The sequence below is a fragment of the Leifsonia sp. LS1 genome (assembly GCF_020521355.1).
Taxonomy (GTDB): domain Bacteria; phylum Actinomycetota; class Actinomycetes; order Actinomycetales; family Microbacteriaceae; genus Leifsonia.
The window spans coordinates 1-57,388 of sequence record NZ_BPER01000010.1 but is presented as its reverse complement, the minus strand read 5'-3'; the positions used below and the strand labels follow the sequence as shown (position 1 = coordinate 57,388).

General features: G+C 71.3%; 49 protein-coding genes and 1 tRNA gene (1 of these 50 cut by a window edge). 24 read left to right on the top strand and 26 right to left on the bottom strand.

What is annotated here, in order from left to right:
- A protein-coding gene (locus tag LLS1_RS16620; protein ID WP_223357725.1) for a response regulator transcription factor crosses the window boundary here: on the top strand, positions 1–629 show its 3' portion. Its footprint begins 55 nt before the window's first position; the window shows 629 of its 684 coding nt (coding positions 56–684); its start codon lies beyond the left edge, outside the window; the stop codon is at positions 627–629.
- A 73-nt stretch (positions 630–702) separates the two neighbouring features.
- On the opposite strand, the gene LLS1_RS16615 is transcribed toward LLS1_RS16620, so the two are convergent.
- Complete coding sequence (locus LLS1_RS16615; protein ID WP_226657293.1) at positions 703–1,257, bottom strand: hypothetical protein; 555 nt, start codon at positions 1,255–1,257, stop codon at positions 703–705.
- 179 nt (positions 1,258–1,436) lie between these two features.
- Between LLS1_RS16615 and LLS1_RS16610 the strand changes: the two genes are divergently transcribed.
- From LLS1_RS16610 to rlmB, 5 genes are all read left to right on the top strand, one after another.
- Positions 1,437–1,919: a CarD family transcriptional regulator gene (locus tag LLS1_RS16610; RefSeq protein WP_021763858.1), complete on the top strand. Its 483-nt coding sequence runs from the start codon at positions 1,437–1,439 to the stop codon at positions 1,917–1,919.
- A gap of 229 nt (positions 1,920–2,148) precedes the next feature.
- The gene (locus LLS1_RS16605) at positions 2,149–6,216 is read left to right on the top strand and encodes an RICIN domain-containing protein (protein WP_226657291.1); all 4,068 of its coding nucleotides are present in this window, start codon (positions 2,149–2,151) and stop codon (positions 6,214–6,216) included.
- 62 nt (positions 6,217–6,278) lie between these two features.
- Positions 6,279–7,460 (top strand): 2-C-methyl-D-erythritol 4-phosphate cytidylyltransferase, encoded by a 1,182-nt coding sequence (gene ispD / locus LLS1_RS16600; protein ID WP_226657289.1) that lies wholly within the window; start codon positions 6,279–6,281, stop codon positions 7,458–7,460.
- Between the two features lie 34 nt (positions 7,461–7,494).
- Positions 7,495–8,928: a cysteine--tRNA ligase gene (cysS, locus tag LLS1_RS16595; RefSeq protein WP_223357721.1), complete on the top strand. Its 1,434-nt coding sequence runs from the start codon at positions 7,495–7,497 to the stop codon at positions 8,926–8,928.
- Positions 8,925–9,947, top strand: coding sequence for a 23S rRNA (guanosine(2251)-2'-O)-methyltransferase RlmB (gene rlmB / locus LLS1_RS16590; RefSeq protein ID WP_226657287.1), 1,023 nt, complete (start codon positions 8,925–8,927; stop codon positions 9,945–9,947). The genes cysS and rlmB overlap by 4 nt, the downstream gene beginning before the upstream one ends.
- Before the next feature lie 80 nt (positions 9,948–10,027).
- On the opposite strand, the gene LLS1_RS16585 is transcribed toward rlmB, so the two are convergent.
- Genes LLS1_RS16585 through LLS1_RS16570 form a run of 4 tightly spaced genes read right to left on the bottom strand, consistent with a single transcriptional unit; the run spans position 10,028 to position 14,448 of the window.
- Positions 10,028–10,810, bottom strand: a complete 783-nt coding sequence (locus LLS1_RS16585; protein ID WP_308443826.1) for an amino acid ABC transporter ATP-binding protein — start codon at positions 10,808–10,810, stop codon at positions 10,028–10,030.
- On the bottom strand, positions 10,807–11,859 hold the full coding sequence (locus LLS1_RS16580) for an amino acid ABC transporter permease (RefSeq protein ID WP_226657285.1): 1,053 nt from the start codon (positions 11,857–11,859) through the stop codon (positions 10,807–10,809). The genes LLS1_RS16585 and LLS1_RS16580 overlap by 4 nt, the downstream gene beginning before the upstream one ends.
- Complete coding sequence (locus LLS1_RS16575; RefSeq protein ID WP_226657284.1) at positions 11,843–12,739, bottom strand: ABC transporter substrate-binding protein; 897 nt, start codon at positions 12,737–12,739, stop codon at positions 11,843–11,845. The genes LLS1_RS16580 and LLS1_RS16575 overlap by 17 nt, the downstream gene beginning before the upstream one ends.
- A 41-nt stretch (positions 12,740–12,780) precedes the next feature.
- Entirely contained in the window at positions 12,781–14,448 is a 1,668-nt protein-coding gene (locus tag LLS1_RS16570) for an amidohydrolase (RefSeq protein WP_226657282.1), read from the bottom strand.
- Positions 14,449–14,631: 183 nt separating this feature from the next.
- Between LLS1_RS16570 and LLS1_RS16565 the strand changes: the two genes are divergently transcribed.
- Complete coding sequence (locus tag LLS1_RS16565) at positions 14,632–15,618, top strand: LacI family DNA-binding transcriptional regulator (RefSeq protein ID WP_226657280.1); 987 nt, start codon at positions 14,632–14,634, stop codon at positions 15,616–15,618.
- Between the two features lie 110 nt (positions 15,619–15,728).
- On the opposite strand, the gene LLS1_RS16560 is transcribed toward LLS1_RS16565, so the two are convergent.
- Both LLS1_RS16560 and LLS1_RS16555 read right to left on the bottom strand, forming a co-directional pair.
- Positions 15,729–17,033, bottom strand: coding sequence for a DUF4032 domain-containing protein (locus tag LLS1_RS16560; RefSeq protein WP_226657278.1), 1,305 nt, complete (start codon positions 17,031–17,033; stop codon positions 15,729–15,731).
- 106 nt (positions 17,034–17,139) lie between these two features.
- Complete coding sequence (locus tag LLS1_RS16555; RefSeq protein WP_223357714.1) at positions 17,140–18,234, bottom strand: ABC transporter ATP-binding protein; 1,095 nt, start codon at positions 18,232–18,234, stop codon at positions 17,140–17,142.
- Positions 18,235–18,535: 301 nt separating this feature from the next.
- On the opposite strand from LLS1_RS16555, the gene LLS1_RS16550 reads away from it, so the two are divergent.
- The 4 genes from LLS1_RS16550 to LLS1_RS16535 all read left to right on the top strand — a co-directional run bounded on the left by LLS1_RS16550 (position 18,536) and on the right by LLS1_RS16535 (position 21,866).
- Positions 18,536–19,441 carry a thioredoxin domain-containing protein gene (locus LLS1_RS16550; protein ID WP_226657276.1) on the top strand — a complete coding sequence of 302 codons (906 nt, stop codon included), beginning with the start codon at positions 18,536–18,538 and terminating at the stop codon, positions 19,439–19,441.
- 60 nt (positions 19,442–19,501) lie between these two features.
- Positions 19,502–19,574: transfer RNA gene (locus LLS1_RS16545), tRNA-Thr, on the top strand.
- A 145-nt stretch (positions 19,575–19,719) separates the two neighbouring features.
- Positions 19,720–21,621 carry an FAD-binding monooxygenase gene (locus LLS1_RS16540; protein ID WP_226657358.1) on the top strand — a complete coding sequence of 634 codons (1,902 nt, stop codon included), beginning with the start codon at positions 19,720–19,722 and terminating at the stop codon, positions 21,619–21,621.
- Between the two features lie 71 nt (positions 21,622–21,692).
- A complete protein-coding gene (locus LLS1_RS16535; protein WP_226657274.1) occupies positions 21,693–21,866 on the top strand; it encodes a hypothetical protein in 174 nt (57 codons plus the stop codon).
- A 99-nt stretch (positions 21,867–21,965) separates the two neighbouring features.
- On the opposite strand, the gene LLS1_RS16530 is transcribed toward LLS1_RS16535, so the two are convergent.
- The gene (locus LLS1_RS16530) at positions 21,966–22,631 is read right to left on the bottom strand and encodes a GntR family transcriptional regulator (RefSeq protein WP_223357711.1); all 666 of its coding nucleotides are present in this window, start codon (positions 22,629–22,631) and stop codon (positions 21,966–21,968) included.
- 130 nt (positions 22,632–22,761) lie between these two features.
- On the opposite strand from LLS1_RS16530, the gene LLS1_RS16525 reads away from it, so the two are divergent.
- Positions 22,762–24,165 (top strand): MFS transporter, encoded by a 1,404-nt coding sequence (locus LLS1_RS16525; protein ID WP_226657273.1) that lies wholly within the window; start codon positions 22,762–22,764, stop codon positions 24,163–24,165.
- On the opposite strand, the gene LLS1_RS16520 is transcribed toward LLS1_RS16525, so the two are convergent.
- The gene (locus LLS1_RS16520; RefSeq protein WP_226657271.1) at positions 24,162–25,820 is read right to left on the bottom strand and encodes a thiamine pyrophosphate-binding protein; all 1,659 of its coding nucleotides are present in this window, start codon (positions 25,818–25,820) and stop codon (positions 24,162–24,164) included. The two genes, LLS1_RS16525 and LLS1_RS16520, sit on opposite strands and share 4 nt — an antisense overlap.
- 323 nt (positions 25,821–26,143) lie before the next feature.
- Complete coding sequence (locus LLS1_RS16515) at positions 26,144–27,199, bottom strand: LacI family DNA-binding transcriptional regulator (RefSeq protein WP_226657269.1); 1,056 nt, start codon at positions 27,197–27,199, stop codon at positions 26,144–26,146.
- A gap of 146 nt (positions 27,200–27,345) precedes the next feature.
- Here LLS1_RS16515 and LLS1_RS16510 point away from each other — a divergent pair, with 146 nt between their 5' ends.
- From LLS1_RS16510 to LLS1_RS16495, 4 genes are all read left to right on the top strand, one after another.
- Positions 27,346–28,278: a carbohydrate ABC transporter permease gene (locus LLS1_RS16510; protein ID WP_223357707.1), complete on the top strand. Its 933-nt coding sequence runs from the start codon at positions 27,346–27,348 to the stop codon at positions 28,276–28,278.
- Positions 28,278–29,201: a carbohydrate ABC transporter permease gene (locus LLS1_RS16505; protein WP_223357706.1), complete on the top strand. Its 924-nt coding sequence runs from the start codon at positions 28,278–28,280 to the stop codon at positions 29,199–29,201. Before LLS1_RS16510 ends, LLS1_RS16505 begins: the two co-directional genes overlap by 1 nt.
- Before the next feature lie 54 nt (positions 29,202–29,255).
- Complete coding sequence (locus LLS1_RS16500) at positions 29,256–30,608, top strand: sugar ABC transporter substrate-binding protein (RefSeq protein ID WP_226657267.1); 1,353 nt, start codon at positions 29,256–29,258, stop codon at positions 30,606–30,608.
- Positions 30,609–30,681: 73 nt separating this feature from the next.
- Positions 30,682–32,454 carry a beta-galactosidase family protein gene (locus tag LLS1_RS16495; RefSeq protein WP_226657265.1) on the top strand — a complete coding sequence of 591 codons (1,773 nt, stop codon included), beginning with the start codon at positions 30,682–30,684 and terminating at the stop codon, positions 32,452–32,454.
- A gap of 12 nt (positions 32,455–32,466) precedes the next feature.
- Here the strand turns inward: LLS1_RS16495 and LLS1_RS16490 are convergent, their stop codons facing one another.
- Positions 32,467–32,838, bottom strand: coding sequence for a PLD nuclease N-terminal domain-containing protein (locus LLS1_RS16490; protein WP_226657263.1), 372 nt, complete (start codon positions 32,836–32,838; stop codon positions 32,467–32,469).
- Between the two features lie 246 nt (positions 32,839–33,084).
- Between LLS1_RS16490 and LLS1_RS16485 the strand changes: the two genes are divergently transcribed.
- Positions 33,085–33,987, top strand: a complete 903-nt coding sequence (locus tag LLS1_RS16485; RefSeq protein ID WP_226657262.1) for a DUF4190 domain-containing protein — start codon at positions 33,085–33,087, stop codon at positions 33,985–33,987.
- Positions 33,988–34,055: 68 nt separating this feature from the next.
- On the opposite strand, the gene LLS1_RS16480 is transcribed toward LLS1_RS16485, so the two are convergent.
- A complete protein-coding gene (locus LLS1_RS16480; protein WP_374758286.1) occupies positions 34,056–35,555 on the bottom strand; it encodes a CitMHS family transporter in 1,500 nt (499 codons plus the stop codon).
- Between the two features lie 151 nt (positions 35,556–35,706).
- Here LLS1_RS16480 and LLS1_RS16475 point away from each other — a divergent pair, with 151 nt between their 5' ends.
- The 3 genes from LLS1_RS16475 (at position 35,707) to LLS1_RS16465 (ending at position 39,165) form a co-directional block, all read left to right on the top strand.
- Complete coding sequence (locus tag LLS1_RS16475; protein ID WP_226657258.1) at positions 35,707–37,374, top strand: sensor histidine kinase; 1,668 nt, start codon at positions 35,707–35,709, stop codon at positions 37,372–37,374.
- Entirely contained in the window at positions 37,371–38,030 is a 660-nt protein-coding gene (locus LLS1_RS16470; RefSeq protein ID WP_223357697.1) for a response regulator, read from the top strand. The genes LLS1_RS16475 and LLS1_RS16470 overlap by 4 nt, the downstream gene beginning before the upstream one ends.
- Before the next feature lie 193 nt (positions 38,031–38,223).
- Positions 38,224–39,165 (top strand): siderophore-interacting protein, encoded by a 942-nt coding sequence (locus LLS1_RS16465; protein ID WP_223357695.1) that lies wholly within the window; start codon positions 38,224–38,226, stop codon positions 39,163–39,165.
- 10 nt (positions 39,166–39,175) lie between these two features.
- Here LLS1_RS16465 and lepB read toward each other — a convergent pair whose 3' ends face one another.
- Positions 39,176–39,910, bottom strand: coding sequence for a signal peptidase I (lepB, locus tag LLS1_RS16460; protein WP_226657256.1), 735 nt, complete (start codon positions 39,908–39,910; stop codon positions 39,176–39,178).
- Between the two features lie 60 nt (positions 39,911–39,970).
- Positions 39,971–41,236 carry an MFS transporter gene (locus LLS1_RS16455; RefSeq protein ID WP_226657254.1) on the bottom strand — a complete coding sequence of 422 codons (1,266 nt, stop codon included), beginning with the start codon at positions 41,234–41,236 and terminating at the stop codon, positions 39,971–39,973.
- 203 nt (positions 41,237–41,439) lie between these two features.
- Between LLS1_RS16455 and LLS1_RS16450 the strand changes: the two genes are divergently transcribed.
- The gene (locus tag LLS1_RS16450; protein WP_226657252.1) at positions 41,440–42,825 is read left to right on the top strand and encodes a M23 family metallopeptidase; all 1,386 of its coding nucleotides are present in this window, start codon (positions 41,440–41,442) and stop codon (positions 42,823–42,825) included.
- Between the two features lie 79 nt (positions 42,826–42,904).
- Positions 42,905–44,239: a hypothetical protein gene (locus LLS1_RS16445; RefSeq protein ID WP_226657250.1), complete on the top strand. Its 1,335-nt coding sequence runs from the start codon at positions 42,905–42,907 to the stop codon at positions 44,237–44,239.
- 236 nt (positions 44,240–44,475) lie between these two features.
- Here LLS1_RS16445 and LLS1_RS16440 read toward each other — a convergent pair whose 3' ends face one another.
- The 9 genes from LLS1_RS16440 to paaA form a co-directional block, all read right to left on the bottom strand.
- A complete protein-coding gene (locus LLS1_RS16440; protein WP_226657248.1) occupies positions 44,476–45,711 on the bottom strand; it encodes an MFS transporter in 1,236 nt (411 codons plus the stop codon).
- Complete coding sequence (locus LLS1_RS16435) at positions 45,711–46,331, bottom strand: GntR family transcriptional regulator (protein WP_226657246.1); 621 nt, start codon at positions 46,329–46,331, stop codon at positions 45,711–45,713. The genes LLS1_RS16440 and LLS1_RS16435 overlap by 1 nt, the downstream gene beginning before the upstream one ends.
- 56 nt (positions 46,332–46,387) lie before the next feature.
- Positions 46,388–47,773, bottom strand: coding sequence for an LLM class flavin-dependent oxidoreductase (locus tag LLS1_RS16430; protein WP_226657244.1), 1,386 nt, complete (start codon positions 47,771–47,773; stop codon positions 46,388–46,390).
- 70 nt (positions 47,774–47,843) lie between these two features.
- The gene (locus LLS1_RS16425; protein ID WP_226657242.1) at positions 47,844–48,614 is read right to left on the bottom strand and encodes an enoyl-CoA hydratase/isomerase family protein; all 771 of its coding nucleotides are present in this window, start codon (positions 48,612–48,614) and stop codon (positions 47,844–47,846) included.
- 8 nt (positions 48,615–48,622) lie between these two features.
- Positions 48,623–49,729: a 1,2-phenylacetyl-CoA epoxidase subunit PaaE gene (gene paaE / locus LLS1_RS16420; protein ID WP_226657240.1), complete on the bottom strand. Its 1,107-nt coding sequence runs from the start codon at positions 49,727–49,729 to the stop codon at positions 48,623–48,625.
- Positions 49,730–49,737: 8 nt separating this feature from the next.
- The gene (gene paaD / locus LLS1_RS16415) at positions 49,738–50,232 is read right to left on the bottom strand and encodes a 1,2-phenylacetyl-CoA epoxidase subunit PaaD (protein WP_226657238.1); all 495 of its coding nucleotides are present in this window, start codon (positions 50,230–50,232) and stop codon (positions 49,738–49,740) included.
- Positions 50,226–51,059 (bottom strand): 1,2-phenylacetyl-CoA epoxidase subunit PaaC, encoded by an 834-nt coding sequence (gene paaC, locus LLS1_RS16410; protein ID WP_374758285.1) that lies wholly within the window; start codon positions 51,057–51,059, stop codon positions 50,226–50,228. The genes paaD and paaC overlap by 7 nt, the downstream gene beginning before the upstream one ends.
- The gene (gene paaB / locus LLS1_RS16405; RefSeq protein ID WP_226657236.1) at positions 51,056–51,343 is read right to left on the bottom strand and encodes a 1,2-phenylacetyl-CoA epoxidase subunit PaaB; all 288 of its coding nucleotides are present in this window, start codon (positions 51,341–51,343) and stop codon (positions 51,056–51,058) included. The genes paaC and paaB overlap by 4 nt, the downstream gene beginning before the upstream one ends.
- Positions 51,340–52,320: a 1,2-phenylacetyl-CoA epoxidase subunit PaaA gene (paaA, locus tag LLS1_RS16400; RefSeq protein WP_226657234.1), complete on the bottom strand. Its 981-nt coding sequence runs from the start codon at positions 52,318–52,320 to the stop codon at positions 51,340–51,342. The genes paaB and paaA overlap by 4 nt, the downstream gene beginning before the upstream one ends.
- A gap of 90 nt (positions 52,321–52,410) precedes the next feature.
- Between paaA and LLS1_RS16395 the strand changes: the two genes are divergently transcribed.
- Entirely contained in the window at positions 52,411–53,001 is a 591-nt protein-coding gene (locus LLS1_RS16395; RefSeq protein WP_223357682.1) for a TetR/AcrR family transcriptional regulator, read from the top strand.
- A 73-nt stretch (positions 53,002–53,074) separates the two neighbouring features.
- On the opposite strand, the gene paaZ is transcribed toward LLS1_RS16395, so the two are convergent.
- Positions 53,075–55,141, bottom strand: coding sequence for a phenylacetic acid degradation bifunctional protein PaaZ (gene paaZ / locus LLS1_RS16390; RefSeq protein ID WP_226657232.1), 2,067 nt, complete (start codon positions 55,139–55,141; stop codon positions 53,075–53,077).
- Between the two features lie 48 nt (positions 55,142–55,189).
- Between paaZ and LLS1_RS16385 the strand changes: the two genes are divergently transcribed.
- Positions 55,190–55,606, top strand: coding sequence for a PaaI family thioesterase (locus LLS1_RS16385; protein WP_226657230.1), 417 nt, complete (start codon positions 55,190–55,192; stop codon positions 55,604–55,606).
- Here LLS1_RS16385 and LLS1_RS16380 read toward each other — a convergent pair.
- The gene (locus tag LLS1_RS16380) at positions 55,581–56,474 is read right to left on the bottom strand and encodes a 3-hydroxyacyl-CoA dehydrogenase family protein (RefSeq protein ID WP_226657354.1); all 894 of its coding nucleotides are present in this window, start codon (positions 56,472–56,474) and stop codon (positions 55,581–55,583) included. The genes LLS1_RS16385 and LLS1_RS16380 overlap by 26 nt on opposite strands.
- A gap of 14 nt (positions 56,475–56,488) precedes the next feature.
- Complete coding sequence (locus LLS1_RS16375) at positions 56,489–57,223, bottom strand: enoyl-CoA hydratase/isomerase family protein (protein WP_226657228.1); 735 nt, start codon at positions 57,221–57,223, stop codon at positions 56,489–56,491.
- Between the last annotated feature and the right edge of the window lie 165 nt (positions 57,224–57,388).

Sequence of the window (57,388 nt, the reverse complement as noted above, 5' to 3'; positions counted from 1 at the left end):
ACCTGCTCGGCCGCGAGGGCTATGAGGTGACCGTGGCCGAGGACGGCCCGACCGCGCTCGCCGAGTTCGACAAGGAGGGCGCCGATCTGGTGCTGCTCGACCTCATGTTGCCGGGCATCCCCGGCACCGAGGTGTGCCGCGAGATCCGGTCGCGCTCGACCGTGCCGATCATCATGCTGACCGCCAAGGACTCCGAGGTGGACATCGTGGTCGGCCTCGAGCTCGGCGCGGACGACTACGTGACCAAGCCGTACTCCTCCCGGGAGCTTCTGGCGCGGATCCGCGCCGTGCTGCGCCGGCGGGTCGAGGCCGAGGAGGTCGAGGACGACGGCATCCTCGAAGCCGGCACGGTGCGGATGGATGTGGACCGCCACACCGTGGCCGTGAACGGCTCGGAGATCTCCATGCCGCTGAAGGAATTCGAGCTGCTCGAACTGCTGCTGCGCAACGCCGGCCGCGTGCTCACGCGCGGCCAGCTGATCGACCGGGTGTGGGGGAGCGACTACTTCGGCGACACGAAGACGCTCGATGTGCACATCAAGCGCATCCGCTCGCGGATCGAGGAGAGCCCGTCCGAGCCGCAGATGCTGGTGACCGTGCGGGGACTCGGCTACCGCTTCAACGCCTGACCCGCGTTCGACCGCATACGACGAAGCCGCTCCTCGTTCTCGAGGGGCGGCTTCGTCGTATGCGGCGTGCGGATTACGGAGCGGCGGTCTCCGTCGGCTCCGGGGTGCTCGTCGCCGTCGCGGTGTGCGTCGGGGTCGGGAGCACCGTCGGCGGCACGAGGTCCTTGTACTCGGCGAGGCCGCCGTCGAGCACGGGGACCTGCAGCTGCATGCCGGTCTGGTCGCCGTACTGGAAGTAGACGGGGTAGAGGCTGCCCGGCAGCGCGGAGAACGGGGTGAAGAAGACGTTGCCCGACGTGGACTCCGGGTCGGTGCCGATCTTCTTGGTCTGGCCGGCGTCGACCGTGACGTAGGCGGGGTCGCTGCTCTTGTCGCCGGCCGTGACGGCCACGCGCTGGGCGGTCGAGCCGGTGTTGACGAGCGTCACCACGAGGCTGCCCACGGTGCCGCCGGAGGCGTCCGTGACGATGATCGCGTTGCGCACGTCGACGGTGCCGACGTTGCCGCTGACGCCGTCGCTCGCGTCGTAGTGCTTCGTGGTGGCCTGCGGGGCGATGAGCCCGCATCCCGCGGTGCCGAACGCAACCGTCAGGGCGAGGACGACGGACGCCGCGACTCGAGCTTTCACTGGATGACCCTCCCGATCGTTCCGCTCGACGGCGCGGTGCAGCCCTGTCAGGAAGCGGAGATTCGAGTCGAGTTTAGCCTATGCGCGAGGGCCTCTCGGGGCCGCCCGCAGGTGCGAGGGCGAACCTTAGCATGTGCCTCGTGTGGTATCCTATTCTTTGCTGAAGGGACAACATATCTATGCTTTTCGAGGTTGGCGAAACCGTCGTTTACCCCCATCACGGTGCTGCAACGATCACCGAGGTCAAGAAAAGAATCATCAAGGGTGAAGAGAAGCTGTACCTCAAGCTCAACGTGACGCAGGGCGACCTGACCATCGAGGTCCCCGCCGAGAACGTCGACCTCGTGGGAGTGCGCGACGTCATCGGCAAGGAGGGTCTGGACCGCGTCTTCGAGGTGCTCCGAGCCCCGTTCACGGAGGAGCCCACCAACTGGTCGCGCCGGTACAAGGCCAACCTGGAGAAGCTGGCGTCCGGCGACGTCATCAAGGTCTCCGAGGTCGTCCGCGACCTGTGGCGTCGCGATCAGGATCGCGGGCTGTCCGCGGGCGAGAAGCGCATGCTCGCCAAGGCGCGGCAGATCCTCATCTCCGAACTGGCGCTGGCGGAGAAGACCGACGACGAGAAGGCGTCGAGCCTCCTCGACGAGGTGCTCGCCTCCTAGGAGCCCACTCTGCATTCCGCTACGGCCCCGTGACCCTCCGGTCACGGGGCCGTATACGTTCCCCGGTATGCGCGGCGGCGGGCTCGGATCCACTTCTCATTCGAGGGCGGCCCGGCCGTAACGCGACGCGGGCAGCCGTTGACTTCCGCGGGAGGGTTAGGCCAGACTCTGCAATGTTGACGTAAACATGTTGACGTCAACATCACCAGAATCGAAAGGTCACCTGACAGTGTCGTCACGTCTTCGACGGCTGCTGCTCGCCTCTTTCGCCGTCGGCTCCCTCGCCGCGGCCGGAAGCATCACGAGCATCCCCGGCAGCCAGGAAACCGCCGCAGCAGCCACCGCTTCCGCGGTCACCATCACCCCGAACCCCGCCTACCAGAACGCCGCGTTCGAAGGATGGGGCACGAGCCTCGCCTGGTTCGCGAACGCGACCGGCGGATACCCTGAGGCAGTGCGCCAGGACCTGTTCGACAAGGTCTTCGGCAGCGACGGCCTCAACCTCAACATCGCCCGCTACAACATCGGCGGAGGCAACGCGACCGACGTGCCGCCGTACCTGCGGGCCGGCGGCGCCGTCGACGGCTGGTGGAACCCGGACGTCACGGCGACGGATGCCCAGGGCGCGATCACGAGCACCTACGCCGACCGCGATCGACTCGCGGCGGCGTGGGATGCGGACGACCCGGCCTCCTACGACTTCTCGGCGGACGCCACCCAGCGCTGGTGGGTCGACGCGCTGAAGGAGAAGATCACGAAGTGGGAGGCGTTCAGCAACTCCCCGCCCTACTTCATGACCAACAGCGGGTACGTCTCAGGCAACTTCAGCGCCTCCAGCGACCAGCTGAAGACCTCGAGCATCGCGGACTACGTCACCTACCTGAAGACCGTCGTCCAGCACATCGAGCAGACCAGCGGGATCACCTTCGACAGCATCGACCCGTTCAACGAGCCCAACACGAACTACTGGGGAACGAACATCGACTCCAGCACCGGCTGGCCCAAGAAGGGCGGTCAGGAGGGCGCGCACATGGGTCCCGCGTTGCAGGACACGGTGATCAAGGCGCTGCAGAGCGAGCTCGCGCAGCCCGGAACCACGACCGGCGCGCACATCTCCGCGATGGACGAGACCAACCCGTCGATCTTCATGACCGACTGGAACGGCTGGTCGCAGCAGGCGAAGGCCGCCGTCGACCAGCTCAACGTGCACACCTACGGCACGAGCGGCCGCACCCAGGTGCGCGATGTCGCGAAGGCCAACGGCAAGGACCTCTGGATGAGCGAGGTCGAGGGCGACTGGGACGGCACGGGCGTCAACAACCAGACGAACATCAACAACGGCATCGGCATGGCCACGCGCATCACGGACGACCTGCGCGAGCTCGAGCCGAGCGCGTGGATCTTCTGGCAGCCGGTCGAGGACTACTACAACATGCAGAAGGTCGAGAAGCTCAACTGGGGCAGCATCGACATCGACTTCGACTGCAATGCCGACGGGAATTCCGTGCGGCGCCTGGCGGACGGTGACGCCGACCCGTCGTGCAGGGTCGTGACCAACGCGAAGTACAACACGGTGCGCAACTTCACGCACTACATCCGCCCGGGCGACCACATCATCCCGTCGACGAACGCGGCGACCACCGCGGCCCTCGGCGCCGACGGCGGCGCGGTCACGCTGGTGCACACGAACGCGGGCACCGCGCCGGAGGACCTCACCCTCGACCTGTCGAAGTTCGGGGCGATCGACGCGGGCGCGACGGTCACCCCGATCGTCACCACCGAGTCGCCCGCGAGCGACCCGACGGCCAACGCCCTGGTGCAGAAGGCCGCCCTCCCCGTGGATGCGGCGGCCAAGACCGCGCGCGTGACCGTACCGGCGAAGTCGGTCACGACGCTCGTCGTGACCGGGGTGCACGGTGTCGCCGAGACCGCCGTCCCGCTCCAGGACGGCCACACGTACCAGCTGCGCGGCGTGCAGAGCGGCAAGAACCTGACCGGGAGCGCGACCGGCGCGGCGACGATCACCTCGTCGGCGACGACCGCGGCTGCGGCCTCCACGCAGGCCTGGACGGTCCGCAAGCTCACCTCGGGCGCTGCGAACATCGAGCGCTACACGCTGCAGGACGGCTCCGGCCGTTACCTGACGGCGACGTCCGCAGGCACAGCGGTGAGGTCCCTCGCGGACGGGGCCGCCGCCTCCGACCCGTCGGCGCAATGGATGCTCTCGACGGTCGACGGCGCCCGCTACAGCCTCCTGAGCGTGGCCGCCGGCTCGGTGCTCGACGTGGGCGGCCAGTCGACGGCCGAGAACGCGCCCGTCGGCGTCTACGGCTCGAACACCGGCGCCAACCAGCTGTGGACCATCCAGGACACGCAGCTCGTGTCGATCCAGCCCGTCGCGATCGCGACCCTCGCCGGAAGCGCTCCCTCCCTGCCCGCCACCGTCGTGCCGGTCTACCGGTCCGGCGCGGGCTCGCTGGTGGCCGTGACCTGGGACACTGCGGGTGCCGACTGGAGCGTGCCGGGAACGGTCACCCTCCGCGGCTCCGGCACGGATCTGTTCGGGCACGCCTTCGACTCCGCCGTCGCGACGGTGGACGTGGGCGGCTACAGCCGCACCGATCCGGTCTCGCTGACGACCTTCGCGGGCGTCTCCGCCGCCGCGGTGCGCGCCGCGGCCCCCGCCACCGTCCCCGCCCACGTGGGCACGAGCGGTGCGACCCACGACGCCGCCGTGACCTGGGACTGGACCACTGTCACCGACGCTGCGCTGGCGAACCCCGGCGTGGTCATGGTGCGCGGCACCGCCGTGTCGAACGATCCGGCCGCGGCATCCCTCCCGGCGACGCTGTCCCTGATCGTCACCACCCCGTCGGAGCGGAACGTCGCGACGGACACGGCGGTGAAGGCCACGGCGACCTCGACCGAGAGCGGCTACTCCGCCGACAGCACCCGGAACGGCGTCACGACCGACAAGGGGTGGTCGAACTGGGTGTCGACGAACAAGCCGACCTCCAGCACGCTGACCTACGACCTCGGTGGCACGCAGACGGTGAACCACGTGACGATCTACGCCTACAAAGACGGCTCGACCACCAGCTGGCCGAGTCGGCTGACCGTGCAGTACGCGGACGCGTCCGGCACGTGGATCGACGCGCCCGATTCGCCCACTGTCGTCCCCGTCCCGACGGACGGCAGCGCGCCGATCGTCGATGTGCCCATCGGCGGGGTCAGCACCTCGAAGGTGCGCGTGGTCATGACCGCGTACGCGAACACGCACCTGACGATCGCCGAAGTGCAGATCTACGCGCGCACTGCCGGTGCGGGAGCGGTCGCGGGCCTCGCCGCGCTCACCGTCGGCGGTGAGCCGGTGGCCGGCTTCGCGACCGGGACCACCGAGTACTCCGTCCCGACCCGTGGCGCGGCCGTGCCGGAGCTCGCGGCGGTCGCGGTGGACGGGAAGGCCGGGGTCTCCATCACTCAGCCCTCGGCCGCAAACGGTCACGTCGGCACCGTGGTCGTGACGAGCGAGGACGGCACGGCGACGGAGACCTACACGGTCGCCCTCGCCCGCGAGATCGCCCTCACGGTCGCCGACCTGGGCGGTGCTCGCGTCGCCGAGCCGGTGGCGGCATCGGCCACGGCGGATCCGGCGGACGCGGCCCTGCGATACACCTGGCTCGTCGACGGCGTCGCCGTCGTGACGGACACAGCCGACGCCTCCTACACGCCGCAGGCCGCCGACGAAGGGCTGCCGCTCAGCGTGTCGGTGAGCGCCACGGCGGAGGGCTACACCTCTGCCGCGGCGGTCTCGAACACAGTCGTGGTCGGCGCGAAGGCCCCCGAACCGGCTCCGGCCGTCACGGGCGTGGTCGACGCCGCGGGACGACCGATCGCGGAGGGTGCCGTGCTGACGCCGGGAGACGCGGTGACCGTCACGGTCGCCCCGACCGTCGTCGGCACGGACTACGCGCTCGAGTTCCACTCGACGCCGGTCACGATCGCCCAGGCGATCGGCGACGGGTCGGCGATCACACTGCAGGGGACCATCCCCGTCGACGCGACCGCCGGGGCCCACCGCCTCGTCGTTCGCACCGCGGCCGGCGAGCTCTGGAGCATCGGCGTCACGGTCGCGGCGGTCGGCGGAGCGTCCGGGGGAGCGGGCGCCGGCCCGGTCTCCGGCCTGGCCGACACCGGCAGCAGCCTCCCGCTCGCGGGTGGCGCGCTCGCCCTCCTGCTGATCGTGGGAGGCGCCGCCGCACTGCTGCTGCGCGCACGCCGGCGTCGGGAGGTCTGACCACCCCCCCCGGGGCCCCCGGCCCCCGCGGCGGGGGGGCTGGGGCGGACTAGTCTCGTGGGGTGGACAGCAGCATCCCGGCCCCGCGCGTGGCCGTCGTCGTCGTCGCCGCCGGGAGCGGCACCCGTCTGGGCGCCGGACTTCCGAAGGCGTTCGTCGCCCTCGGCGGCCGTACCCTGCTCGAGCGCTCGCTCGGCTCCGTACGCGGGATGGCCGAACCAGCGCAGACGATCGTCGTCGCCCCGTCCGAGCGGCTGGAGGAGGCGCGGACGATCGTCGCCGGCGCGCTCGGCTCCCTCGCCCCGTCGGCGGTGGTCGCCGGAGGGGAGACGCGCCAGCGGTCGGTGGCCGCCGGGCTCGCGGCGCTGGCCCCCGACGTCGAGGTCGTGCTCGTGCACGACGCCGCCCGCGCGTTGACCCCGCCCTCGCTGTTCGACGCCGTGGTCGCCGCCGTCCGGCACGCCGGTCACGGCATCATCCCGGGCCTGCCGGTGAGCGACACAATCAAGCGCGTTTCTCCCGACGGGGAGGTGCACGAGACGGTCGACCGGTCGGCGCTCTCCGCCATCCAGACCCCGCAGGGGTTCCCGCGCGACCAGCTGCTCGCCGCCTACGCTGCGGCGACGAGCGACGAGACCGATGACGCCGGCCTGGTCGCCGCAGGCGGGCATCCCGTGTCGGTCGTCCCCGGCGACGCGCACGCCTTCAAGATCACGACGCCGTGGGACCTGCGGCGGGCCGAGGTACTCCTGAACGGAGGCCGGGCCGAGCCCCCCACGCCGCGGATCGGCTTCGGAAGCGACACGCACGGGTTCGATCCCGCCGCCGAGCTCTGGCTTGCAGGCCTGCACTGGCCGGGGGAGGACGGGCTCGCCGGGCACAGCGACGGGGACGCGGTCGCGCACGCCATCGTCGACGCCCTGCTCTCGGCGGCCGCGCTCGGCGACATCGGCACCGTCTTCGGCACCGACGACCCCCGGCTCGCGGACGCCCGCGGCGTCGTCTTCCTCGCCGAAGCGCGCCGCCTGGTCGAAGAGGCGGGCTACCGGATCGGCAACGTGACCGCTCAGATCGTCGGCAACAGGCCGAAGTTCTCACCCCGCCGGGCGGAGGCCCAGGAGGCCCTGGCCGCCGTGCTCGGCGCCCCGGTCTCGCTCTCGGCGACCACCACGGACGGCCTCGGCTTCACCGGCCGAGGGGAAGGCGTCGCCGCGCTCGCCACGGCGTTGTTGCTGCCGCGCTGAGCGCCGGCAGCGCGCGGCCCGTAGGCTGTATGCCGTGACTCTGCGACTCTACGACACGAAGGCCGGCGCCCTGCGCGACTTCGTCCCCCTCCGCCCCGGCGCCGTGGGGATGTACGTGTGCGGACCGACCGTCCAGTCGTCGCCGCACATCGGACATCTGCGCTCCGCCCTCGTCTACGACCAGCTCCGTCGCTGGTTCACCTACCGCGGGCTCGACGTCACGCTGGTGCGCAACGTCACCGACATCGACGACAAGATCCTCCTGAACGCGGAGGCCGCCCGCGCCGAGGGCAGCAGCGAGGAGTGGTGGGCGCTCGCCTACCGGTTCGAGCTCGAGTTCACCGCGGGGTACACCGCGCTCGGCGTGCAGCCGCCGACCTACGAGCCGCGGGCGACGGCCAGCATCCCGCAGATGCAGCGGATCATCGAGCGCCTGATCGACAACGGGCACGCCTACCCGGCCGCAGACGGCTCGGGCGACGTGTACTTCGACGTGAAGAGCTGGCCCGCCTACGGCGAGCTGACACGGCAGAGCATCGACAACATGGAGGCGGCGGCGGACGCCGACCCGCGCGACAAGCGCGACCCGCGCGACTTCGCGCTCTGGAAGGGCCGCAAGGCCGACGAGCCCGAGTCCGCGTCGTTCCCGTCCCCCTGGGGAGAGGGACGGCCCGGCTGGCACATCGAGTGCTCCGCGATGTCCCGCCGCTATCTCGGGCCGCAGTTCGACATCCACGGCGGCGGCCTCGACCTCCGCTTCCCGCATCACGAGAACGAGCTCGCGCAGTCGACGGCGGCCGGGGATGCCTTCGCGAACTACTGGGTGCACAACGGGCTCGTGCACGTCAACGGACAGAAGATGAGCAAGTCGCTCGGCAACTCGGTCTACGCGGCCGACCTGCTCGCCGCCGCGCGTCCGCTCGTCGTCCGCTACTACCTCGGCTCGGCGCACTACCGCTCGACCATCGACTTCCACGACGGCTCCCTCGCCGAGGCGGAGGCGGCCCTCGATCGCATCGCCGGGTTCTTCGAGCGCGTCGACCGACGGCTCACCGGCACCCGCTTCGCCGGCACGGGCGCGGAGGTCGTCCCCGACGCCTTCGCGGAGGCGATGGACGACGACCTCGCCGTGCCGCAGGCGCTCGCCGTGCTGCACGACACCGTGCGTTCAGGAAACGCGGCGCTGGATGCGGAAGACTTGGAGGCCGCCGCCATCGCGCGCGGCCAGGCCCTCGCGATGACCGAGGTGCTGGGCATCAACCCGCTGTCCCCGCAGTGGAGCCGTGCTGGATCGTCCGCCGCCGACGCGGCGCTCGGCCAGCTGGTCTCCCGACTGCTCGACGACCGACAGGCCGCCCGGCAGGCCCGCGACTTCACGGCCGCCGACCGCATCCGCGACGAACTGATCGGCGCGGGCATCACCATCGAAGACACCCCGACGGGGTCGCATTGGAGTATCGAAGCATGAAGAGTTCGGGTGGCAAGCCGCGCGGCGGCGCCGTGAGGAAGGGGCGCAAGGGCGCCCAGGTCGGCAGCGGCGGCAACGGGCGCCGCGCGCTCGAAGGCAAGGGGCCGACGCCGAAGGCCGAGGACCGCGAGTACCACGTCGCGCACAAGAACAAGGTGCTGCGCGAGCGCGCGGCCGCCAAGCAGGCGGGCCGCGGCGGGCGCGACGCCGCCCCGCGTGGCGCGTCGGGAGCCTCCCGCCGGGCGAAGAGCGGAGACGAGAGCGAGATCGTGACCGGCCGCAACTCGGTCCTCGAGGCACTGCGCGCGCGCATCCCGGCCACGACGCTCTACATCGCCGCGCGCGTGGAGATGGACGACCGGATGAAGGAGATCCTCTCGATCGCCACCGGCCGCGCCATCCCGGTGCTCGAGATCATGCGCCCCGAGCTGGACCGGCTCGCGGGCCGTGACGCCGTGCACCAGGGCGTGGCGCTCAAGGTTCCGCCGTACGAGTACGCACACCCGGGGGAGCTGCTCGATCTCACGATCCGCAAGAACGAGACCCCGCTCTTCGTCGCGCTCGACGGCATCACCGACCCGCGCAACCTGGGCGCGATCATCCGCTCGACCGCCGCGTTCGGCGGCCAGGGCGTCATCATCCCGCAGCGCCGCTCGGTCGGCATGACGGCCTCGGCGTGGAAGACCTCGGCCGGTGCCGCGGCGCGCACCCCGGTCGCGATGGCGGCCAACCTGACCCAGACGCTCAAGGCGTTCAAGCAGGCGGGCGTGTTCGTCCTCGGACTCGACGGCGGCGGCGATGTGTCGCTCCCCGGGCTCACGTTCGCCGACCGTCCCGTCGTGATCGTGGTCGGCAGCGAAGGCAAGGGACTCTCGCGTCTCGTCACCGAGACCTGCGACGCGGTCGTCTCCATCCCGATCAGCGCGGCGACCGAGTCGCTGAACGCCGGCATCGCCGTCAGCGTCACCCTGTACGAGATCGCCAAGCTCCGCGCCGAGTCCTCCGGCTCCGCCGCGTAGCCGCGTCCGCGACGACGGCACCGAGAACCGCCGCGGCCGCAGGGGAACCTGCGGCCGCGGCGGTTTCGTGTCGCGGGCGGTCAGAGCACGTGGGAGAGGAACGTGCGGGTGCGCTGGTGTCGGGGGTCGGCGATCATGGCGCGGGGGTCGCCCGACTCGACGACCACGCCGCCGTCCATGAAGACGAGGGTGTCGCCGACCTCGCGGGCGAACCCGATCTCGTGGGTGACGACGACCATCGTCATGCCGGACTGCGCCAGGCCCTTCATCACGTCGAGCACCTCGCCGACGAGCTCGGGGTCGAGCGCCGAGGTGGGCTCGTCGAAGAGCATCAGCTTCGGGTCCATCGCCAGGGCGCGAGCGATGGCCACGCGCTGCTGCTGGCCGCCCGACAGCTGGCCGGGGTAGGCGTTGGCTTTGGCACCGAGCCCGACGCGGTCGAGGAGCTCGCGGGCGCGCGCGGCCGCCTGCGCGGGCTTCTGGCCGCCGACCATGATCGGAGCGGTCGTGATGTTCTCCAGCACCGAGAGATGCGGGAACAGGTTGAACCGCTGGAACACCATCCCGATGTCCCGGCGCTGCGCCGCCGCCTGGGTGGGCGTGAGATCGTGCAGGCGGTCGCCCACCTGCCGGTACCCGATGAGCGAGCCGTCGACGAGGATGCGCCCGCCGTCGATGCCCTCGAGGTGGTTGATGCAGCGCAGGAAGGTGGACTTGCCGGAGCCGGACGGGCCGATCACGCACACGACCTCGCCCTGATGCACGTCCAGAGAGACGCCGCGGAGGACATGGTGGTCGCCGTAGGCCTTGTGGACCTCCTCTGCGCGCACCATCGGGAGCGCGCCGGTCGCGGTGCCGCTCATCGGGCCGCTCCTTCCGTGTGGGTCGGGGCGGCCGGGGCGGTATCGATCGCCGCCGTGCCTCCCGGCGCCGTCGCACCGACGGCCTCCGTCTCGGGCATCGGCTCCGGCACGTGGCCGCCGCCGCGCTGGTCGAAGCCGCGCGCGAATCGCCGTTCGAGGAAGAGCTGGCCGACCATCATGATCGATGTGAACGCGAGGTACCAGACCGAAGCGACCAGCAGCAGGGGAATGGGGTTGAGCGTCTCGGCCGAGATGTCGCGCGAGCGGGTGTAGAGGTCGAGGCTGAAGGGAACGGCCGTGACGAGCGACGTGGTCTTCAGCATCGAGATGACCTCGTTGCCGGTCGGCGGGATGATGACGCGCATCGCCTGGGGGAGGACGATCTTCCGCATCGTCTGCGCCCGCGTGAGGCCGAGCGCGGTCGACGCCTCCTTCTGCCCGGTGTCGACCGACAGCAGGCCGGCGCGCACGATCTCGGCCATGTAGGCCGCCTCGTTGAGGGCGAGTCCGAAGACGGCGATCCAGAACACGTCGAACAGGTCGATGCTCTCGAACACGAGCCACGGCTGCTGGAACGGGATGCCGATCTCGATGGTCTTGTAGATGGTCGAGAGGAGGCCCCAGAAGACCAGCTGGACGTACACCGGCGTGCCGCGGAAGATCCAGATGAAGACGCCGGACGCCCAGCGCACGATGTAGTTCGGACTCTGCCGCATCACGGCCAGCAGCACACCGAGCAGCACCGCGATCACCATGGAGAGCACCGTGAGCAGCAGGGTCACGCCCGCGGCCTGCACGATGCGCGGGTCGAACAGGTACTCGGCGAAGGCCGGCCAGTCGTAGGCCTCGCGACGGCCGGCGTCGATCACGAAGAGCACGATCGCGAGGAGGATGACGACCGCGGCCACGGCACGCCACGGGTGCCGGACGGGTGTCGAGCGGATGGCCGGGGCGCCGGTCACCGGGTGGAGGCCCGGTTCGGTGGAGCGCCGACGGCCGGCACCGCGCGGGGCGGTGCCGGCCTCGGGGGCGCTATTCGGTCGCGCCATTGATCTGCATCGTGTCGAGCGCGCCGTTCTCGACGCCCCAGAAGGTGAGGATCTTCGTGTAGCTGCCGTCCTTCTGGAGGTCCTGCAGCGCGGCGAGGATGGCGTCGGCGAACTGCCCGCGGTCCTTCTTGACCGGCGTGCCGGAGAGGAGGGAGTCGTAGATCGGCGAGGTGACGAGCTTGCCCTTGCTGAGCTTGGCCGCGTAGCCGATCACGGGGGAGTCGGCGACCATCGCGTCCGCGCGCCCCAACGTCACCGCGGCGGTGGCGTCGTCCTGCGTGTCGTACCCGAGCTGCGTGACCGTCTCCTTGCCTGCGGCTTCGCACTTCTTGTCGATCTCGGGCAGGTAGACCAGCGGAGCCGATCCGCCGTTCTGCACGGCGACCTTCAGGCCGCACACGTCGAGCTCGTCCGTGATGGGCTTGTCCGCGGGGGAGGCGAACTGGTTTCCCGCGGTGAAGAAGTCCACCATGTCGAGCGTCTCCTCGCGCTTCTTGGTGTCGTAGTAGCCGCCGAGGCCCATGTCGTACTTCTCACCGAGGATGCTCGGGACGATGTTGTCGAACTTAGCGACGCGGTAGTCGGTCTTCACTCCGAGCTTCGCCGCGACGGCGTCGATGAGGTCGATCTCCCAGCCGATGGGGGCGCCGTCCTTGTCTTTGAACTCATTGGGGGCGTAGGTCGGGTCGACGCCGACGACGAGCTTCCCGGCCTTCTGGATGTCGGCCGGGAGCAGCGCGGCGGCCGCGTCGAGCTTCTCGATCGTGAGGTCCTTCAGTGCGGTCTGCCGGTCCGCGCTGCCCGCGGCGCCGCTGGAGCAGCCGGTGAGCACGGCGGCGACGGCGGCCATGGCGAGGACGGTGAGGGTGCGATTTCTCATGGTGCTGTCTCCTTGGGGGTGTGCTGTGCGGGGCGGGACCGTCAGCTCGCGACAGGGAGGGCCGCGTACACGGACTCCCCGGCGACGAAGGTCTCGATGGTGCGGGTGTCGGCGATCGTGTCCGCGGGGTGGGCGAACGGATCGCGGTCGACGACGGCCAGGTCGGCCCAGTAGCCCACCGCGATCGACCCGGTGGAGTCGTCGCGGCCGTTGATGCGTGCGGCGCCGCTGGTGTAGGCGCGCAGGGCGTCGGCCAGAGGCAGGCTCTCGCTCGGGAGGAACGCCTCGGCGTTGTGATCGGGGTGCCAGGCCGGCAGACGGCGGTTGACCGCCACGTGGATACCGAGCCAGGGGTCCGGACTCGTGACCGGCCAGTCCGAGCCGGCGCAGAGGTGCGCGCCGGCCCCGAGCAGGGAGCCGAACGGGTACTGGGTGGTGGTGCGCTCGGCTCCGAGCAACGGGACGTTCAGCTCGACCATCTGCGGGTCGTAGCAGGCCCACAGCGGCTGGATGTTGGCGGCGACGCCGAGGGAGGCGAACCGTGCGTGGTCGTCCGGATGGACGACCTGCAGGTGTGCGATGTGGTGCAGGAGGCCGCTGTCGCCGTTCGCGGCGCGGGCGGCGGCCACGGCATCCAGGGACTCGCGAACGCCGCGGTCGCCGATGGCATGGAAGTGCACCTGCAGGCCGAGCGCGTCGAGGCGCGAGACGTAGTCGGCCAGCAGTGCCGGGTCCACGAACGAGAGGCCGTCGTCGTGGGTCTCGCCGGGGCCGCACTGGTGCACGTAGGGCTCGATCATCGCGGCCGTCCGGTTCTCCACGATGCCGTCCTGCATGACCTTCACCGTCGTGATGCGGAACCGTTCGTCCTGGAAGCGCTCCCGCAGGCCCAGGATGCGGGCGATCTGCTCCGGACCGCGCTCGCGTTCCCACCAGATGGCGCCGTTCACGCGCGCCTTCAGCCGGTCCTCGTCCATCGCACGCTGGTACGCGTCCACGATGCCCGCGGAGTGGTTGCCGTAGTCGCCGATGAGTGCGTCCTGCCAGCCGGTGATCCCGAACGAGTGCAGGTAGCGCTGGGCTTCCAGGAGCCCGTCGTACTGCTCGTCGGAGGTGGCAGCGGGCGCGAGGCGCAGGACGAGCATCCGTGCGCCCTCGTGGAGCGTTCCGGTCGGCTCGCCGGCGGCGTCGCGCTCGATGCGCCCGTCGACGGGGTCGGGGGTGTGGCGGTCGATCCCGGCGCGACGGAGGGCCTCCGAGTTGACCCACGCGCTGTGGTGGTCCCGGTTGGAGATGACCATCGGCCGTCCCGTGCCGAGCGCGTCGAGGTCGGCGGCGAGCGGCGCTCCGCCCGCGAAGGCGGCCTGCTGCCAGCCTCCGCCGACGATCCAGCCGCGCTCGGGGTTCGCTGCCGCGTACTCGGCGATGATGCGCAGGTAGTCCTCTTTCGTCCAGCCGGAGGAGAGGTCGCAGTGGAGACGCTCGACGCCCGCCTCGACCGGGTGCACGTGGGAGTCGATGAGGCCGGGGAGCAGGAGGCGTCCGGTGAGGTCGACGACCCGCGTGCCCGCAGCGATGCCCGCGGCGACGTCGTCCCCGAGCACGGCGATGCGTCCGCCGGCCACACCGACGTCGAGGCGCCGGGGTGTGTCCGAGACGCCGTCGAAGACCATGCCGTCGACGAACGCGAGGTCGAGCTCCACTGCCACGTGCCACCCATCTCTTCGTCGCCGCACCCGCGCGGCGAAGGAGGAAACGTCCGGGAAATCCGAACTGAATCGATTAAGAACTTGATCGATTAATCTGGGACTATACAATGCGAGGGAGCCGCGATGCAATCGAGGCTCCCGAGCCCGTCGCGGCGGGCCGTCCGGTGCGGAGAGGAGCGTTCGATGGCGAGCACGACGCTGGCCGACATCGCCGAGCGCGCCGGCATCTCAGCAGCCGCCGTCTCGCTCGCTCTGAACGGCAAGAAGGGCGTCTCGGAGGAGACCAGGGCGCGCGTCCTCGCCATCGCGAAGGAGTCCGGCTACCGCATCAACCGGCTGGGCCGCGCGCTGCGGCAGTCGCGTGCCGGAGCCGTCGGCCTCTACCTGCCGGAGTCGGCCGTGCACTTCGGCTACTACACGGAGACGACCCTCGGCCTGACCGAGCGTCTGCACGAGGCCGACCTGTCCCTCCTCATCGTCCCGAGCACCCCGACGAGCCCCCGCATCGAGTCCTTCCCTCCCGTGGACGGCTTCATCCTGGTCGAACCGCACTCCGACGACGAGGGCGCCGCGATGATCCTCGGGCAGGAACTCCCCGTCGTCACGGGGGACGCGCCCCCTCCGGGCTTCCCCGACCCGTGGGGCATCGTCGAGTCGCCCAACACCCGCACGACCCGCGACGTGCTCGATCGGTTCGTCGCCCACGGCGCGGCCCGGCCTGGCCTGCTGCTGGTCGAGCAGGTCTCCGCCTGGGCGCAGGAGCTCGAGGGCGCCTATCGCGCGTGGTGCGCCGAGCGCCGCCTGGAGCCGCGGGTGCTGCTGACCACCATCCACGAGGAGAACGCGATCCTGGCGCGTCGCCTCGCCGAGTGGACCGGCCCGGAGGGCGTCGACGCCGTCCTGGTCGGCGCCGACGGGGTGGCGGTGCGCGTCGCCGGTCTCCTGCGCACACTCGGGCTGCGCCCGGGAGCCGACATCAAGCTGGTCTCGGGCGTGGACAGCCTGATCATGGAGTTCCACACCCCGCCCATCACTTCGGTCGACCTCCAGCCGCGCGCCTTCGGCCGAGCGTGCGGCGAACTGCTGCTCGAGCTGATGGACGACGACCGCCCGGCCGAGACCGTCCGGCGCGGACTCGACGCCGTGTTGCGGGTGCGCGAGTCGGGATGAGGGGCCCGGACCGCGGGTAGCGGAGGCGATCGGCGCTCGCCGAGCGGCACAAGCGGCGGAACGGAGGACGCGGGCGACGTTTCGTGACGAATCTCCTCCGTCACCGAGCCTCAGACCTTCGAGCGCCAGTCGTCCGCATCGTCGTCGTCATCCTCCAGGCCGGCGGCGCGACGGATGGTCGGGATGCTCATCGTGTCGGTCGCCGGGGCGATCACCGTGGCCTCGTCCCGGCGATGGCGGAGCACGTCGTTGATGTACGAGGTGAGGGCCTCGGCGAGCGGCACGTCGCGCCCCTCGTGCTGCGACATGAACCAGCGGTGCTCCAGCAACTGGTGGAACACCTCCGCCGGCTCGAGCTTGCCCTTGAGGTCGGCCGGGATGGCGCGGATCACGGGCTCGAACACACGCATGAGCCACTCGTGGGCCATGGCTTCCTCGTCCAGCCCCTCCTTGCCGAGTGTCGCGGCATAGGAGTCGAGGTCGTTGAGCAGGCGGCGCGCCTGGTTCTCGCCGGTGTCGAGACCGGTGAGCCGCAACAGACGCCGCTGGTGGTGCCCGGCGTCGACGACCTTCGGCTGGATGCGGACGGTCGTGCCCTCGTCGGAGGTCTTGATCGCCAGCTCCTCGATGTCGAAGCCCAGCTCGTTGAGGCGCTCGACGCGCTGGCTGATGCGCCAGCGCTCGGACGACGAGAAGGACTCGCTGCCCGTCAGCTCCTTCCAGAGCGAACGGTACGCGGCGACGATGCCGTTGGAGACCTTGATCGGGTCGAGGTCCTCGTCGATCCGGCCGCCGGCCTCGAGGTCCATCAGCTCGCCGGCGATGTTCACGCGCGCGATCTCCAGGTCGTTCTCGCGCTGGCCGTTGGAGAGCCCGTCGTAGAGCTGCCCCGTCTCGGCATCCACCAGGTAGGCGGCGAATGCGCCGGCATCGCGGCGGAAGAGCGTGTTGGAGAGCGAGACATCGCCCCAGAAGAAGCCGACGATGTGCAGCCGGACCAAGAGCACCGCGAGCGCGTCGACCAGACGGGTCGCCGTGTCGGGCCGCAGAGTCTGCGAGAACAGCGCGCGGTAGGGGAGCGAGAACTTGAGGTGGCGGGTGACCAGGGCGGCGTTCAGCTCGTTGCCGTCGTCGTCCGTGCGGTTCTTGATGACGGCGACCGGGTCGACGCAGGGCACGTCGAGGCGCTGCAGCGTGCGCAGCATGTCGTATTCGCGCTGTGCCATCTCGGCCGTCGTCTCCTTGATGGCGATGACGTACCCGGAGAGGTTCGCGAATCGGACCAGGTGCCGGCTGATGCCTTTCGGCAGGAGCGCGATGTGCTCGGCGGACCACTGGTCGAGCGGGACGTTCCAGGGGAGGTCGAGCAGCGCGGGGTCGACGGTCGCCGCGGTGATGTTGACGGAGCCGGCCATGAGGATGCCTTCCGGGTTCGGTGCTGACGGGGAAAGCACTCTGCCGCAGCCCGGGAACCGGACTGCGGCAGAGTGTGATTCCTTCTGAGGAGCCTAGTGCGCGACCTCAGTCGACGACGGCGCCGCCGAGGCGCTCGCCCGACTCAGCGTGGAACGCGTGCACGTGACCCGGCTTCGGGGTGATGTACACGGTGTCGCCGGCGTTCGGGTGAACGCGGCCGTCGACGCGACCGACGATGTCGGTGCGCTTGCCGTCGACCTCCGAGTGGCCGTACAGGTAGCCGTCGGCGCCGAGCTCCTCGACGAGGTCGACCGTCACCTTGAGGCCGCTGCCCTCGGTGGACGACACGACGACGTCCTCCGGGCGGACGCCGATGGTGACGGCGGAGCCGGCTGCCGCGAGGATGTCGCGCTCGACCGGGACGATCGCGTTGCCGAACTTGATGCCGCCGTCGGTCACGTCGGCCGAGAACAGGTTCATGGCCGGGCTGCCGATGAAGCCGGCGACGAAGACGTTCTTCGGCTGCGCGTACAGGTCGCGCGGGGTGCCGACCTGCTGCAGGACGCCGTCCTTGAGGACCGCGATACGGTCGCCCATGGTGAGGGCCTCGGTCTGGTCGTGGGTGACGTAGACGGTCGTGACGCCCAGGCGGCGGGTCAGCGACGCGATCTGCGTGCGGGTCTGGACGCGGAGCTTGGCGTCGAGGTTCGACAGCGGCTCGTCCATGAGGAACACCTGGGGGGAGCGGACGATCGCGCGGCCCATGGCGACGCGCTGACGCTGACCACCCGAGAGCGCCTTCGGCTTGCGGCCGAGGTACGGCTCCAGGTCGAGCAGCTTGGCGGCCTCGAGGACCCGGCTGGCGCGCTCCTCCTTGCCGACACCGGCGATCTTGAGCGCGAAGCCCATGTTCTCGGCGACCGTCATGTGCGGGTAGAGCGCATAGTTCTGGAACACCATCGCGATGTCGCGGTCCTTCGGCGGGACGTCGGTGACGTTGCGCTCGCCGATGAAGATGTTGCCGTCGTTGACCTCTTCCAGACCCGCGAGCATGCGGAGGGAGGTCGACTTGCCGCAACCCGAGGGGCCGACGAGGACGAGGAACTCGCCGTCCGCGATGTCGAGGTCGAGCGCGTCCACGGCGGGACGGTTGGAACCCGGGTAGAGCCGGGTCGCCTTGTCATAGGTGACAGTCGCCATTTTCTCTTCTTCTCCTTCACCGGCAGGTACGTGCCGGACGATCCGTTGTGATGGATGAACGTGGCGTCGACGTCCGTAGGGCATCAGCGCCGCAATCACCCATAATATGGCATCGGCGAGGGTGTCGACGACCGCTCCCGGTTCGAGGCGCCGCCGTCGTGCTCCGCGCGTCCAGCGACCGTCTGGTCTATTCCCAGACTGGGTGAATACGATCGACCGGTTGCGTGCGTTCCCCGGTGCGCGACGCCGCCGCTGCGTCCCCCTGCGCAGCCCCGATCGACCCCGAGAGTGTGATTCCCCCATGACCGACCCCGACGAGAACGGCGACGTCCGTGCAGTCGCGCGGGAGAAAGCCCGCCAGCTCCGCACATCTCAGCAGCGCAAAGACCGCCGCAACCGCGCGCTGATCGGCGGTGGGATCGCGGTCGGCGTTCTGGCCGTCATCGCCATCGTCGCCGTCGTCATCGTCGGCGCCATCCGCCCGACGGTCCCCGGCCCGAAGAACATGGCCAGCGACGGCGTCGTGATCGGCGCAGGCCTGAAGGTCGCCACGACTCCGGCCCTCGCGGCCGACTCGAAGCCCATCGCGACCACGCCGGACCCCAATGCCGCCGCCGTCGACATCCGTATCTACGCCGACTATCTCTGCGACCTCTGCGGAGACTTCCAGCGCACCAACCTCGAGCAGCTCGAGCCGCTCGTGAAGGACGGTGCGGTGATCGTCGAGATGCACCCGGTCGCCATCTACACCAGCCACTCTGCCGGGACGAAGTACTCGCTCCGGGCCGCGAACGCCGCCGCCTGCGTGGCCAACTATTCGCCGGCGGCATACTGGAAGTTCAACGCGTCGCTGTTCGAGAAGCAGCCCAAGGAGGGCAGCCCCGGTCTCAGCGACCAGGAGCTCAAGAAGCGCGTCGCCGCGGCGGGCGCCACGAGCATCTCGAGCATCGACTCCTGCATCGACGACGGCCGGTTCAAGTCCTGGGTCACGTCGGCGAGCGACCGTGCCCTCAGCGGACCGCTGCCCGACTCCGATGTCAAGAAGATGACGAACGCGCTCCTCGTCCTCGTCAACGGCAAGCCGTACACCGGCTCCCTCACCGACGCGGACGACTTCAAGGCGTTCATCCTGCAGGCCCAGGGCGACGAGTACTCCTCGACCGCCACGCCGACGCCGACGCCGACGACGACACCGGCCGCGGGCTGATCCTCTCGGAACGGTTCCACCCCATCCCGTAGGATGGTGGGCGACGGGCCAGCCGTCGTCGCCGGCTTAGCTCAGTTGGTAGAGCACTCGCCTTGTAAGCGAGCGGTCGCGGGTTCGAGTCCCGCAGCCGGCTCCGTTCGTCTCCTCCTCCCTCCCCGCCTCCTCGGGTTCGTGCGGCGCTCTTGTCGCGCTGCTGTCGCATGCCTATGATCGGTGTGCGATATCAGAACCCGCTGTTCGATAATCGAACAAGCCCCACAGCGAAGTGAGGAATGCCCGTGCAGTTCCACCACCACGGCTACGTGTCCGGAGATCCCCGTGTGCAGCCCGTCGCAGGCACCGGCATCGATCGTCCCGACGAGCTGCCCGACGAAGTCGACGTGCTCATCGTCGGGTCCGGACCCGCCGGCATGATCGCCGCGGCGCAGCTGTCGCAGTTCCCGAGCGTCACGACGCGCATCGTCGAACGGCGGCCGGGACGGCTGGCGATCGGTCAGGCCGACGGCATCCAGGCACGCAGCGTGGAGACCTTCGACGCCTTCGGCTTCGCGGAGCGCATCATCGGCGAGGCGTACCGGATCACCGAGATGGCGTTCTGGAAGCCGGACCCGGAGGACCCCTCGCGCATCCACCGCGCCGCCCGTGCCGTCGACGACCCGACGGGCATCAGCGAATGGCCGCACCTGATCGTCAACCAGGCGCGCGTGCTCGACTACTTCGCCGAGTTCATGGCCGACGCCCCCACGCGCATGCGCCCCGACTACGGCTACGAGTTCGTGGGGCTGACGGTGGCCGAGGAAGGCGAGCATCCCGTGACCGTGCGCCTCGTGCACACGGCGGGCGAGCAGGCGGGTGCGGAGCGGATCGTGCGGGCCAAATACGTCCTGGGTGCGGACGGTGCGCGGAGCAGGGTGCGCGAGTCCATCGGCTGCACGCTCGCGGGCGACCAGGCGAACCACGCCTGGGGCGTCATGGATGTGCTCGCGGTCACCGATTTCCCGGACATCCGCACGAAGTGCTCCATCCAGTCGGAGGCCGGCAATATCCTCCTGATCCCGCGCGAGGGCGGCCATTTGTTCCGGATGTACGTGGATCTGGGGGAGGTGCAGGAGGGGGACGACGGTGCCGTGCGGGCGACGACGATCGACCAGATCATCGCGCGCGCGAACGAGATCCTCCACCCGTACGTGCTCGACGTGAAGAACGTCGCGTGGCACAGCGTCTACGAGGTCGGCCACCGCCTCACCGACCGGTTCGACGACGTGCTTCCCGCGCAGCGCGGCTCGCGCGTCCCCCGGGTGTTCATCGCCGGGGACGCCTGCCACACCCACAGCGCGAAGGCGGGCCAGGGGATGAACGTCTCGATGCAGGACGGCTTCAACCTCGGCTGGAAGCTCGGGCACGTCCTCGACGGCCGCAGTCCGGAGAGTCTGCTCGCGACCTACTCGGCCGAGCGGCAGGTGATCGCCCAGAACCTCATCGACTTCGACCGCGAATGGTCGTCCCTCATGGCGGCGAAGCCCGAGGAGCTCGGCGACCCCACCGAGCTCGAGGACTTCTACGTGCGCACCGCCGAGTTCCCGGCCGGGTTCATGACGCAGTACCCGCCGAGCCTTCTCATCGGGGAGGCCACCCACCAGGAGCTGGCCTCCGGATTCCCGCTGGGCAAGCGGTTCAAGTCGCCCATCGCGACGCGCGTCTGCGACGGAAACCCGGTCCACCTCGGGCACCACGCGAAGGCGGACGGGCGCTGGCGCATCTACGTGTTCGCGGACGCGGCCCGTGCGGGGGAGCCGTCGCCCGTCGCCGACCTCGCCGCCTGGCTCGAGGGCGACCCCGCCTCACCGGTCGTCGTCTCGACGCCCGATGGCGCCGATCGGGACGCCCATTTCGACGTGAAGGTCGTCTATCAGCAGCCGCACACCGAGGTCGATCTGAATGCCGTGCCCGCGATGTTCCGGCCGCGCGTGGGGCCGTTCGGCCTGATCGACCAGGAGAAGGTGTACGCGGCCGACCCCGCCGCCGACGTGTTCGAGGAGCGCGGGATCGACCGAGGCGGCGCGATCGTCGTCGTGCGCCCGGATCAGTACGTGGCACACGTGCTGCCCCTGACGGGCGTCGACGAGCTCGCCGCATTCTTCGCGCCGATCCTGGCGGTCCGGCAGTCGGCGGCCGTCTGACTGCCCCTCGATTCTGAAACGTACCGTTATCCCCGTATGGTGGACTGAGTCGTCCACCCGGGGGAGGGTCCGTGAGTCACAGGCGTGCCACCGCCCTGATCGTCGTCATCCTCGTGCTCGTCGGTGTGGCGCTCGTCGCGTTCGGAACATGGGCGGTGATGAACGGCGAGACCGGTGCCGGTCATGGCGCCGGTCTCGACGCCGGCCCGAGCGGCATGGGCGTCGCGGCCGCCGGCTGGGACTGATCCGACGCGGGCGTCGAGGCGGCCGAGAATCGGCCGTCTCGACGCTTTCGTGCGTACTTCGGGCCGTCTGGGTGAGGCCCCGCCGGGCGGCGCGGCGCGTCAGCGCGCGGCGTGCTCGTGGGCGAGGTACGCGTCGAGGGTGGTCGCGCGGTGGCGGCGTGCGGCGGATTCGATCTCGTCGACCGGCGCCCCGGCCTCGATGAGCGCGACGATGGTCTCGTGCTCGCGCACCGACTCCTGTGCGCGCCCCGGGACGAAGGCGAACGTCGAGTTGCGGAGGTTGCCCAGTCGTCCCCACTCGGCTTCCACGAGATCGAGAAGCCGGCCGTTCGGGCACGGGGCGTACAGGGTCGCGTGGAACTCGTGGTTGAGGGCGGTGAACGCGCCCGGGTCGAAGTGGTCGAGGCTTGCGACCATGCGGTCGTTGATGTCGCGGGCACGACGCAGGTCGCCGGAGGTCAGCGACCGGGAGGCGAGGGCGGTCGCCACGCCCTCGAGGACGGCGAGCGTCTGCATGCTGAAGGCGTATTGCGACTCGTCGACCATCGCGACGCGCGCGCCGACGTTGCGCTCGAAGGTGACGAGGCCCTCCGCCTCCAGCTGGCGCAGTGCTTCGCGCACCGGGACCACGCTCATGTCGAGCTCCGCCGCGATCGCGCCGAGGACGAGCCGGTAGCCGGGCGTGTACTCGCGCCGCGCGATCCTCGCCTTGACCCAGTCGTAGGCGGCGCGGGACTTGCTCTGCGTTCGTTCGTCGGTCGCCATCGAAAGGCGATCATATCCGGCTCAGGCGAGGGGTCGAAATATCCGAAATCGTATCATATACTATCCGCATCCCTCCCGAGCCCCCGCTGCTCGGCACTGACGACGACGTCGATCGAAGGAGTAACCCCGAATGAGCACACAGCCGTCCTCGAACCAGCCGGCCCCGCCCCCGTCCGCCGCGTTCACGCCGACCGGGAGCTTCGCGGCCAGAACGGACCGGCGGAGGGTGGTGTTCGCGACTGTCGTGGGCACGACCGTCGAGTGGTACGACTTCTTCATCTACGCGTCGGCGGCGGCCCTGGTGTTCGGCCAGCTGTTCTTCGAACCGGCCGGCCCGCAGTTCGCGACCATCCTGTCGTTCCTCACCGTGGGCGTCAGCTTCCTCTTCCGGCCGCTCGGGGCGTTCGTCGCCGGGCACCTGGGCGACAAGTACGGCCGTCGGCTCGTGCTCATGGTCACGCTCATCCTCATGGGTGCGGCGACGGCGCTCGTCGGGCTCCTTCCCACCTACGCGGCCATCGGCATCGCCGCGCCGATCCTGCTCGTGCTGCTGCGCATCGTGCAGGGCATCTCGGCCGGCGGCGAGTGGGGAGGCGCGGTGCTGATGGCCGTGGAGCACGCGCCGACCGCCCGCCGCGGCCTGTTCGGCGCCTCGCCGCAGATCGGAGTGCCGCTCGGGCTGCTCCTGGCGTCGGGCACGATGGCCCTGATGGCGGTGATCGCCCCCGGGGACGCCTTCCTCGTCTGGGGCTGGCGGGTGCCGTTCCTGCTGTCGATCGTGCTCATCCTGATCGGCTACTACGTGCGCCGCCGCGTCGAGGAGAGCCCCGTCTTCCTCGAGATCGCGGAGCGCAAGGAGCGGACTCGCACCCCGATCGTGCAGCTGTTCCGCAAGCACGCGCTCCTCGTCGTGATCGCCGCGCTGATCTTCGCGGGCAACAACGCGGTCGGGTACATGACCACGGGCGGCTACATCCAGAACTACGCCACGAACCCGGACGGCCCGCTGGCGCTCGACCGCGGCCCTGTGCTCTGGGCGGTCGCCGGTTCGGCGGTCACCTGGCTGCTGTCGACCTGGTACGCGGGTCGGCTGAGCGACGCGATCGGCCGCCGCACGACCTACATCGCCGGGTGGATCCTGCAGCTCGTCGGCGTCTTCTCGCTGTTCCCGCTGGTGAACACCGGCAACATCTGGCTGCTGTTCCTCGGCGTCGCCGTGCTGACCGTCGGCCTCGGCTTCACCTACGGGCCGCAGGCGGCGTACTACGCGGAGCTCTTCCCCGCGTCGGTGCGCTTCTCCGGGGTGTCGATCTCGTACGCGATCGGGGCCATCCTCGGCGGAGCATTCGCGCCCACCATCGCCACCGCCCTCGTGCAGGCGACCGGGTCGACGTTCTCGGTGACCCTGTACCTGGCCGGGATGACGGTCATCGGGCTGATCGCGACCCTCCTGCTGCGCGACCGCACCGGCATCCCGCTGGGCCCCGACCACGAGGCAGAGCAGGCGCGCTCCGCGATCTACGGCGCCCGCTAGCCGTTGATGCGGACGATCTCCTCCTGGTAGGGAGCGACCACGGTGGGGGAGACGCGCAGGTCGAGGAGCAGGAAGGGCCGCTCGTCCGCGGGCCGTGCGACCCAGTCGGCGAGGACGGCGAGGTCGTCGAGCGAGCGGACGACCGCCGCCTCGGCGCCGACGGCACGGGCGAGACCGGCGAAGTCGACGGTGGGGATGAGCATGGGAGCCTCCGCGAGGCCTTTGCGGCCATACACGTGCACTTCAGCACCGTAAGCCGCGTCGTTCCACACCACGGCGACGGCGTGCCCGCCTGCGACGCGAACGGCCGACTCCAGATCGGCCAGCGCCATCAGGCCGCCGCCGTCGCCGGTGGTCAGCACGACCGTCGACGCGGGGTGCGCGACCGCCGCGCCGGCCACGCTCGGGAAGCCCAGGCCGATCGACTGGTACGCCGTGCCGACCATCATCATCCGGTCGGGGGAGGCGACCGGCCAGTACATGTTCGCCCAGCCGATGAAGTGGCCGCCGTCGGAGACCACGACACGGTCTTCCGGCAGCAGCTCGCCGATGCGGGCAGCGGCCGCCCGGGGGTCGAGGAGGCCGTCGGGGGCGAGGCCGTCGGCGGATCCGTGCTCGCGCTCGCGGAGCGCGGGCAGGTCGAGGGTCTCCCGCCAGCCCGAGGCGCGGGCGCCGCGGTCGCGGAGCTCGGCGACCAGCGCCTCCGCCACGACGCGCGCGTCGCCGCGGACGTAGACGCCCACGTGCGGGTGGGTGGCGGCTGCCGCGACGTCCACCTGCACGACGTGCGTGCCCGGTGCGAACAGGTCGCCGAACCGCATCGTGAACTGGTTGAGGGAGGCCCCGAAGACGACGGCCGTGTCGGCCTCCCTGATCGCCGCCATGGCGCCCTCCGCGCCGAATCCTCCCGTCACCCCGAGGTCGTATCGCTCGTCGGGGAACACACCGCGGCCGAGCGCGGTGGTCGCCGTGGCAGCGCCGGTCGCCTCGGCCAGGTCGCCCAGGGCGTCGCCGGCCCCGGCGATCCACGCGCCGCGTCCGGCGAGGAGCACCGGGCGCTGCGCCTGCGCGAGTGCGGCCGCCACCGCCGACACCGTCGCCGCCGCGAACGGGCCGGTCGGGCGGAGGGCCGAGGGGAGGACGGGCTGCGGGGCGGGCGGGATGGGCCCGGCCTCGCGGGTGGCGATGTCGTAGGGGATCGCCAGCACGGTCGGCACACGATAGGTGAGGGCGTGTTCGACGGCGATCATCGTCGTGGCCGCCGCGTCCGTCCTGCCCACCGTGTACGTGCGCGCGCCCACGGCGGACGCCAGCGCGATCTGGTCGACGCCCCACGGCCGCGGCCCCGAGGTGGGCTCGTCGCCCACGAGCAGGATGAGGGGGATGCGCGCCTGCACCGCCTCGGCCAGCGCAGTCAACGTGTTCGTGAAACCGGCGCCGTAGGTGGCCGTCGCGGCGGCGAGCCCGCCCGAGGCGCGATGGAAGGCGTCGGCCGCGACCACGGCTCCGCCCTCGTGGCGCATGGCCGTGTACGGGACCACCGCCTGCCTCTCGAGCGCGTCGAGCACGTAGGCGTTGCCGTTGCCCATCACCCCGAAGACGTGCTGGACGTGGCTGGCGAGGGTGGCGGCGACGTGAGCGGAGACGGAGGGCATGGCGGGGCCTTTCGAGACGGACGGATACGAGCTTCCGTATGTGTCTCGCGCGCGCATCCCCGCGCGCGCCTCGTGCCCCTTTTGCGAGCATCGGCGGGTGGCCCGCCGGACGAAGGCAGTATATCCGGCTCAGCTCGCCGGATCGGCGGCGAACCCGTGGCCGAGAGCCTCCGAGGTCGCGACGAAGACCCGGGTCGCCGGGCGACGTCGTCGATCCTCCGGAACTCCGGACTTCCGTGTCGACGCGCCGGAATTTCCTCCGGAACTCCGGAGGTTCGGCCCTGTGCGGGCTTCGTCTCCGGAATTGTCGCGGTCGACCGGTGTCAGGCGGGTGCGGGCCCGGTGCTCGCGCGCACCACGAGACGCGTCGGGACGACGGTCGAGGTGATCGGCTCGGGGCGCCCCTCGATCTCGGCGATGAGCAGCTCGACCGCGCGGCGGCCGGTGGCCTCGAACTCCTGGTGGATGGTCGTGAGGGGCGGCCAGAACGAGTCGGACTCCGCCATGTCGTCGAAGCCCACGACGCTGACGTCCTCGGGAACGCGGCGGCCGGCCTCGTGCAGGGCGCGCAGCACACCGAGCGCCATGCGATCGTTGGCGGCGAAGACGGCGGTGACGTCGGGGCGCTCGGCGATGGCGAGGCCGTGCTCGTATCCGGCCTGGGTGGACCAGTCACCGTGGAGGACGTCCGGGACCGGTGCACCGGCGGCCTCCAGCGTCTCGCGCCACGCGGCCTCGCGGCGGGTGGCGGAGTACGACTCGGCCGGCCCCGAGATGTGCAGCACCGTCTCGTGGCCCAGCGACAGGAGGTGCTCGGTGGCGAGGCGGGCGCCCAGGGCCTGATCGTTGTCGACCTGCGGGTAGTCGGGGCGCTGAGTGGAGTCGATGACCACCACGGAGAGGCCCTCGGGCAGCTCGACGTCGGCGCGGTCGACGATGTGCGCCTCGATGACGATCACGATCCCGTCGACCGCCTGCTCCAGGAGCCGCGACAAGGCGACGCTGACATCCTGCTGCGTCGGGCGCTCGACCGGCACGACCGTGATCGAGTAGCCGGCCGTCGCCGCGTTCACGGCGATGGCGTCGAGGGTGCGCATGTTGCCGTAGGAGGACAGGGTGAACATGACGACGCCGAGGTTGCGGAATCGGCCGGACCGGAGGGCGCGCGCCGCGTGGTTGGGACGGTAGCCGAGGGCATGCATGGAGGCCAGCACCCGCTGGCGGGTGGCGGCCTCCACGTTGGTCAGGCCGTTGGCCACCCGCGACACGGTCTGGGTGGAGACGCCGGCGTGTGCCGCGACGTCGCCGAGGGAGGGCCCCCGCTTGCGACCGGCCCGCGGCGCGGCGACGGGCGCGGGATCGGCGATCGACTCGGTCATAGCTCCTCATTCTGCTGAGTTCTGCGCCCGTCGTGCGGGATCTTCTGAATTCGACTTGCGCGATGTTGACGTCAACATGTTAGGGTATGCCAGCAGATGTTGACGTAAACATCTTCGTGTTGCCCCCGAACCATCCAAGGAAGGCCATGACAACGACGTCCCTCACGCCGCCGGCCAGCCGGCAGGCCGCCACCCCGAGACCCCGCAAGCGCCGCACCCGACGGGATTGGCGCGGCTGGGCCTTCGTCGCCCCGTTCATGGTCGTCTTCATCGCGATGATCGTCGCGCCGGTCGTCTACGCGATCTACCTCAGCCTGTTCCGCCAGCAGCTCATCGGCGGCAACGCCTTCGTGGGCCTCGACAACTACGTCGCCGTGTTCCAGGACCCGAAGTTCTGGGAGTCGTTCGGCCGGGTCGCGCTGTTCCTCCTGGTGCAGGTGCCGATCATGCTGGCGCTCTCGCTGCTCGCGGCGCTCGCGCTCGACAGCGCCCGGCTGCACGGCTCCAGCTTCTTCCGGATCGCCCTCTTCCTCCCCTACGCGGTGCCGGGCGTGGTCGCGGCCCTGATCTGGGGATTCCTCTACGGCGACCAGTTCGGCCTCACCGCCAGCATCAACCACCTTCTGGGCACCCAGTTCGCGCCGCTGACCTCGCAGTGGATCCTCGGATCGATCGGCAACATCGTGACCTGGGAGTTCATGGGCTACAACATGCTGATCTTCTACGCGGCCCTGCGCGTCATCCCGGGTGAGCTCTACGAGGCGGCCGAGATCGACGGCGCGGGGGCCGTCCGCACCGTCTTCAGCATCAAGCTCCCCGCCATCCGCGGCGCCCTCGTGATCGCGACGATCTTCTCGATCATCGGCAGCTTTCAGCTCTTCAACGAGCCGCAGCTGCTGAAGGCGCTCGCACCCAACGCGATCACCAGCTACTTCACGCCCAACATGTACGCCTACAACCTGTCCTTCGCCGGGCAGCAGTTCAACTACGCCGCCACGGTCGCGATCGTGATGGGCGTGGTCACCGCGGTGATCGCCTACGTGGTCCAGCTCCGCGGATCGCGAAAGGAGCAGCGCTGATGGCCGCCGTCACCGACACTCGCAAGGCGCCGTCGCGTGCGGCGGCACGGGCGAACCGCAAAGCGCCCGAATCCGGCCGCCGCATCCGCAAGTCGCCCGTCCTCACCATCGTCATGGTCGTCCTCACGATCTACTCGCTCGTGCCTCTGATCTGGCTCATCGTCAACGCCACGAAGAGCCAGCCCGATCTCTACTCGACGTTCGGTCTGTGGTTCGGCAAAGACTTCAACCTCTTCCAGAACATCGCGGAGACCTTCACCTACCGCAACGGGATCTTCCTGCAGTGGCTCGGCAACACGCTGCTCTACGTCGTCGTCGGAGCGGGCGGGGCGACGCTGCTGGCGACAGTGGCGGGCTACGGCCTGGCGAAGTACAACTTCCCCGGCAAGCGCGCGGTGTTCGCGGTCGTCCTCGGCGCGATCGCCGTCCCGGGCACCGCGCTCGCGGTCCCGACCTTCCTGCTGTTCAGCCAGATGGGGATCACCAACACCCCGTGGGCGGTCATCCTCCCCTCCCTGATCAGCCCGTTCGGGATGTACTTGATCTGGACGTACGCCACGGACGCCGTCCCCGCCGAGCTGCTGGAGGCCGCGCGGATCGACGGCGCGAGCGAGTTCCGCACCTTCTTCACGGTCTCGCTGCGGCTCCTCGCCCCAGGGATCGTCACGGTCGCGCTGTTCGCGATCGTCGCGACCTGGAACAACTTCTTCCTGCCGCTCATCATGCTGAGCGATCCGACCTGGTACCCCCTCACGGTCGGCCTCAGCCAGTGGAGCGCGCAGGCGACCGGGGTCGGCGCGCAACCGATCTTCAACCTCGTGATCACCGGCTCGCTCATCACGATCATCCCGATCGTGGCCGCGTTCCTGGTGCTCCAGCGCTACTGGCAGTCGGGTCTGGCCGCCGGCAGCGTGAAGCAGTGACCCATCACCCGCACCACCTGCACCACACCTCCCAATGAAGTGAAAGGAACACCCATGAATCGCATCCTGCGTTCGCGGACGCTCCGGCGCGTGGCAACAGCCGTCGTCGCCAGCGCCCTCGTCGGCGCCTCCCTCGCTGCGTGCTCGTCCGGCTCCGGCTCCTCGTCCAGCGGCAGCAACTCCTCCGACGTCGAGGCGGCTCTGCAGAAGGGCGGAACGATCACGTACTGGTCGTGGACGCCCTCGGCCGAGGCCCAGGTCGCCGCGTTCGAGAAGGCATACCCGAAGGTGAAGGTGAAGCTCGTCAACGCCGGCACCAACACCACCGAGTACACCAAGCTCCAGAACGCCATCAAGGCCGGTTCTGGTGCGCCGGACGTCGCGCAGGTCGAGTACTACGCGATCCCGCAGTTCGCGCTCTCCGACTCCCTCGTCGATCTCACGCAGTACGGGTTCGACAAGCTCAAGAGCGACTACACGGCCGGCCCCTGGGGATCGGTGAACGTCGGTGGCAAGCTCGTCGGACTGCCGCAGGACTCCGGCCCCATGGCGATGTTCTACAACAAGACCGTCTTCGACAAGTACGGCATCGAGGTGCCGAAGACGTGGGACGAGTACGCCGCCGCAGCGGAGAAGCTGCACGCAGCCGACCCGAACGCCTACATCACCAGCGACTCGGGCGACTCCGGCTTCACCACCTCGATGATCTGGCAGGCGGGCGGTCGTCCGTTCCAGGTCGACGGCACCAAGGTCTCGATCAACCTCCAGGACGAGGGGACCAAGAAGTGGACCGCCACCTGGGACAAGCTGGTCGAGGGCAAGCTGCTCTCCAGCGTGCCCGGCTGGAGCGACGACTGGTTCAAGGCCCTGGGCAACGGCTCGATCGCGACCCTGGTCACCGGCGCGTGGATGCCGGGCGTGCTCGAGTCCTCCGTCAAGGACGGCTCCGGCCAGTGGCGGGTCGCGCCCATCCCGACCTATGACGGAACGCCGGCCAACGCCGAGAACGGCGGCGGCGGCCAGGTCGTGCTGAAGCAGAGCAAGAACCAGGCGCTCGCCGCGGGCTTCCTCAAGTGGCTGAACAACAGCGAGGACAGCATCAAGGTGTTCCTCGAGTCCGGCGGCTTCCCGTCCACCACCAAGGACCTGAACTCGTCCGACTTCCTGGCGCAGGCTCCGGAGTACTTCGGCGGCCAGAAGATCAACGAGGTCCTGGTCGACGGTGCGAAGAACGTCTCCTCGGGTTGGCAGTACCTGCCGTTCCAGGTCTACGCGAACAGCATCTACGGCGACACGGTCGGGCAGGCGTACACCGCGAACTCGAGCCTGAACCCGGCCCTCGAGGCCTGGCAGAAGCAGCTCGTCGAGTACGGCAACCAGCAGGGATTCACCGTCACCGGCGAGTGACGGCCCGCGTGGCCGGTCGCTCGTCGCGGCCGGCCACGCGTCTGCACCACATCTTTCAGGAGAGACCCACAGCATGACCACGTTCGAGATCGTCGGCGACGACTTCGTGCTCGACGGAGAGCCGCACCGCATCCTCTCGGGAGCGATCCACTACTTCCGCGTGCACCCGGACGACTGGGCGGACCGCATCCGCAAGGCCCGGCTCATGGGGCTCAACACCATCGAGACTTATGTCCCGTGGAACGCCCACGAACCCCGTCCGGGCGAGTGGACGACCGAGGGCGGTCTCGACCTCGCGCGCTTCCTCCGCACCATCCAGGAGGAGGGGATGCACGCGATCGTGCGCCCCGGCCCCTACATCTGCGCGGAGTGGGACAACGGCGGCCTCCCCGCCTGGCTCTTCACCGACCCGACGGTCGGCATCCGCCGCTCCGAGCCGACGTTCGTCGCCGCCGTCACCGCGTTCATGGAGCGCGTGCTGGCGATCGTCAAGCCGTTCCAGATCCACGAGGGCGGCCCCGTGCTGCTCGTGCAGGTCGAGAACGAATACGGCGCGTACGGCGACGACAAGGACTACCTGCGCCACCTCGTCGAGGTCTTCCGCACGGCCGGGATCACCGTGCCGCTCACGACCGTCGATCAGCCGCAGCCTGACATGCTCGAGAACGGCTCGCTGCCGGAACTGCTCAAGACCGCCTCGTTCGGCTCGCGCTCGAAGGAGCGCCTCGCCACGTTGCGCGAGCACCAGCCCACCGGCCCGCTGATGTGCTCCGAGTTCTGGGACGGCTGGTTCGACCACTGGGGTGCGCACCACCACACCACGCCGGTCGAGCAGTCCGCCGCCGACCTCGACGACCTGCTCGCGCTCGGCGCCTCCGTCAACATCTACATGTTCCACGGCGGGACGAACTTCGGCTTCACGAACGGCGCGAACGACAAGGGCGTCTACCAGCCCATCATCACGAGCTACGACTACGACGCCCCGCTCGACGAGGCGGGCGAGCCGACGGAGAAGTTCTGGGCGTTCCGCGAAGTGATCGCGAAGCACGCCGCCGTGCCGTCCGAGGAGCCGGTGGTCGCGGCCGCCGCCCCCGCCTTCACGCAGACCTTCGAGTCGTCCGTCCCGCTGTTCGCCGTCGCCGAGCGGCTGGGGGAGTGGGAGCACACCGACGAGGTGCCCACCTTCGACGAGCTCGGCCACTACACCGGCTTCGGGCTCTACCGCACCGAGATCGACACCCAGGAGCCCGCCGTGCTGGAGTTCGGCGAGGTGCGCGACCGTGCGTACGTCTTCGTCGGGACGGCCCGGGTCGGCGTGCTCGCCCGCGACCACCACGACCGCGCGATCACCCTCTCTCCGAGCCGCGGCACCCTGACGGTGCTCGTCGAGGACCAGGGCCGCGTCGACTACGGCCCCCGCATCGGCGAGTCCAAGGGGCTCATCGGACCGGTCCACCTCAACGGCGAGGAGCTGCAGCGGTGGAGCGTGCTCCCGCTGCGCCTGCCCTCCCTCGCCGCCGTGCGCGACGCCCTCGACGCCTCGGTGGCGGCCGGAGACCCCGCGCCCGAGCGGCTGGCCGGGCCGGTGTTCGCCCGCGCCTTCTTCGAGGTCGACGAACCGGGGACGCTGTTCCTCGACACCACCGGATTCGGCAAGGGCGTCGCCTGGGTCAACGGGTTCGCCCTCGGCCGCTACTGGACCCGCGGGCCGCAGGAGACCCTGCACGTACCCGGACCGGTTGTGAAGGCCGGCCGCAACGAACTCGTGATCCTCGAGCTGGAGTCGGCCGCCGACGCGACCGCGGAGTTCGTGGCCGAGCCGCGGCTGGGCCACACCGACTTCTGAGCCGGCCGGTCCTCACACGGCGTCGCCGTCGGGTTCCGCCCGGCGGCGGCGCAGCTCGGCCTCGAGCTCGGCGATGCGGCGCGACCGCTGGTCCTCCGCGATCTCGCGTTCGAGAGCGGCGAGCTGCTCCTCCGTGCTGAGGGGCTGCTCCGACGCAGGCGTCGACCGCGTCGCCTCCCGGACCACGATCGTGCGCGCCCCTGGCGACGCCGGGGCGGCACGACGGCCGAGCAGGAACCAGAGCGCGCTGCCGATCAGCGGGAACAGGATCACGAGGATCGCCCACAGCGGTTTGGGCAGGCGCACGAGCGCCGGGTCCCGCGACAGGATGTCGAACAGCGTCACCGCCATGATGACGAGCACGGCCAGGAACACCAGCAGCATGCCCCGAGTCTAGGGGCGCGCCGTTCTGAGCCGGATCGGCGGGCTCAGTCGGTCACCTGTACGGTTTCTACGACACAAACATCAGGTAGCGCTCACGATTCACCCAGGTTGAGAGCGGTTCGGGCGAGGCTCGCCGCCGAGAGGGTGCCGAGTTCCCGCTCGCCTCGTAGACTCGGAAGGCCGTGCCGGGGGGCCACGTCGCCCGGGCGGTACGTTTCGTCCCCATTCACCAGAAGCGAGACTCCCGTGACGACGACCCCTCCCGGCTCCGACGAGCCCACCTCGAACCCGACCCCGCCTTCCGCCGACGTGCCGCCCGCGTCGCAACTGCCGGGCGACACCGCAGGCTCCCAGACCCAGCCGCAGCAGCCCGCCGGCCCTGCGACTCCGACCCCGGCTCCGGCCGCCGGCGCTCCGGACGCCCCGGCGTACGCCGCGCCTGCGCCGGGCTACGCCGCCGCCCCTCCCGTGCCACCCGCCGCGGGCGGCCCGGTGCCGCCGTACCAGCCGTACCAGGCGCCCGCGCCCTCCTCCGGCACCACCAACGTGCTCGCGATCGTGTCGTTCGTCGGGTCGTTCTTCATCAGCCTGGTCGGCATCATCTGCGGCCACATCGCGCTCGGCCAGATCAAGCGCACGGGCGAGAAGGGTCGCGGCTTCGCCCTTGCGGGCCTCATCATCGGTTACGTGAGCATCGCGCTGACCATCGTCGGCGTGACCATCCTCATCATCGTCTCGGTCATGAGCGGTCTGGCCGTGGCCACCGCCGTGCGCAACCTGCCGACGGCGATCCCGAGCGCGCCGTCCGACGACATCGCCCTCACGGTGGACTGCGCGCGCTTCACGGCGGCGGCGGACAGCCTCCTCCCGGTGGTCAACGAGCAGCTCCCGAACCTCGCGGACGACCCGGAGACCGCGAAGGCGGCGCTGGTGAGCGCGTTCGACGCCTTCACACTCGCGACCTCGAGCCTGAGCGACCCGGACCTGTCGTCGGAGGTCGACGCGTTCAACGCCGACATCGACACGTTCAAGGCCGATCTGGACGCGTACATCGCGACCCCGGCCGACCAGCGCGACTCGACGCAGCTCGAGGACGACGTCAACACGCTCAGCGACCAGTTCGACACGCTGAACTCCTACTGCGGCTGAGCGCAACCGCGCGGCACGGAGCAGGCGGAGGGCCGGGCATCGCGATCGATGCCCGGCCCTCCGTCGTCTCACCCGAAGGGCACGGCTCCCAGCAGCACGCCGACCGCGAGCATGACCAGGGACACCAGGAGCGCGCGCCACAGCACCTTCTTGTGGTGGTCGCCGAGGTTGACGCCCGCGAGGGAGACCAGCAGCAGAATGGCGGGCACGAGCGGGCTCTGCAGGTGGACGGGCTGCCCGATGATCGACGCCCGCGCCATCTCGACCGGGCTGATCCCGTATGTCGCCGCGGTCTCCGACAGGATCGGCAGGATCCCGTAGTAGAACGCGTCGTTCGACATGAAGAACGTCATCGGGATCGACAGCAGGCCGGTGATGACGGCCAGGAAGGGGCCCATCGAGGCGGGCACGATGTCGACGACCCACTGGGCCATCGCGGTGACCATGCCCGTCCCGTTGAGGACGCCGACCAGCACGCCCGCCGCGAGCACCATCGAGACGACCCCGACGATGCTGGGGGCGTGCGCCACGATCTCGTCCGCCTGGGCGCGGAGCTTCGGGAAGTTGACGATCAGCGCGAGGGCGGAGCCGACCATGAAGATGTAGGCCAGCGGCAGCACGTCGATCACCAGCAGCACCATCACGACGAGCGTCAGGGCGAGGTTGACCCAGATCAGGCGCGGTCGCAGTGTGGGGCGTCCCGGGTCGAGCGCGGTGCCCGCGAGCGTCGCCGTCGCCGTGTCGGCCGTCGCGGCGGCGCCGCCTCCTCGGACCGTCACGATGCCCCGGGTGTCCACGGAGCCGCGCGCTCCCGGAGCCGCCTGGGCGCCGCGGATCAGTCGGCCGCCCTGCAGGACGCCGAGTCGACGCCGGGGCTCTCCGCCGCCCTCCGTCGCGAACGGCTCGGAGAGCGCCAGACTGCCGACGCGGTTGCGCTCGCGGACGCCGAGCACCCACACGAGGGCGAAGGCCACGACCAGGCCGACGGCGAGGGACGGGAGCATGGGCACGAAGATGTCGCTGGGCGAGACCTTGAGCGCGGCGGCGGCGCGTGCCGTCGGGCCGCCCCAGGGCACGATGTTCAGCGTGCCGTTGACCAGCCCCGCGACGCAGGTGAGCACCACCGGGCTCATGCCCAGCCGGAGGTAGATCGGGAGCATCGCGGAGGTCGTGATGATGAAGGTCGTCGACCCGTCCCCATCGAGGGAGACGGCTCCCGCGAGGAGGGCCGTGCCCAGGACGACTTTCGCCGGGTCGTCGCCGAGGAAGCGCACGATGAAGCGGATCAGCGGGTCGAACAGCCCGACGTCGATCATGATGCCGAAGAACATGATCGCGAACATGAGCAGGGCGGCCGTCGGCGCGAGGTCCTTGAGCGCGTCGACGATCATGTCGCCGAGACCCAGGCCCGCTCCGGCGAACAGGCCGAAGACGGTGGGGACGATGATGAGGGCGACCATCGGCGTCAGCCGTTTGGTCATGATGAGGGCCATGAAAGCGAGGATCATGGCGAATCCGAGGATGACGAGCACGTCGACTCCTTCGTCGAGTGGGATGGACTTCCCCACACCGTAGGGACGGCCAGAGCCCGCGTCGCGGTATCGCGCATTCCTCGGCGATCTGCGCGATCAGAAGATTCTGCGCATTCTGCGCATTCGCCGGGCGACACCGTCTCCGCCTACGCTGGTCCGGACGACGGAGACGGGAGGGAGGCGCCGCGTGCGGTTCGCCAGCCAGGTCCTCCTCCTGCAGGTCGCCACCGTCTCCGCTGTCGTCGCCGTGTGCGCGGGAGCGTTCACGTGGCTGGGCGTCCTCCAGCTGCGCCAGGAGGCCGAGGCCTCCGCGCTCGCGATCGCCCGCACGGTCGCCGAGGACTCGGATATCCGCGCCGCGGTCGCGAGCTACAGCGAGGACCCGGGCACTCCGGAGGCCGCCGCACTGGTGGGCGGCCCGCTCCAGCCGCTCGCCGAGAATGTGCGGAACCGCACGGGCGCGCTGTTCGTCGTCATCACCGACGACCACGGCATCAGGCTCGCCCACCCGGACCCCGATCGGCTCGGCGAGCCGGTCAGCACGAGCTTCGCCGACGCGATGGCCGGCCGTGAGACGGTGGCGTGGGAGTCCGGCACGCTGGGCGAATCGGCGCGCGCCAAGGTGCCGGTGCGTGCGACGGACGACGGGCTCCCGGTCGGAGAGGTGAGCGTCGGCTTTGCGAGCGCGAGCGTCTTCGGCGGCCTGCCCGGGCTCCTCACGGCCATCGGGGCGGCGTCCGCGGGCGCGCTCGCGATCGGGGCCGGCGCCTCCTGGCTGATCCGGCGCCGGCTGACGCGGGTGACCCTCGGGCTCCAGCCGGAGGAGTTCGCCGCGCTCGTCCAGGATCGCGCCGCGGTGCTCGACGGGGTCGGCGAGGGTGTCCTCGCGGTCACCCCGGAGGGCGTCGTCAGCGTGTGCAACGGACGGGCCGCCGAGCTGCTCGGCGCCGCACCCGCATCGGTCGGCCTGCCGATCGCCGAGACGGGAGTGCATCCCCGGGTCGTCGCGCTGGTGGTCGCGGGCGAGCCGGTGGTCGGCGAGGCCGTCGTCGTCGGCGGCCGCGTGCTCTACGTCGACCTCCGGCGGGTGGAACGCGACGGACGTGACCTCGGCGCCGTCGCGGTCGTCCGGGACCGCACCGACCTCGTCTCCCTCACGGAACGCCTCGACGCCGTGGCGTCGATGACGAACGCGCTCCGCGCCCAGCGGCACGAGTTCGCGAACCGCCTCCACGTCATCGTCGGTCTGATCGATTCCGGTCGCACCGAGGATGCGCGCGCGTTCCTCGACGATGTTGTCGCGCGCGGGCCGTTGAAGTTCCCGGTCGAGCACGCCGACCGCCTCCAGGAGCCGTACCTCCAGGCGCTGCTGGGGGCGAAGGGGGTGGAGGCTGCGGAGCGCGGGGTGCTCCTCTCGCTCGGCCCCGAGACGCTCGTCGTCGGCGCCGTCGCCGAGGCGGAGGACGTCGCGGCCGTGATCGGCAACCTGGTCGACAACGCGGTCAACGCGGCCGTGGACGGCGCGGAGCCGCGCTGGGTGGAGGTGGAACTGCTCGACGACGGGGACACGCTCTTCGCGACCGTCAGCGACTCCGGGCGCGGCGTGGGACGGGTCGCGGAGAGCTCGGCCCGAGACGCCGGCGTCGAGGGCCTCGGCGACGACGCGGTGCACGGTCGTGGGTTCGGCCTTCCATTGAGCCGGGATCTGGCACGCCGCCGCGGGGGCGACGTGTGGCTCGTCGACCCGGGCGGCGACGGGCACGGCGCGGTGTTCTGCGCGCGGCTGCCGGGCACGGTCGTCGCCGACACTCCGACGGCCCGGGCGGCCGCGGCGGAGAGGGGTGGTCCGTTATGAGCACCGACATCCGGGTGCTCGTCGTCGACGACGACTTCCGCGTCGCGGGGCTGCACCGCGACCTCGTGGACGGGCGTCGCGGATTCACGACGCTGGAGCCGGTCGTCTCCGCGCGGGCGGCGCGGACCGCGGTCCGCGACCACGCTCCCGATCTCGTCCTGCTCGACGTCTTCCTGCCCGACGGCGACGGCCTCGATCTGCTGGCCGAGCTCGACGTCGACACCTTCGTCATCAGTGCCGCCGCGGACGGCGCGACCGTGCGCAGAGCGCTCCGACGCGGGGCGCTCGCCTACCTGATCAAGCCTTTCGACGCGCGGATGCTCGAGGAGCGACTCGACGCCTACCAGCGGTACCGCAACATCCTGACCGACGATCGCGGAGCCGACCAGGAGGCGGTCGAGCGGGCGCTGCGGATCCTCCACTCCGGAGACGGGTCCGCGGCCGGTTCGCGGTCTGCGACCGAGCAGCGGGTCCTCGACGAGCTGCGCACGGGGGAGCGGACCGCCGCCGACGTGGCTGCGACGGTCGGGGTCTCCCGTGCCACGGCGCAGCGATACCTCGCGGCGCTCGCGGCTCGGGGGCTGGCCGAGGTCGCCCTGCAGTACGGCGCGACCGGCCGCCCGGAGCACCGCTACCGGGTCACTCCCAGACCATGAACGGGCGCAGCTCCGGCTTGCCGTTGGCCCGGTCGACATTGTGCACCGCTGCGATCGCGGCCGGAAGGACGGGACGGCGTGGACTCCCAGCCGGGCGGGGAGCTGGTTAGTGTAGCCTTGCCTTACTTCCCGTACCGATCCCCCGTCCCGTCGCGCGCGGGATCGGCGACGCCCGAGAGGAGCGCACGCCCGCGTGACCACCACCGCCCCGGCCCGCACCGACCGTCCCGCCTACCGGCCCTACCGGGCGCGCGTGTCCGCCGTCCGGCCGCTCAGCCCGCACTTCACCCGCGTCAGCTTCGCGTGCGACGATTTCGAGCACTTCGGCACCGAGGGCCTGGACCAGCGCATCAAGCTCCTGTTCCCGCTCGCCGACGGCACTATCTCCGACCTCGGCTTCGACGACGAGGAGTCGCTGGCCGCGGGCGACTGGTACGACCGCTGGCGTGCCCTGCCCGAGCATCTGCGCAACCCGTTCCGCACCTACACCGTTCGCGTCTCCGACCCGGCGGATCGCCGTGTGGACATCGACTTCGTGTCCCACGGCGACGGCGGACCCGCGGCCCGCTGGCTGCTGGCCGCGGCCCCCGGCGACGAGCTCGTGATCGTCGGCCCGGACGCCCGCAGCACGACGACGGGGATGGGCATCGACTGGCACCCGGGCGGCTGCAAGGACCTCCTCATCGTGGGCGACGAGACGGCGGTGCCCGCCGTCGCGGCCATCCTGGAGTCCCGGCCGGAGGACTGCACGGCCCACGTGTTCCTCGAGGTCCCCGCCCCCGAGGACGCGCTGCCTCTTCTGGCACCTCCTGGCGTCACGATCACCTGGTCGGCCCGCGGCGACGCCGAGACCGGCACCGCCCTGGTGCCCGCGATCGAGCGCTGGCTGGCCGAGCATCCCGAGGTCGTCGCCCGGGCGGCAGCACCGGAGCGGCAGCGCCTCGACCGTGTCGACGTCGACCGCGACGTGCTGTGGGAGCTGCCGGAGGAGGGCGAGGCAGGGTTCTACGCCTGGATCGCCGGCGAGTCCGCCGCGGTCAAGGCGCTGCGCCGCCTCCTGGTGCGCGGCCACGGAATCGACCGCCACCGCGTCGCCTTCATGGGCTACTGGCGGAGGGGCCGCGCCGAGAACTGACCGGCCGCGGTCATTTCTTCTCGGCGTCCTCGACCCCGGCGAAGGTCTCGGGGTAGTCGCTCAGCCAGGTCCAGTGGCTCAGCGGCCAGCTGATCACGAACGCCTTGCCGACGACGTCGTCCAGCGGGACGAACCCGCCGCCCGGGTCGTCCATGTGGTACCGGGAGTCGGCCGAGTTGTAGCGGTTGTCGCCCATCACCCACACCTTGCCCTCCGGCACGGTGACCTCGAACGGCTTGCCCGACACCTGCTGGACGCCGGCGGGGAGGAGCACGTAGGGCTCCTTGAGCGGCACGCCGTTCACGCTCATCTGACCGAGCGCGTTGCAGCAGCTGACCGTGTCGCCGGGGAGGCCGATGAGGCGCTTGACGAGGTGCTGGTCGCTGTCGGAGGCACCCAGGCCCACGAAGTCGAGCACCGCGCCGACGCCCTGCTGCAGCGCATTGCCGGTGCTGGGTGCGGGCGCCGGAAGCCACCCGCCCGGATCCTTGAACACGACCACGTCGCCGCGCTGGAGCGGGAACAGCTTCGGCTGCAGCTCGTTGACGATGATCCGGTCATTGATCTGGAGGGTGTTCTCCATCGACCCCGACGGGATGTAGAACGAGCGCGCGACGAACGTCTTGATCAGGAACGACACGAGCACCGCGACAACGAAGATGACCACGACATCCCGCAGCAGCGACTTCCACCCCGACTTGCGAGCGGAACGGCGCGGGCGCGTGGTGGCAGTGCTGTCGGTCACAATGCCTCACCGTACCGTGCGGAGGCTGTGAGCCGCATCCGACATCGCGGGCGGTGCACGTCAGGCTCCGGCTTCCGGCTCGGGCAGCTGATGCCGTGCCGTTCGGAACGGGCTGAGCGCGAGGAAGCCGGTCACCAGGGCGACACCGCCGATCGCGATCCAGAGCGTCGGCCGGAACCCGAGCGCGTCGGCGAGGAGTCCGCCGAGGGGCGCCCCCACGACGATCATCCCGCGGTTGGCCGAGCGCCACGTGGTGTTCGTGCGTGCCTGCAGACGGTCCGGGGTGACGGCCTGGCGATAGCCCATCTCGTTCGCGTTGCTCAGGCCGAGGCCGAATCCGTAGAAGCCCTGCCCGATCGTGAGCAGGGCGACCAGGGACCAGGCGGGGGCCGGCTCCGGCACCGTCGCGATGACAGCCCAGGCGAGGACCATGACGAGATTGCTCACGATGACGGCGCGTCCCGCACCCCAACGGAGTCCGACCCGGCGCGAGAGGGTGCTGCCGACGAGCGCGGCGACTCCCGCTCCGGCGAGGGCGACCCCCAGCTGGAACGGTGACAGGTGCAGGCCGATCAGGACGAACGGCGTGAAGACGGTGCCGAGCATGCTGGTGAAGAAGAACCAGCCGTGGGAGCCGATCGCCATCGGCGCGAGCACGCGATGACGGTAGACCCAGCGGAGCCCCTCGGCGATCTCCGTCCGGAGCGGACGCCGGTCGGCGGGTGCCGCGGGAGCCTCCTCCACCCGGATCCGCCCGATCGCGATCGCGGAGAACAGGTACGACGCGGCGTCGATGACGATGGAGAACGCCGCGCCGACAAGGGTCACCAGCCCGCCGGCGACGACCGGTCCCGCCGTCTGGGCCACGGCGTCGCTCTGGTCCGTGCGCGCGTGGGCGGCGAGCAGCTGGGCGCGGGGGACGATCCGGGGCACGAGCGATTGGGCGGCGGCATCGCCGAACAGGGACAGCGACCCGACCGCCATCACGACGACGAGGAGGGCGGGGAGGCTGAGCCACCCCGCGACGGCGAGCAGCGGGATGACGAGCAGCAGCACGGCCCGCCCGAGATCGGCTCCCACGAGCACCGGCTTGCGGGGCCTCCGGTCGACCAGGGCGCCGGCGACCAGCCCGAGCAGCAGGTAGGGCAGCCAGCGAGCCGCGTTGAGGAGGCCGACATCGACGGCGTCTCCGCCGAGGTCGACGAGGACGAGCACCTGCACCGCGATGGTCGTGACGTAGGTGCCGAATCCGGAGACCGTGTATGCCGCCCAGTACGCCGGAAAGCCCGGGATCCCGAAGACGTCGCGGCTGCGAGGATGCGGCATGATCCTCCTTCGCGTCGTCCGATCAGGCTATCCGGGGGGAGGAGCCCCTGGTGGTCGTGCGCGCCGGGACGCTGTGAGCCGAATCCGACATCGGGGCCGGTGCTTGTCCGCGGGCTGTCGCGGTGAGAGCATCGGAGCACGGGCGCGCGACGCGATCGGCGTGGGCCCGCGTGATCATGAAGAGCGCGCAGCGAGGTCGGCGGGTGGGGTCACGACGCGGGGGACCGCGCCGCGCGGGCGGAGCGCGGCCCGCGACCGGGATGGTGGCGGCCGCGGCGCTGGCTCTCGCGGCTTTCGGGACGCTCGCGGCGCCGGCGCAGGCCGCCGTGGCCCAGGAGTGTCCGGCGGCGGGATGCGCGATGCCGGCACCCGCGCCGACCGCGTCCGCGACCGAGACGCCGACCCCGACCGGGACCCCCGATCCGACCGGGACCCCCGATCCGACCGGGACGCCGACGCCCACCTCGACTCCGGATCCCACGGGCACTCCGACGCCGACGGGGACGCCGACCCCCACACCCACCCCGACCCCGTCCCCCACCTCGACCCCTGCTCCCGCACCCACCGACGACATCCCGCTCACGATCCCCGACCTCGGCCCGGGGCCGGCGCTCGACGAGGCCGACGTCGCGCGTGCCTCGCAGCTGGCGAGCGACCTCGCCACGGCGCAGGATGCCCTGGCCACCGCCTCCGAGCAGGCGCGGGACGCACAGCGCGAGCGGGAGCAGGCGCAGACCCTCGCCGACGCGCTGCAGGCGCAGGCGGATGCGGCGGCGAAGCGGGCGCAGAGGTCTGCCGCGTCAGCGGCGGCGCTCGTGCGCTCGGCCGTCTCGCACGGGCCCACCGCAGACCCGCTCGCCACCGTCCTCAGCGGCAGGGGCGACCTCCTGGGGCGGCTCGGGGCCGTCGACCGCCTGAGGACCCTCTCAGCGGACGGCGAGCGGACACTCCGCGCCGCGAGCGCCGACGCGCGGGCAGCGGCGGCCGCGAAGAAGAAGGCCGCCGCCGCCGCGCGGACGGTGTCCGCCATCGACGTCGCGGCGAGCGAGCAGACCGTGGCCGACGCGCAGACCCGGGTCGACCTGGCCGTCGCCGCGCTGGCCGAGGTGCCGACCGTGCTGTCCGCCGACGCGGGCTGGAGCACCCTCACCGTCGATCCCTCCCTCATCCCGGACGGCTGGACCCTCCCGGTGCACGGGCCGCTGACCGACGGCTTCGGGCCGCGGCCCTCCCGCCCCGCGGGCACCGCGCTCTTCCACCCGGGCGACGACATCGGTGCGGCCTGCGGGACCACGATCGTGGCGGCCGCGGCGGGCACCGTGGTCGACGCCGGGCCCAACGGGTCCTACGGCAACTTCATCCTGATCGACCACGGCGGCGGCGTGCAGACCGCATACGGGCACATCCGCGACGGCGGGATCGGCGTGGCGGTCGGGCAGCGGGTCGCGGCCGGACAGGCGATCGCGCAGGTCGGCTCGACCGGTGCGTCCACCGGCTGCCACCTGCACCTGGAGGTGCGCGTCAACGGGCTGCAGATCGACCCGATGCCGTTCTTCGCGGCACGCGGCGTCACGATCGGGACGCGCTGAGCGGCGGCCTCCTCCCGCGATCCTGCACGTTCGCCGGTTGTTCTCCGCGCTGTCTCCGATCTGGGCGTACCGTGCTGGCATGACCGAACTCACGGAGCTCGTCGGGTCATGGATGCGGCGCCAACGGTGGTATTCGACCAAGAGCGTCGAGCCGAGACTGCGACTCCTCGCCTCCTTCGAGATCGAGCCCGCCGATCCCGAACTCCGCATCGTCACCCACTTCTTCTGCGACGACGCCCCACGCACCCCACGGGTGTACCAGGTGCCGGTCGTGGCACGGCCGGATCGGGGCGGCGACGCGGCGGCCCTCATCGGCGAGGCCGGCGGACGCTTCCTCTACGACGGCCCGACCGAGGAGGCCTACGTCGCCTCCCTCATCGCGCTGATGACCGGCGCGGACCGCTCCGAGGGACGCGACGCGCACGCACAGGGGCACACGCTCGCCGGCCCGATCGAGGTCGTCTCGTCGCGCCGTCTCACAGGTGAGCAGTCGAACACGTCGATCGTGGCCGAGCTCGCCGGCGACCGGCTCGCGCTGGTCAAGGTGTTCCGCGTCGTGCAGGACGGCGAGAACCCCGACGTCTCGACCCTGGCGGCGCTGACCGCCGAGGGATCGCGTCGGACGCCCGCTCTGATCGGCTGGCTGACCGGCGAGTGGCCTGCGGCGACGGGAGGCCGTGCCGCCGGCGAGCTGGCGCTCATCCAGGACTTCGTGCCGGGCGCGGAGGACGGCTGGGAGCTCGCCGTCTCGGCCGCCGAGCGCGGTGAGGACTTCGCCGACCGGGCATTCGACCTCGGGCGGGGCACCGCCGAGCTGCACCGTCAGCTGGCGCTGGCTCTGCCGACCCGGCCCGCGGATCGGGAGGATGTCGCCCGCGCGCTCGACGCGATGTTCCGCCGCCTCACCGTGACCACGACCGAGGTGCCCGATGTCGAGCGGCTGCGCCCGGGGATCGCCGCTGTCTACGAGGCCGCGGCGGCCGCTCCGGCGCCCGTGCTGCAGCGCATCCACGGAGACCTGCACCTCGGGCAGGTGCTCCACGCGCCCGACCGCGGCTGGCAGTTCATCGACTTCGAGGGAGAGCCATTGCGCCCGCTCGCCGAGCGCAGCCTCCCGGACTCCACGATGCGCGACGTCGCCGGGATGCTCCGCTCGTTCGACTACGTCGCCGGGTCGCTCGCGCAGCGGCAGCCGCCGATCGACGCGGCCGCCTGGTCCGCCCGGGCACGGGAGGCGTACCTCGAGGGCTACGCGTCCGTTGCCGGCGCCGAGCTGGAGGAGCACCACGCGCTGCTCGACGCGTTCGAGCTCGACAAGGCGGTGTACGAGATCGTGTACGAGGCGCGGCACCGTCCGGCGTGGATCCCCATCCCGCTGGGCGCGGTGGAGCGGCTGCTGGCGACACGGGTCTGACAGCGGGCCGCGGTGGACGTCGGCCGGACAGGCTGCGGCCACCGCGACCTCAGTGGGAACGGGCTCTCGCGACGACTCGGCCGCGAACTCCGTTCGAACGGCGCCGCGCTCCGCGTGTCGGTCACGATCTCCGTTCGAACGGATCTCTCCGCCGACGCGCCGTCCAGAGTTCCGGAGGAACGGCGACGTCCGCCAACGGCGACGAGATCTCCGGAGTCGTCACGCCGCGCAGGGCCTCACGCCTCCGCGGTGCGGGGCAGGTGCTTGGAGTACGAGGCGAGCAGGGCCAGCGACGACAGTGCGGCCAGCGCGATCAGCGCGAGGAACAGCCCGATCGTCGACAGAGGCGGCGTGAGCGCGGCCATGATGGTCGGCACGAGGAAGCCTGCATAGGCCACGGCGTAGAACATCCCGGTCAGCCCGGCGAGGTCGCGCGGCGTCGCGATGCTCTGCACCTCCAGCAGCCCGGAGACGAGGGCGATGCCCATCCCGGCGCCCAGGACGACGGCCGCGAGGAGGCCGAGAAGCAGCGACCGCGTCACGACCGCCCCGGTGAGGATGACGAGCCCGGCGCCGATCGTGATCAGCGCCGCCACCAGCCCGCGCGCGCTCGAGACGGAGTGGAGCCGCTTGGCGATCGGCTGCACCAGCGAGGCGACACCCAGCGCGACGACGGTGAGGACGGTCGCGTAGCCCAGCCCCCACTCCCCGGTCCGATCGCCGAGCAGCACGGGAAGGTAGCCGTAGGCCAGTGCCGCCGCGGCGAAGATCCAGGGCGCCGCGACCAGCACCACCCGGCGGAACCGCTTGTGGCCCGCAGCCGGGATGCGCAGCTGGGCCAGCAGGGGACCGCGCTCGCCTCCGCTGGTCGCCGTCTCGGGGATGCGCAGCACCGCCCACGCGAGCGGCAGCGTCAGTGCGATGTGGACGACGAACGGCAGCTCCTCGCCGAACACGGTGAACTGCGCGATCCCGCCCGCGACGAGCGCACCGGCGGCGGAGCCCAGCGTGAACGCGAGGGAGGCGCGACGTGCTCCGGCCGCCCGGTCGACGCCCGGCTCGAAGCGCGGCGAGGAGACCTCCTTCATCCAGCTGGTGCCCACCGCCATCGCGATGCCGACCGTGATGCCGGAGAGCAGCCGTCCGACGTAGATCGGCACCGGTCCCAGCTCGCCCAGGGCCAACGCTCCGCTCGCGAGCATCGCCGAGAGCACTCCCGCGAACATCAGCGGCCGCCGGCCGTGCCGGTCCGAGAGTGCTCCGGCGATCAGCAGCGCCGGCGCCAGGCCCAGCACATAGACGCCGAGGAACATGTTGACGGTCAGCTCCGAATAGTGCTGGACGTCCTTGTACATGAGCAGGAGCGGACTGAACTGGTTGCCGCACCAGGAGCAGACGAACATGACGGCGAACACCAGTCGCCACGGTGCGCGAGAGGACCGGGCCGCGCGGACGTCACGGGTCTCGCGCATCACAGCGCGCCCTGGTTGCGTGCGATGTGCGTGCGCAGCAGACCGGGGTAGTCGCCGCCGCTGCGCAGGGCGTCGAGCAGGGCCTCGTGGTCGGCGAGCGAATCGCCCAGAGTCTCCGGCCGCACGCGGAACAACTGGTGCCGGATGCGCTGCTGGCGGTCGCGCAGGAGCCCGTAGAAGTGGCCGGCGAGATCGTTCCCCGACGCGTCCACGACGGCCGCGTGGAACCACTGGTCCGCCTCGACGAAGCGCTCGACGTCGCCGGCGGCGATGGCCGCGCGCTGCTCCGCCAGGGCCTCCTCGAGGGCGGTGCGCAGGGCGTCGTCGGCCCCGCCTCCCTCGCCCACTCGCGCGGCGGCGGTGGCCTCGATCGCCTCCCGCAGATCGAGCACGTTCTGCGCCTCCCGCGGCGACATCGGCACCACGACCGCCCCGCGCCGCGGCTCGAGCGTGAGCAGCCCCTCCGCCGCCAATCGCAGGAACGCCTCGTGCACGGGCGTGCGGCTGACGCCGATCTCGGCGCCGAGCTGCGCCTCGCTGAGCAGCGTCCCGCCCGGGGCCTCGCCCGACAGGATGAGGTGCTTGGTGTGGGCGTAGGCGTGCTCGGCGGCCGGGATCATGCGTCCAGTCTACGCCTTGCATGCAAGGTTGCGTGCAAGGTGGCGATGGTCGCGGGTCAAGCCTGCGGGGCTGCCGCCTTCACCCGGTACCGGGCGGCCCGGTGCGTCTCCGCCACCCGGTCGCCCGCGCCGTGCAGCTTGTTGCGCAGCGTGCCCGGCACATAGTCGGTCGGGTAGGCGCCGCGCTTCTGCAGCTCCGGGATGACGAACTCGACGATGTCCTCGAACGTGCCGGGGGTGATCGCGTAGGCGAGGTTGAAGCCGTCGACGTCGGTCTCCTCCACCCACTCCTGCAGCTGGTCGGCGATCTCCGCCCCCGAGCCGACGATGTACGGTCCGAGGCCGCCGATGGCCCCGTTGCGGCCGATGTCGCGCACGGTCCACTCGCCGCCGTCCTCGTTCGGGCGCTGGAAGTTGGCGACGGCCGACTGGATGGCGTTGCTCTGCACGTTGCCGATCGGCTCGTCGAGGTCGTACTGCGACAGGTCGACGCCCATCCACCCCGACATGAACACGAGCGCGCCCTCGTCGGAGGTGTACTGCAGGAAGTCCTCGAACTTCGCCTGCGCCTTCTCGGGCGTCTCGTCCGTGATGATCGTCAGCAGCGTGTAGATGCGGGCGGAGTAGCGGTCGCGTCCGGCGGCCTCGAGGGCGTCGCGGAGCTTCGCGACGGTCGCCTTCAGCCCGTCCTTGGTGGAGGCGGCGACGAAGATGGCCTCCGCGTTCTCGGCTGCGAACCCGATGCCGCGCTTCGACGCGCCGGCCTGGTAGATCACCGGCGTGCGCTGCGGGCTCGGCTCGGAGAGATGGATGCCCGGCACGGTGAAGTGCGTGCCGCTGTGGCCGATCTCGTGCACCTTCGCCGGGTCGGTGAACACGCCGGCCTCGCGGTCGCGCACGACGGCGTCGTCCTCCCACGACCCCTCCCACAGCTTGTAGAGCACCTCCAGGTACTCGTCGGCGTGGTCGTAGCGGTCGTCGTGCTCCCGCTGGTCGTCGTGCCCCATGTTGCGCGCGGCCGAGGGCAGGTAGCCGGTGACGACGTTCCACCCGACACGTCCGTTGGTCAGGTGATCGAGCGTCGACATGCGGCGGGCGAACGGGTACGGGTGCTCGTAGGCGGTGCCCGCGGTGATGCCGAAGCCCAGGTTCTCCGTCACCAGCGCCATCGCCGAGACCAGGAGGATCGGGTCGTTGACCGGGACCTGCGCGCCGTGCCGGATCGCGGCCTCGTTGTCGCCGCCGTACACGTCGTACGTGCCGAGCACATCGGCGATGAAGATCCCGTCGAACTTCCCGCGCTCCAGCAGCTTCGCGAGCTCGGTCCAGTAGGTGAGGTCCTTGTACCGCCACGCCTGGTCGTCGGGGTGGCGCCACATCCCCGAGGCCTGATGGGCGACGCAGTTCATGTCGAAGGCGTTGAAACGGATCTGACGGGTCATGCGATCCAGGATGCGGGATGCCGTGCCGCGGCGCACCCGGCACGTCACACGACGTAACCGGGGCTGGTGCTCAACGCCCGGTGAAGCGGGGCCGCCGCTTCTGCTGGAAGGCGGCGAAGCCTTCGCGGTAGTCGGCGGTGTCGCGCAGGGCGGCTTGTGCGGCGTTCTCGGCGGCGACGGAGGACCAGAGGTCCAGGTCGCCGTCGCGCAGGCCCGCGACGATGCGCTTGCTCGCGAGGAACGCCTGGGTCGCACCGGTCGCGGCCGCGCTCGCCGCAGCCTCCACTGCGTCGCCGAGCTCGGCCGCGGGCAGGGCGCGACTGAACAGGCCGCCCGCCACGGCCTCGGTGCCGGAGAGCAGGCGGCCCGAGTAGACGAGGTCGAGGGCGCGGTGCGGGCCGAGGCGGGAGACGAGCAGCCAGTGGCCTCCGGAGTCGAGGGCGGCGCCGAGTGCGGCGAACGGGGAGCCGACTTTCGCATCGTCCGCGACGAGCACGACGTCCGTCGCGACGAGGAGACCGAGCCCCACGCCCAGGCAGGCGCCCTGTGCGGCGGCGAAGGTCGGGGCAGGGAAGGTACTCATGCGGCGCAGCAGCGGGGCGACGAGGCCGTCGAGGTAGCCGCTCACGTCGTCGGTGGCCGGATCGACCCCGGAGATGTCGCGGCCCGCGCAGAACGCCCGTCCTGTTCCGCGCAGCACGAGCGCTCGCACGCGCGCCTCCTCCGCCGACGCGTACGCCGCGTCGAGGGCGCGGAGGTCGTCCGGCCCGAGGGCGTTCAGCCGGGCGGGCGCGTTCAGCGTCACGCGGGCGATGCCGTCGTCGATGGCCAGCTCGATCATGGCGCTCCTCACCCGTCGTAGTCGACGACGATCCGGTCGGTCAGGGGATGGGACTGGCAGGTCAGCACGTAGCCGCGCTCCAGCTCTTCGGGCTCGAGCGCGTAGTTCTCCGTCATCCGCACCTCGCCGTCGAGCAGCCGGGCCCGGCAGGTGCCGCAGACACCGCCCGTGCAGGCGAAGGGCACGTCGGCGCGCACGCGCAGGGCGGCGTTGAGGACCGACTCGTTGGCGTCGACCGGGGTGGAGACGGTGGAGGTGGTCCCGTCGAGCGTGAACTCGATCTCGGCCGTGCGCTCGCCGTCGTGCACGACGACCGGGCGGCCCGCATCGCCGCGCACCTCGGCCGGGTCGCCGGTGATAAACAGCTCGAAGTGCACGGAGGGACGCGGCACGCCGGAGTCCTCCAGCACGTCGCGGCTCAGCTGCACCAGCTCGAACGGTCCACACAGGAACCACTCGTCGACGGTGTCGGGCGGCAGGAGCGTGCCGAGCATCCGGCGCAGCCGCTCCTCGTCGATGCGGCCGGAGAGCAGCGGGGCCGAGCGCTGCTCGCGCGAGAGCACGTGGTGCAGGGCGAGCCGGGCGGGGAAGCGGTCCTTGAGGTCGGCGAGCTCCTCCAGGAACATCACGTCGATCGCGGTCCTGTTCGTGTACACGAGGGTGAAGCGGGAGGTCGTGCTCGCGCTGAGCACGCTCGTCGCGAGCGCCATCAGCGGGGTGATCCCGGAGCCGGCGGCGATCCCCGCGATGTGCCGGCCGTCGAGCGCGGCGAGGTCGACGGTGAAGGTGCCCTGCGGGCTCATGACGTCGATCCGGTCGCCGGGCCGCAGCTCGCTCGTCGCCCAGGTCGAGAACGCGCCGCCGAGATCGCGCTTGATCGCCACGCTGATGCGGCCGTCCCGGTCCAGCGAGGGCGGCAGCGGCGGGCGGCAGATCGAGTAGCTGCGCCGCAGCTCCCGACCGCCGACCTCGGCCCGCAAGGCCACATGCTGGCCGGGCAGGTAGTCGTAGTCGTCCCGCAGCTCAGGAGGGACGGCGAAGGTCACCTCGACGCTCGCGGCGGTCAGCGGCCGCACCTCGGCGACGGACAGCGTGTGGAAGCGTGCGCGGGCCATCGTCGCCCTCACAGCGCCTTGAAGTGGTCGAACGGCTCCCCGCATCCCTCGCACACATAGAGGGCCTTGCACGAGGTGGAGCCGAACCGAGACAGCTGCCGGGTGCTCAGCGAGCCGCACTGCGGGCACTTCACGCCGAGCGAGAGGCGCACCGGGCCGCCGGGCGCGGCGGCACCGGTGGGGGGAGCGATCCCGTACTCCTCCAGCGCGGCCTTGCCCGCGGCGCTGATCCAGTCGGTCGTCCAGGCGGGGGCGAGCTCGAGGCGCACGCGCACCGCGTCGAAGCCGGCCCGGGCGAGCGCCCGCACGACGTCCTCGCGGATCGTCTCCATCGCCGGGCAGCCGGAGTAGGTCGGCGTCATGACCACCTCGACGCCGTCGTCGGTCACGCTGACGGCGCGCAGGATGCCCAGGTCGTCGATGGTCAGCACCGGCACCTCCGGGTCGAGCACCGCGGCCGCGGCCTCCCATGCCCGGTCCGCCTCGGCGAAGTGGCTCACCATGTCGCCCCCGGGTGCTGCCGGGCGAGCACTTGCAGCTCCGCCAGCAGCGGACCGAGGTGCTCGGAGTGGCGTCCGCGGCGGCCGCCGCCGGACGACGCGAAGGTCGCGGGCGGCTCCAGGCCGGTCTCGTCGAGAACGGGACGCAGGCTCGTCTCGAACGCGGCGCGCAGGGTGGAGGGGCGCACCGCGATCCCCTCCAGGCGGTCGATCAGCGGGTCGTCGCGGAAGAGCTCGTCGACCGCCGGCCACACATCCGCCAGCGCGGTCAGCGTCCGGCGACGGGACTCGTCGGTGCCGAGGGCGAGCCGCCGCATCCACTGGTCGGCGTGGTCGCGGTGGTAGTCGACCTCCTTGACCGCCTTCGCGGCGACGCCGGCGAGCACCGGGTCGCCGGAGGCACGCAACCGCTCGTACAGTTCCGCGAAGTAGTGGGAGGCCGCGAACTGCCGCACGATCGTGTGCGCGAAGTCGCCGTTCGGCTGTTCGAACAGGTGTGCGGAGCGGAACGCGTGCTCGTCGCGCCAGTAGGCGAGATCGTCCTCGGTGCGGCCGGACGCGGTGCCCGCGTAGCGCAGCAGCGACCGGGCGTGGCCGAGCAGATCGAGGGCGATGTTGGCGAGGGCGACGTCCTCCTCCAGCTCGGGCGCGCGTGAGATCCACATCCCGAGCCGCTGCGCGAGCACGAGGGCGTCGTCGCCGAGCCACAGCGCGTACTCGGCGACATCGGCGGAGGCCGGGGAAGCGTGGTCGACGAACTCGGCCGACAGCGTGACCGTGCTGAGCTCGACGTGGCCGTGCCCTTCCTCGGACGAGGGCCCGGTGCTCACAGCTGCTTCACCCCCTCGCTCTCCGTGTAGTAAGTCGCGTGCCGGTAGTTCTTGCCCTCCGGCGAGGTGAAGAAGGCGTCCTTGGCGTCCGGGTCGCTCGCGGTGATCGCGTCCGAGCGCACCACCCAGATCGAGACCCCCTCGCCGCGGCGCGTGTAGAGGTCGCGGGCGTTGCGCACCGCCAGCTCCTCGTCCGGCGCGTGCAGCGACCCGACGTGCACGTGGCTCAGGCCGCGGGAGGCGCGGACGAACACCTCCCACAGCGGCCACACTTCGGCGGTCATGCGGCGGCCTCCCGGCCGGCGACGTGCCCCGCGCCGGCGGCGCGCTTCTCGGCGTACGCGGCCGCGGCCTCCCGCACCCATGCGCCGTCCTCGCGGGCCTCCCGCCGGCGCTGCAACCGCTGGGCGTTGCAGGGCCCTCGCCCGGCGATGACCTCCTGCAGCTCGCTCCAGTCGATGGGCCCCAGCTCGTAGGCCTGCGTCTCCTCGTCCCAGCGCAGGGCCGGGTCGGGCAGCGTCACGCCCAGCGCTTCCGCCTGCGGCACCAGCATCGCGACGAACCGCTGCCGCAGCTCGTCGTTCGAGAAGCGCTTGATCTTCCATGCCATCGACCGCGCCGAGTGGGGGGACTCGGCGTCGGGAGGCCCGAACATCATGAGCGACGGCCAGTACCAGCGGTCGACCGCGTCCTGCGCCATCCTGCGCTGCTCCGCGGTCCCGCGCATCAGCGTCAGCAGGATCTCGAACCCCTGCCGTTGATGGAACGACTCCTCCTTGCAGATGCGGACCATCGCGCGGCCGTAGGGGGCATAGGAGCAGCGGCACAGCGGCACCTGGTTGCAGATGGCCGCGCCGTCGACCAGCCAGCCGATCGCGCCGATGTCGGCCCAGCTGAGGGTGGGGTAGTTGAAGATGGAGGAGTACTTGGCCGTGCCGTCGATCAGCTGCTCCGTCATCTCGTCGCGCGTGATGCCCAGCGTCTGCGCCGCGGAGTAGAGGTAGAGCCCGTGGCCGGCCTCGTCCTGCACCTTCGCCATGAGGATCGCCTTGCGCTTCAGGCTCGGCGCGCGGGTGATCCAGTTGGCCTCCGGCTGCATCCCGATGATCTCGGAGTGCGCGTGCTGCGACATCTGCCGGATCAGGGTGCGCCGGTAGGCGTCGGGCATCCAGTCGCGCGGCTCCACGCGGGAGTCGGCCGCGATGAGGTCGTCGAACCGCGCCTGCGCGTCGTCCTGCTCGACCGTGTCGATGCTCGTCATCAGTCCCTCCGTCTCCGTCGACGCTCAATAACTGACTGATCGTTCGTTTAGTATATCCGTCCGGGCGGGAAGCGTGCCACACTGGGGCGCATGACCGAGACGCTGCCGGCCGAGGGCCTGCGCCGGGGCCGCCCCGGCTACGACCAGCGCGGCATCCTCGAGGTGGCGGTGGCCGCGTTCAACGAGCACGGCTACGACGCGACCTCCATCGGGATGCTCGCGACCCGGCTCGGGCTCTCCAAGTCGGCGATCTACCATCACGTCTCCGCCAAGGACGAGCTGCTGGCGCTCGCGCTCGACGTGGCGCTGGACGGACTCGAGGGCGTGCTGCGCTCGCCGGAGGCGACGGACGGCCCGGCAGCGGCACGCCTGGCCGCTGTGCTGCGCGGCGCCGTGCACGTGCTCGCCGAGCGGAAGCCCTACGTCACCCTCCTGCTCCGCGTGCGCGGGAACACCGAGGTCGAGCGGGCCGCGCTCGTACGTCGCCGCGCGTTCGACCGCGCGGTGGCCGACCTCGTCGCCGAGGCGCAGGCGGAGGGCGCCCTGCGCACCGACGCCGACCCGGTCGTCGTCGCCCGGCTGCTCTTCGGCACGATCAACTCGCTCACCGAGTGGTACGACCCCGACGGCCCCCTCACCCCGGATTCCGTCGCCGACACCATCCTCGCCTTCGCCCTCTGACCCCCCACATTTGGACCGAATGTGCCGTACGGCGCGCGCTTTCGCGGCATTTGGTCCAAATGTGCGGCGGGGGCTACTCCTTCGCGACCAGGGTGAGGACGTCGTAGGTCGCAACGAGCTCGTCGTGCTGGTTGCGGATGCGCGCGTCCCACCGCACCTCGCCGTACTCGTCGGTCTCCCGCGGCGTGATCTGCTTGGCCGTGAGCGTGACCCGGATGCTGTCGCCCGGCGACACCGGGGTGAGGAAGCGCAGGTCCTCCAGCCCGTAGTTCGCGAGCACCGGACCCGGCGCCGGGTCCACGAACAGCCCGGCGGCCCACGACACGAGAAGGTAGCCGTGCGCCACGCGACCCGGGAAGAACGGGTTCGCCGCGGCGGCCTCCTCGTCCATGTGGGCGTAGAACGTGTCGCCCGTGAACGTCGCGAACGCCTCGATGTCGTCCAGGGTCACGCGGCGGGAGGCGGAGGCGACCTGGTCGCCGATCCGCAGGGTCGCGAGCGACTTGCGGAACGGATGCTCGCCCCCGGCTGTCGCGGCGGCGCCCTCGTGCCACACGCCCGTGATCGCGGTGAGCATGTCCGGGGAGCCCTGGATCGCCGTCCGCTGCATGTGGTGCAGGACTGCGCGGATCCCGCCCAGCTCCTCCCCGCCGCCCGCCCGCCCGGGGCCGCCGTGCACGAGGTGCGGGACGGGTGAGCCGTGCCCGGTCGAGCTGCGCGCGTCGTCGCGGTCGAGCAGCAGGATGCGCCCGTTGTACGCCGCGGAGGCGAGCACGAGATCGCGCGCGAACGCGGTGTCGTGCGTCGCCGCACTGGTCACCAGTGAGCCGCCTCCTCGCGCGACGAGCTCGGCCGCCTCGGCGGGCGACGTGTACGACAGGATGCTCGCGACCGGCCCGAACGCCTCCACCGTGTGCGCCGCGGGCGTGTGCGCGTCGGCGAACCGCAGCAGCAGTGGGGCGACGAACGCGCCCTCCGCCGCGACCCCTTCCGACCCGTCGGCCCGCCGCACGACCGGATCGCCGAGCCCGCCGACCACGACCTCTCCGCCGGCCTCCACGAGCCTCCCGACCTGCCGGAGCACCTCGTCGCGCTGGGTTCGCGAGGCGAGCGGCCCCATGGTCACCCCCTCCGCCCGCGGGTCGCCGACGACGACGCGCTCGGCGATGCGGGCGCGCACCGCGTCGATCAGGGCCTCTTCGCTCCCCGCCGGCACGATCACGCGCCGGATGGCTGTGCACTTCTGGCCCGCCTTGGCCGTCAGCTCCACCACCAGCTGCTTCACGTAGGCGTCGAACTCCGGCGAGCCGGGGCCGGCGTCCGGTCCGAGCACGGAGGCGTTGATCGAGTCGGTCTCGCTCGTGAACCGCACGCCGCCGGTCTGCACGGAGGCGTGCGAGCGCAGGTGCTCCGCCGTGGAGGCCGAGCCGGTGAACGCGACCAGGTCGCCCAGCCGCAGGTGGTCCAGGAGGCCCGGCACCGCCCCGCACACCACCTGCAGCGACCCGTCCGGCAGCAGGCCGCTCTCGACCAGGATGCGCACCATCCGCTCGGCGACCTGGGCCGTCGGCGTCGCGGGCTTCACCAGTGTCGGCATCCCGGCGAGGAACGAGGGCGCCAGCTTCTCGAGCAGCCCCCAGACCGGGAAGTTGAAGGCGTTGATCTGCACGGCGACGCCCGGCAGCCGGGTGTAGACGTGCTGCCCGGAGAACGAGCCGTCCGTGGAGAGCGGCTCGGGCGGCCCGTCGACGACGACCTGCGCGTTCGGCAGCTCGCGCCGCCCCTTCGAACCGTAGGTGAAGAGCGCGCCGATGCCGCCGTCCACGTCGATCCACGCGTCCGCCCGGGTTGCGCCCGCGGAGGCCGACGCGTCGTACAGCTCCTGCTTGCGGGCGGTGAGCGCCTGCGCGAACGCCTTCAGCAGCAGCGCGCGCTGGTGGAACGTCAGGGCGCCCAGAGACGTCTGCCCGACGGTCCGGGCGTGGTCGAGGGCGGCGGCGAGGTCGAGGCCGGTCGCGCTCACCCGGGCGACCGGCTCGCCGGTGGAGGCGTCGAGCACCGCGGTCGCGCCTGTGTCGTCGGAGGGTGTCCACCACCCGTCCCGGACGTAGCTCGGCAGGACGGCGGGCGACTCGGTCATCGGTTTCCTCCTCGGAGAGCGTGTCCCGACGGGACGTATGCTGGCCGCATGGTCGACGAGGGCGCGGGCAGCGGATGGACGATCGAGCTCGGCGAGCTCGACGAGAAGATGGGTGTGCGCATCCTGGAGCAGTCGGCGGAGCGGGTGGTCGCGACGATGCCGGTCGAGGGCAACCGCCAGTCGTTCGGCCTGCTCCACGGCGGGGCATCCGTCGCCTTCGCGGAAGCGCTCGGCTCCTGGGCGGCGGTCATCCATGCCGGTCCCGGGCGCAGCGCGGTCGGCGTCGACATCAACGCGACCCACCACCGCTCGGCGCGCTCCGGGCTCGTGACGGGGGTCGCCACCGCCATCCGGCTCGGTCGCACGATCGCCTCGCACGAGATCGTGGTGACCGACGACGAGGGGAACCGGCTCTGCACGGCCCGCATCACGAATCTCATCATCGACGCCCCGGGCCGCTCGTAGCGGAGGAGCCGTCTCCGGTCGCGTCGGGCCAGGCGTAGAACCCGCGCCCCGACTTGCGACCCAGCAGGCCGTCCGCGACCATCCGGCGCAGCAGCTCCGGCGGCTCGAACCGCGGCCCGAGCTCGCGGGCGAGGTACTCGGCGATGTCGAGGCGCACGTCGAGCCCGACCAGATCCGTCAGGCGCAGCGGGCCCACGGGATGCCGGTAGCCGAGCTCCAGCGCGCGATCGATGTCCTCGGGCGAGCCGACCCCCTCCTCGAGCATCCGGATCGCCTCGAGCCCGAGCAGCACGCCGAGGCGCGAGGAGGCGAAGCCGGGGGAGTCGCGCACGACGACGGCGGTCTTGCCGATCGCGGCCACCCATCCTGTCGCCGCGGCGACGGCGGACGGCGCGGTCGCCGACCCGGCCACCACCTCGACCAGCGCCGACGCCGGCACCGGGTTGAAGAAGTGCATCCCCACGAAGCCGCCCGGGCGGCGCAGCGCTGTCGCGAGCGCATCGATGGAGAGGGAGGAGGTGTTGGTCGCGAGCACCGCGTCGGCCGTCAGCAGGTCTTCCGCCCGCCGTAGCGCCTCCGCCTTCAGCTCCGGCAGCTCCGGGACGGCCTCGACCACGAGCTGCGACCCGGCCAGGCTCTCCCAGACGGTCCCGATGACCAGGGCGTCCGGATCGGGTGCGGGCTCGCCCCGTTCCAGGCTCGCCGTGACCGAGCGCCGGATGCGGGCCCGGGCGGCCTCCGCGGCGGCCTCGTCGCGTTCGACGACCGCGACCCGCGCACCCGCCATGAGGAAGGCGTGCGCGATGCCCGCGCCCATCCGGCCGCCGCCGACCACGCCGACGCGCTCGGGTGCCGGCTCCGCGGTCATCGACTCGTCCGCCGTCACGGCCGCCCCCGTTCGAGGAACTCCGTCATGCGCCGGTGCTTCTCCGGGGACTCGAACAGGACCGCCTGCGCCTCCCGCTCGGCCCGCGGATGCTCCTCCGCCGGCATCGCCAGCACCTCCTTGGTGTAGCGGGTCGCCAGGGGGTCGTTCGCCGCGATGCGGTCGGCGAGCGCGTGCGCCCCGGCGAGCAGCTCGTCCGGCTCGAAGAGGGCGGAGACCAGGCCGGCCGCGAGCGCCTCCTCGCCGGTCAGCACCCGGCCCGCGAGCACGATCTCCTTCGCGAGCGGTTCGCCCACCAGCCGGGGCAGGCGCCAGAGCGCGCCCGCCGCGGCGATGATCCCCAGCCCCGTCTCCGGGTTGCCGATGCGCAGCCGCGGCGTGCCGAGCCGGAAGTCGGCCGCGTACGCCAGCTCGGCCCCGCCGCCCAACGCGTAGCCGTCGAGGGCGGCGATGACGGGCAGGGGGAGCTCGGCGATGCGGGTGAAGATCGTGGCGTTGATGGCGTGGCGGGCGTCGACGGCGGTGCGGTCGCGCAGCTCGGCGATGTCCGCGCCGGATGCGAACACCCCGTCGGCGCCGGTGAGCACGAGGATGCGCGGGTCGCGTTCGAGACGCTCGCAGACGTCGTGCAGCTCGTCGACCATCCGCTGGTCGATCGCGTTGCGCCGCTCGGGACGGTCGAGCGTCACCTCGACGCGGTCGGCGCGCTCGGCGACACGCAGCGTCTCCATCGCGTCTCTCCTTCGAATCGCGAATTACCAAACGACCGTTCAGCAAGTAAACCCTACCAGCGCCCCCACCCCCGCGCCCCCACCCCCGCGCCCCCACCCCCGCGCCGCCCACCCCCTCGAGGTTCACGTCGTTGCGCCTTCGACGCCCGAATGAGCGCAACGACG

Bases quoted from the DNA above. Each gene is read 5' to 3' on its own strand.
- LLS1_RS16610 (WP_021763858.1), top strand. From the start codon at position 1,437: ATGCTTTTCGAGGTTGGCGAAACCGTCGTTTACCCCCATCACGGTGCT.
- rlmB (WP_226657287.1), top strand. From the start codon at position 8,925: ATGAAGAGTTCGGGTGGCAAGCCGCGCGGCGGCGCCGTGAGGAAGGGG.
- LLS1_RS16585 (WP_308443826.1), bottom strand. From the start codon at position 10,810: ATGAGCGGCACCGCGACCGGCGCGCTCCCGATGGTGCGCGCAGAGGAG.
- LLS1_RS16580 (WP_226657285.1), bottom strand. From the start codon at position 11,859: ATGGCGCGACCGAATAGCGCCCCCGAGGCCGGCACCGCCCCGCGCGGT.
- LLS1_RS16575 (WP_226657284.1), bottom strand. From the start codon at position 12,739: ATGAGAAATCGCACCCTCACCGTCCTCGCCATGGCCGCCGTCGCCGCC.
- LLS1_RS16565 (WP_226657280.1), top strand. From the start codon at position 14,632: ATGGCGAGCACGACGCTGGCCGACATCGCCGAGCGCGCCGGCATCTCA.
- LLS1_RS16560 (WP_226657278.1), bottom strand. From the start codon at position 17,033: ATGGCCGGCTCCGTCAACATCACCGCGGCGACCGTCGACCCCGCGCTG.
- LLS1_RS16555 (WP_223357714.1), bottom strand. From the start codon at position 18,234: ATGGCGACTGTCACCTATGACAAGGCGACCCGGCTCTACCCGGGTTCC.
- LLS1_RS16550 (WP_226657276.1), top strand. From the start codon at position 18,536: ATGACCGACCCCGACGAGAACGGCGACGTCCGTGCAGTCGCGCGGGAG.
- LLS1_RS16530 (WP_223357711.1), bottom strand. From the start codon at position 22,631: ATGGCGACCGACGAACGAACGCAGAGCAAGTCCCGCGCCGCCTACGAC.
- LLS1_RS16525 (WP_226657273.1), top strand. From the start codon at position 22,762: ATGAGCACACAGCCGTCCTCGAACCAGCCGGCCCCGCCCCCGTCCGCC.
- LLS1_RS16520 (WP_226657271.1), bottom strand. From the start codon at position 25,820: ATGCCCTCCGTCTCCGCTCACGTCGCCGCCACCCTCGCCAGCCACGTC.
- LLS1_RS16515 (WP_226657269.1), bottom strand. From the start codon at position 27,199: ATGACCGAGTCGATCGCCGATCCCGCGCCCGTCGCCGCGCCGCGGGCC.
- LLS1_RS16510 (WP_223357707.1), top strand. From the start codon at position 27,346: ATGACAACGACGTCCCTCACGCCGCCGGCCAGCCGGCAGGCCGCCACC.
- LLS1_RS16505 (WP_223357706.1), top strand. From the start codon at position 28,278: ATGGCCGCCGTCACCGACACTCGCAAGGCGCCGTCGCGTGCGGCGGCA.
- LLS1_RS16500 (WP_226657267.1), top strand. From the start codon at position 29,256: ATGAATCGCATCCTGCGTTCGCGGACGCTCCGGCGCGTGGCAACAGCC.
- LLS1_RS16495 (WP_226657265.1), top strand. From the start codon at position 30,682: ATGACCACGTTCGAGATCGTCGGCGACGACTTCGTGCTCGACGGAGAG.
- LLS1_RS16490 (WP_226657263.1), bottom strand. From the start codon at position 32,838: ATGCTGCTGGTGTTCCTGGCCGTGCTCGTCATCATGGCGGTGACGCTG.
- LLS1_RS16470 (WP_223357697.1), top strand. From the start codon at position 37,371: ATGAGCACCGACATCCGGGTGCTCGTCGTCGACGACGACTTCCGCGTC.
- LLS1_RS16455 (WP_226657254.1), bottom strand. From the start codon at position 41,236: ATGCCGCATCCTCGCAGCCGCGACGTCTTCGGGATCCCGGGCTTTCCG.
- LLS1_RS16445 (WP_226657250.1), top strand. From the start codon at position 42,905: ATGACCGAACTCACGGAGCTCGTCGGGTCATGGATGCGGCGCCAACGG.
- LLS1_RS16440 (WP_226657248.1), bottom strand. From the start codon at position 45,711: ATGCGCGAGACCCGTGACGTCCGCGCGGCCCGGTCCTCTCGCGCACCG.
- LLS1_RS16435 (WP_226657246.1), bottom strand. From the start codon at position 46,331: ATGATCCCGGCCGCCGAGCACGCCTACGCCCACACCAAGCACCTCATC.
- LLS1_RS16430 (WP_226657244.1), bottom strand. From the start codon at position 47,773: ATGACCCGTCAGATCCGTTTCAACGCCTTCGACATGAACTGCGTCGCC.
- LLS1_RS16425 (WP_226657242.1), bottom strand. From the start codon at position 48,614: ATGATCGAGCTGGCCATCGACGACGGCATCGCCCGCGTGACGCTGAAC.
- paaE (WP_226657240.1), bottom strand. From the start codon at position 49,729: ATGGCCCGCGCACGCTTCCACACGCTGTCCGTCGCCGAGGTGCGGCCG.
- paaD (WP_226657238.1), bottom strand. From the start codon at position 50,232: ATGGTGAGCCACTTCGCCGAGGCGGACCGGGCATGGGAGGCCGCGGCC.
- paaB (WP_226657236.1), bottom strand. From the start codon at position 51,343: ATGACCGCCGAAGTGTGGCCGCTGTGGGAGGTGTTCGTCCGCGCCTCC.
- paaA (WP_226657234.1), bottom strand. From the start codon at position 52,320: ATGACGAGCATCGACACGGTCGAGCAGGACGACGCGCAGGCGCGGTTC.
- LLS1_RS16395 (WP_223357682.1), top strand. From the start codon at position 52,411: ATGACCGAGACGCTGCCGGCCGAGGGCCTGCGCCGGGGCCGCCCCGGC.
- paaZ (WP_226657232.1), bottom strand. From the start codon at position 55,141: ATGACCGAGTCGCCCGCCGTCCTGCCGAGCTACGTCCGGGACGGGTGG.
- LLS1_RS16385 (WP_226657230.1), top strand. From the start codon at position 55,190: ATGGTCGACGAGGGCGCGGGCAGCGGATGGACGATCGAGCTCGGCGAG.
- LLS1_RS16380 (WP_226657354.1), bottom strand. From the start codon at position 56,474: ATGACCGCGGAGCCGGCACCCGAGCGCGTCGGCGTGGTCGGCGGCGGC.
- LLS1_RS16375 (WP_226657228.1), bottom strand. From the start codon at position 57,223: ATGGAGACGCTGCGTGTCGCCGAGCGCGCCGACCGCGTCGAGGTGACG.